Annotated in this window: 56 protein-coding genes, 1 riboswitch and 1 other annotated feature (1 of these 58 only partly in view); of the genes, 14 read left to right on the forward strand and 42 right to left on the reverse strand. The window is 44.3% G+C overall.

The features are described 5' to 3' along the window. The 7 genes from NSS66_RS19490 to NSS66_RS19520 all read right to left on the reverse strand — a co-directional run. On the reverse strand, positions 1-485 hold the 5' portion of the coding sequence (locus tag NSS66_RS19490) for a MetQ/NlpA family ABC transporter substrate-binding protein (RefSeq protein WP_220025986.1). The gene continues 358 nt to the left of window position 1, outside the view; the window shows 485 of its 843 coding nt (coding positions 1-485); its start codon is at positions 483-485; its stop codon lies off the left edge, out of view. Positions 486-559: 74 nt separating this feature from the next. Next, positions 560-1,228 (reverse strand): methionine ABC transporter permease, encoded by a 669-nt coding sequence (locus NSS66_RS19495; protein WP_025723588.1) that lies wholly within the window; start codon positions 1,226-1,228, stop codon positions 560-562. Beyond that, a complete protein-coding gene (locus NSS66_RS19500) occupies positions 1,225-2,247 on the reverse strand; it encodes a methionine ABC transporter ATP-binding protein (RefSeq protein WP_053326058.1) in 1,023 nt (340 codons plus the stop codon). The genes NSS66_RS19495 and NSS66_RS19500 overlap by 4 nt, the downstream gene beginning before the upstream one ends. Positions 2,248-2,383: 136 nt before the next feature. Next, positions 2,384-2,523: riboswitch (SAM riboswitch) on the reverse strand. A gap of 125 nt (positions 2,524-2,648) precedes the next feature. Then, positions 2,649-3,374, reverse strand: coding sequence for a Cthe_2314 family HEPN domain-containing protein (locus tag NSS66_RS19505; protein ID WP_061829845.1), 726 nt, complete (start codon positions 3,372-3,374; stop codon positions 2,649-2,651). 51 nt (positions 3,375-3,425) lie between these two features. Continuing rightward, positions 3,426-5,192, reverse strand: a complete 1,767-nt coding sequence (locus tag NSS66_RS19510) for a UbiD family decarboxylase (protein ID WP_025723591.1) — start codon at positions 5,190-5,192, stop codon at positions 3,426-3,428. A 129-nt stretch (positions 5,193-5,321) separates the two neighbouring features. Next, a complete protein-coding gene (locus NSS66_RS19515) occupies positions 5,322-6,254 on the reverse strand; it encodes a COX15/CtaA family protein (RefSeq protein ID WP_023990186.1) in 933 nt (310 codons plus the stop codon). A 173-nt stretch (positions 6,255-6,427) separates the two neighbouring features. Then, positions 6,428-6,772, reverse strand: coding sequence for a thioredoxin family protein (locus tag NSS66_RS19520; protein WP_028541427.1), 345 nt, complete (start codon positions 6,770-6,772; stop codon positions 6,428-6,430). 237 nt (positions 6,773-7,009) lie between these two features. On the opposite strand from NSS66_RS19520, the gene NSS66_RS19525 reads away from it, so the two are divergent. After that, positions 7,010-8,299, forward strand: coding sequence for a DUF2515 family protein (locus NSS66_RS19525; RefSeq protein ID WP_209940381.1), 1,290 nt, complete (start codon positions 7,010-7,012; stop codon positions 8,297-8,299). Between the two features lie 17 nt (positions 8,300-8,316). Here the strand turns inward: NSS66_RS19525 and NSS66_RS19530 are convergent, their stop codons facing one another. The 5 genes from NSS66_RS19530 to NSS66_RS19550 all read right to left on the reverse strand — a co-directional run bounded on the left by NSS66_RS19530 (position 8,317) and on the right by NSS66_RS19550 (position 16,028). Continuing rightward, positions 8,317-9,951 carry a putative polysaccharide biosynthesis protein gene (locus NSS66_RS19530; RefSeq protein WP_023990189.1) on the reverse strand — a complete coding sequence of 545 codons (1,635 nt, stop codon included), beginning with the start codon at positions 9,949-9,951 and terminating at the stop codon, positions 8,317-8,319. Between the two features lie 138 nt (positions 9,952-10,089). After that, positions 10,090-10,569 (reverse strand): DUF456 domain-containing protein, encoded by a 480-nt coding sequence (locus NSS66_RS19535; protein WP_023990190.1) that lies wholly within the window; start codon positions 10,567-10,569, stop codon positions 10,090-10,092. Between the two features lie 51 nt (positions 10,570-10,620). Beyond that, positions 10,621-11,370 (reverse strand): Cof-type HAD-IIB family hydrolase, encoded by a 750-nt coding sequence (locus NSS66_RS19540; protein WP_279834551.1) that lies wholly within the window; start codon positions 11,368-11,370, stop codon positions 10,621-10,623. Positions 11,371-11,452: 82 nt separating this feature from the next. Beyond that, positions 11,453-13,531: a peptidoglycan D,D-transpeptidase FtsI family protein gene (locus NSS66_RS19545; protein ID WP_279834553.1), complete on the reverse strand. Its 2,079-nt coding sequence runs from the start codon at positions 13,529-13,531 to the stop codon at positions 11,453-11,455. Between the two features lie 202 nt (positions 13,532-13,733). Continuing rightward, positions 13,734-16,028, reverse strand: coding sequence for a glycoside hydrolase domain-containing protein (locus tag NSS66_RS19550; RefSeq protein WP_340959592.1), 2,295 nt, complete (start codon positions 16,026-16,028; stop codon positions 13,734-13,736). A gap of 844 nt (positions 16,029-16,872) precedes the next feature. Here NSS66_RS19550 and NSS66_RS19555 point away from each other — a divergent pair. Beyond that, positions 16,873-17,184 (forward strand): hypothetical protein, encoded by a 312-nt coding sequence (locus tag NSS66_RS19555; RefSeq protein ID WP_340959594.1) that lies wholly within the window; start codon positions 16,873-16,875, stop codon positions 17,182-17,184. An 11-nt stretch (positions 17,185-17,195) separates the two neighbouring features. Here the strand turns inward: NSS66_RS19555 and NSS66_RS19560 are convergent, their stop codons facing one another. The 7 genes from NSS66_RS19560 to NSS66_RS19590 all read right to left on the reverse strand — a co-directional run bounded on the left by NSS66_RS19560 (position 17,196) and on the right by NSS66_RS19590 (position 23,950). Then, on the reverse strand, positions 17,196-17,363 hold the full coding sequence (locus tag NSS66_RS19560) for a hypothetical protein (protein WP_322156976.1): 168 nt from the start codon (positions 17,361-17,363) through the stop codon (positions 17,196-17,198). A 22-nt stretch (positions 17,364-17,385) separates the two neighbouring features. Further along, the gene (locus NSS66_RS19565) at positions 17,386-17,760 is read right to left on the reverse strand and encodes a hypothetical protein (RefSeq protein ID WP_322156977.1); all 375 of its coding nucleotides are present in this window, start codon (positions 17,758-17,760) and stop codon (positions 17,386-17,388) included. Positions 17,761-18,247: 487 nt separating this feature from the next. Continuing rightward, positions 18,248-18,796 carry a hypothetical protein gene (locus NSS66_RS19570; RefSeq protein ID WP_340959595.1) on the reverse strand — a complete coding sequence of 183 codons (549 nt, stop codon included), beginning with the start codon at positions 18,794-18,796 and terminating at the stop codon, positions 18,248-18,250. A 451-nt stretch (positions 18,797-19,247) separates the two neighbouring features. Continuing rightward, positions 19,248-19,697, reverse strand: a complete 450-nt coding sequence (locus NSS66_RS19575; protein WP_340959596.1) for a hypothetical protein — start codon at positions 19,695-19,697, stop codon at positions 19,248-19,250. Positions 19,698-20,206: 509 nt separating this feature from the next. Further along, on the reverse strand, positions 20,207-22,279 hold the full coding sequence (locus tag NSS66_RS19580; RefSeq protein WP_340959597.1) for a peptidoglycan D,D-transpeptidase FtsI family protein: 2,073 nt from the start codon (positions 22,277-22,279) through the stop codon (positions 20,207-20,209). A 20-nt stretch (positions 22,280-22,299) separates the two neighbouring features. Beyond that, on the reverse strand, positions 22,300-23,451 hold the full coding sequence (locus NSS66_RS19585; protein ID WP_071558289.1) for a transglutaminase domain-containing protein: 1,152 nt from the start codon (positions 23,449-23,451) through the stop codon (positions 22,300-22,302). Between the two features lie 16 nt (positions 23,452-23,467). After that, positions 23,468-23,950, reverse strand: a complete 483-nt coding sequence (locus NSS66_RS19590; protein ID WP_071558288.1) for a hypothetical protein — start codon at positions 23,948-23,950, stop codon at positions 23,468-23,470. A gap of 223 nt (positions 23,951-24,173) precedes the next feature. Here NSS66_RS19590 and NSS66_RS19595 point away from each other — a divergent pair, with 223 nt between their 5' ends. Then, positions 24,174-25,346 (forward strand): MFS transporter, encoded by a 1,173-nt coding sequence (locus NSS66_RS19595; RefSeq protein ID WP_071558287.1) that lies wholly within the window; start codon positions 24,174-24,176, stop codon positions 25,344-25,346. Positions 25,347-25,751: 405 nt separating this feature from the next. Further along, on the forward strand, positions 25,752-26,096 hold the full coding sequence (locus tag NSS66_RS19600) for a toprim domain-containing protein (RefSeq protein WP_029518206.1): 345 nt from the start codon (positions 25,752-25,754) through the stop codon (positions 26,094-26,096). Between the two features lie 89 nt (positions 26,097-26,185). Here the strand turns inward: NSS66_RS19600 and cyoE are convergent, their stop codons facing one another. Continuing rightward, positions 26,186-27,130 (reverse strand): heme o synthase, encoded by a 945-nt coding sequence (cyoE, locus tag NSS66_RS19605; protein ID WP_023990199.1) that lies wholly within the window; start codon positions 27,128-27,130, stop codon positions 26,186-26,188. A 203-nt stretch (positions 27,131-27,333) separates the two neighbouring features. Here cyoE and NSS66_RS19610 point away from each other — a divergent pair, with 203 nt between their 5' ends. Further along, positions 27,334-28,317, forward strand: a complete 984-nt coding sequence (locus NSS66_RS19610; protein WP_023990200.1) for a metal-dependent hydrolase — start codon at positions 27,334-27,336, stop codon at positions 28,315-28,317. A 253-nt stretch (positions 28,318-28,570) separates the two neighbouring features. On the opposite strand, the gene NSS66_RS19615 is transcribed toward NSS66_RS19610, so the two are convergent. Further along, complete coding sequence (locus NSS66_RS19615; RefSeq protein ID WP_013311857.1) at positions 28,571-28,792, reverse strand: alpha/beta-type small acid-soluble spore protein; 222 nt, start codon at positions 28,790-28,792, stop codon at positions 28,571-28,573. Between the two features lie 121 nt (positions 28,793-28,913). On the opposite strand from NSS66_RS19615, the gene NSS66_RS19620 reads away from it, so the two are divergent. Next, a complete protein-coding gene (locus NSS66_RS19620) occupies positions 28,914-29,081 on the forward strand; it encodes a hypothetical protein (protein WP_007431986.1) in 168 nt (55 codons plus the stop codon). A gap of 42 nt (positions 29,082-29,123) precedes the next feature. Here NSS66_RS19620 and trpS read toward each other — a convergent pair whose 3' ends face one another. Next, entirely contained in the window at positions 29,124-30,113 is a 990-nt protein-coding gene (gene trpS, locus NSS66_RS19625; RefSeq protein ID WP_023990202.1) for a tryptophan--tRNA ligase, read from the reverse strand. 53 nt (positions 30,114-30,166) lie between these two features. Then, positions 30,167-30,425: a binding site (T-box leader), on the reverse strand. A 141-nt stretch (positions 30,426-30,566) separates the two neighbouring features. On the opposite strand from trpS, the gene NSS66_RS19630 reads away from it, so the two are divergent. Then, on the forward strand, positions 30,567-31,532 hold the full coding sequence (locus NSS66_RS19630; protein WP_279834562.1) for an aldose 1-epimerase: 966 nt from the start codon (positions 30,567-30,569) through the stop codon (positions 31,530-31,532). A gap of 90 nt (positions 31,533-31,622) precedes the next feature. Further along, positions 31,623-31,859: an alpha/beta-type small acid-soluble spore protein gene (locus NSS66_RS19635; protein ID WP_013311861.1), complete on the forward strand. Its 237-nt coding sequence runs from the start codon at positions 31,623-31,625 to the stop codon at positions 31,857-31,859. A 244-nt stretch (positions 31,860-32,103) separates the two neighbouring features. Here NSS66_RS19635 and NSS66_RS19640 read toward each other — a convergent pair whose 3' ends face one another. Both NSS66_RS19640 and NSS66_RS19645 read right to left on the reverse strand, forming a co-directional pair. Beyond that, positions 32,104-32,505: a hypothetical protein gene (locus tag NSS66_RS19640; protein WP_023990204.1), complete on the reverse strand. Its 402-nt coding sequence runs from the start codon at positions 32,503-32,505 to the stop codon at positions 32,104-32,106. Positions 32,506-32,764: 259 nt separating this feature from the next. Next, positions 32,765-34,552 carry a M3 family oligoendopeptidase gene (locus NSS66_RS19645; RefSeq protein WP_279834566.1) on the reverse strand — a complete coding sequence of 596 codons (1,788 nt, stop codon included), beginning with the start codon at positions 34,550-34,552 and terminating at the stop codon, positions 32,765-32,767. 97 nt (positions 34,553-34,649) lie between these two features. Here NSS66_RS19645 and NSS66_RS19650 point away from each other — a divergent pair, with 97 nt between their 5' ends. Beyond that, positions 34,650-34,820 carry a YycC family protein gene (locus NSS66_RS19650; RefSeq protein WP_014277894.1) on the forward strand — a complete coding sequence of 57 codons (171 nt, stop codon included), beginning with the start codon at positions 34,650-34,652 and terminating at the stop codon, positions 34,818-34,820. Further along, positions 34,817-35,053 carry a hypothetical protein gene (locus tag NSS66_RS19655; protein WP_023990206.1) on the forward strand — a complete coding sequence of 79 codons (237 nt, stop codon included), beginning with the start codon at positions 34,817-34,819 and terminating at the stop codon, positions 35,051-35,053. The genes NSS66_RS19650 and NSS66_RS19655 overlap by 4 nt, the downstream gene beginning before the upstream one ends. A gap of 92 nt (positions 35,054-35,145) precedes the next feature. Here NSS66_RS19655 and NSS66_RS19660 read toward each other — a convergent pair whose 3' ends face one another. Together NSS66_RS19660 and NSS66_RS19665 are read right to left on the reverse strand one after the other, a co-directional pair. Further along, positions 35,146-35,856, reverse strand: coding sequence for a DUF2225 domain-containing protein (locus tag NSS66_RS19660; RefSeq protein ID WP_023990207.1), 711 nt, complete (start codon positions 35,854-35,856; stop codon positions 35,146-35,148). A 42-nt stretch (positions 35,857-35,898) separates the two neighbouring features. Then, positions 35,899-36,276: a globin domain-containing protein gene (locus NSS66_RS19665; RefSeq protein ID WP_023990208.1), complete on the reverse strand. Its 378-nt coding sequence runs from the start codon at positions 36,274-36,276 to the stop codon at positions 35,899-35,901. Between the two features lie 412 nt (positions 36,277-36,688). Between NSS66_RS19665 and ylbJ the strand changes: the two genes are divergently transcribed. Together ylbJ and NSS66_RS19675 are read left to right on the forward strand one after the other, a co-directional pair. Next, positions 36,689-37,984: a sporulation integral membrane protein YlbJ gene (ylbJ, locus tag NSS66_RS19670; RefSeq protein ID WP_023990209.1), complete on the forward strand. Its 1,296-nt coding sequence runs from the start codon at positions 36,689-36,691 to the stop codon at positions 37,982-37,984. Between the two features lie 66 nt (positions 37,985-38,050). Then, positions 38,051-38,854: an NAD kinase gene (locus NSS66_RS19675; RefSeq protein ID WP_013372943.1), complete on the forward strand. Its 804-nt coding sequence runs from the start codon at positions 38,051-38,053 to the stop codon at positions 38,852-38,854. Positions 38,855-38,965: 111 nt separating this feature from the next. On the opposite strand, the gene NSS66_RS19680 is transcribed toward NSS66_RS19675, so the two are convergent. After that, positions 38,966-39,541, reverse strand: a complete 576-nt coding sequence (locus tag NSS66_RS19680; protein WP_340959599.1) for a LysE family transporter — start codon at positions 39,539-39,541, stop codon at positions 38,966-38,968. A gap of 161 nt (positions 39,542-39,702) precedes the next feature. On the opposite strand from NSS66_RS19680, the gene NSS66_RS19685 reads away from it, so the two are divergent. Next, positions 39,703-40,581, forward strand: coding sequence for a LysR family transcriptional regulator (locus NSS66_RS19685; protein WP_340959601.1), 879 nt, complete (start codon positions 39,703-39,705; stop codon positions 40,579-40,581). Positions 40,582-40,631: 50 nt separating this feature from the next. Here the strand turns inward: NSS66_RS19685 and NSS66_RS19690 are convergent, their stop codons facing one another. Together NSS66_RS19690 and lipA are read right to left on the reverse strand one after the other, a co-directional pair. Beyond that, positions 40,632-41,546 carry a YutD family protein gene (locus NSS66_RS19690; RefSeq protein WP_028541418.1) on the reverse strand — a complete coding sequence of 305 codons (915 nt, stop codon included), beginning with the start codon at positions 41,544-41,546 and terminating at the stop codon, positions 40,632-40,634. 24 nt (positions 41,547-41,570) lie between these two features. Next, positions 41,571-42,473, reverse strand: coding sequence for a lipoyl synthase (gene lipA, locus NSS66_RS19695; RefSeq protein ID WP_340959602.1), 903 nt, complete (start codon positions 42,471-42,473; stop codon positions 41,571-41,573). A gap of 248 nt (positions 42,474-42,721) precedes the next feature. Between lipA and NSS66_RS19700 the strand changes: the two genes are divergently transcribed. Then, on the forward strand, positions 42,722-43,828 hold the full coding sequence (locus NSS66_RS19700; protein WP_023990212.1) for a M23 family metallopeptidase: 1,107 nt from the start codon (positions 42,722-42,724) through the stop codon (positions 43,826-43,828). 46 nt (positions 43,829-43,874) lie between these two features. On the opposite strand, the gene yunB is transcribed toward NSS66_RS19700, so the two are convergent. The 13 genes from yunB to NSS66_RS19765 form a co-directional block, all read right to left on the reverse strand. Further along, a complete protein-coding gene (gene yunB, locus NSS66_RS19705; RefSeq protein ID WP_023990213.1) occupies positions 43,875-44,684 on the reverse strand; it encodes a sporulation protein YunB in 810 nt (269 codons plus the stop codon). A gap of 126 nt (positions 44,685-44,810) precedes the next feature. Continuing rightward, entirely contained in the window at positions 44,811-45,743 is a 933-nt protein-coding gene (locus NSS66_RS19710; RefSeq protein ID WP_071558281.1) for an aldo/keto reductase, read from the reverse strand. An 83-nt stretch (positions 45,744-45,826) separates the two neighbouring features. After that, on the reverse strand, positions 45,827-46,663 hold the full coding sequence (locus NSS66_RS19715) for a carbohydrate ABC transporter permease (RefSeq protein WP_025723614.1): 837 nt from the start codon (positions 46,661-46,663) through the stop codon (positions 45,827-45,829). 2 nt (positions 46,664-46,665) lie between these two features. Beyond that, on the reverse strand, positions 46,666-47,568 hold the full coding sequence (locus tag NSS66_RS19720) for a carbohydrate ABC transporter permease (RefSeq protein WP_254348704.1): 903 nt from the start codon (positions 47,566-47,568) through the stop codon (positions 46,666-46,668). Between the two features lie 32 nt (positions 47,569-47,600). Next, positions 47,601-48,965 carry an ABC transporter substrate-binding protein gene (locus NSS66_RS19725; RefSeq protein WP_254348705.1) on the reverse strand — a complete coding sequence of 455 codons (1,365 nt, stop codon included), beginning with the start codon at positions 48,963-48,965 and terminating at the stop codon, positions 47,601-47,603. A gap of 99 nt (positions 48,966-49,064) precedes the next feature. After that, the gene (locus tag NSS66_RS19730) at positions 49,065-50,921 is read right to left on the reverse strand and encodes a histidine kinase (protein WP_340959603.1); all 1,857 of its coding nucleotides are present in this window, start codon (positions 50,919-50,921) and stop codon (positions 49,065-49,067) included. Between the two features lie 23 nt (positions 50,922-50,944). Next, the gene (locus NSS66_RS19735) at positions 50,945-52,540 is read right to left on the reverse strand and encodes a response regulator transcription factor (protein ID WP_340959604.1); all 1,596 of its coding nucleotides are present in this window, start codon (positions 52,538-52,540) and stop codon (positions 50,945-50,947) included. A gap of 70 nt (positions 52,541-52,610) precedes the next feature. Beyond that, the gene (locus NSS66_RS19740; RefSeq protein WP_023990220.1) at positions 52,611-53,300 is read right to left on the reverse strand and encodes a DNA alkylation repair protein; all 690 of its coding nucleotides are present in this window, start codon (positions 53,298-53,300) and stop codon (positions 52,611-52,613) included. Positions 53,301-53,319: 19 nt separating this feature from the next. After that, positions 53,320-53,937 (reverse strand): DNA-3-methyladenine glycosylase family protein, encoded by a 618-nt coding sequence (locus NSS66_RS19745; protein WP_279834575.1) that lies wholly within the window; start codon positions 53,935-53,937, stop codon positions 53,320-53,322. A gap of 62 nt (positions 53,938-53,999) precedes the next feature. Beyond that, on the reverse strand, positions 54,000-54,815 hold the full coding sequence (locus tag NSS66_RS19750) for an SPL family radical SAM protein (RefSeq protein WP_071558276.1): 816 nt from the start codon (positions 54,813-54,815) through the stop codon (positions 54,000-54,002). Next, a complete protein-coding gene (locus NSS66_RS19755; RefSeq protein ID WP_028541407.1) occupies positions 54,805-55,347 on the reverse strand; it encodes a methylated-DNA--[protein]-cysteine S-methyltransferase in 543 nt (180 codons plus the stop codon). Before NSS66_RS19755 ends, NSS66_RS19750 begins: the two co-directional genes overlap by 11 nt. Further along, positions 55,328-55,933, reverse strand: coding sequence for a bifunctional transcriptional activator/DNA repair enzyme AdaA (locus tag NSS66_RS19760; protein WP_028541406.1), 606 nt, complete (start codon positions 55,931-55,933; stop codon positions 55,328-55,330). Before NSS66_RS19760 ends, NSS66_RS19755 begins: the two co-directional genes overlap by 20 nt. Positions 55,934-56,118: 185 nt before the next feature. Continuing rightward, complete coding sequence (locus NSS66_RS19765) at positions 56,119-57,609, reverse strand: alanine/glycine:cation symporter family protein (RefSeq protein WP_071558274.1); 1,491 nt, start codon at positions 57,607-57,609, stop codon at positions 56,119-56,121. Positions 57,610-57,671: the final 62 nt, after the last annotated feature.

Consider the following 57,671-nt stretch of genomic DNA (forward strand, 5'->3'; position numbering starts at 1 on the left):
TTCTCCAACAAGAGCAATGCGCGGCCTCCGTTTGTCGCATCGTTCGGAATGGCTACAGTTGCGCCATCAGGGATTTCATCAAGCTTTTTATATTTTTGGGAGTAGATACCGAATGGCTCCAAATGAACTGCGCCCACAGAAACCAGATCCATTTTGCGCTCTTTGTTCATCACATCCAAGTAAGGTACATGTTGAAAGAAGTTAGCATCCAGTTGCTTGTCAAACAATTGTACGTTCGGCTGTACATAGTCGTTAAACTGAACGACTTGGAGACGAATTCCTTCTTTTTCCAATTGAGGTTTGATCGCTTCCAAAATTTCCGCATGCGGCACAGGAGAAGCTCCAACTTTCAGCTCCACTTCACGTGGTGATCCGCCTGTATTTTGGTTCGCATTGTTTGTATCCGATGTTGTGCTCTTTGTACCGCAAGCCGCCAGCACCGCAATTAATGTCAAGCTTAATACAGCCAATACCCATTTCTTCATGTTATTACCCCTCCAATAATTTGTAATATTCAGGAGCAGACGTCCTGATCAATAAGGATATCTATATGTTTTCCCTATTTTCGAGTATAATGCCGCACGAGGCGATCTCCCGCCATTTGCAGCAATTGTACCAATACGACCATCAGCACGACCGCAACGATCATGACAGCCGTTTCATAACGATAATAGCCGTAGTTGATAGCCAGTGTACCTAGTCCACCGCCCCCGATCATCCCGGACATTGCCGTGTAGGATACGAGTGTAACGACGGTAATGGTTAATGCAGCGAGCAGACCCGGAAGTGCCTCACGTAACAGCACACGCCGGATAATTTGTCCTGTCGAGGCACCCATCGCTTGTGCGGCTTCAATGACACCCTTGTCCACTTCACGCAGAGACGTTTCGACAAGACGTGCGAAGAATGGGGCAGCCCCGATAACCAATGGTGGAATGGTTCCCAACACCCCGGTCGAGGTACCTACCAGCGATCGTGTAAAAGGAATAAGTGCAACGATCAAAATGATAAATGGTACGGAACGTAAAATGTTAACGATGAATGATAATACAATGTATATCACCTTCATCAGAGTTAACGAGGAGCGACTCGCCAGAAACAATAATATGCCGAGCGGCAAACCAATAATGAGGGTGAACAATGCGGATGCCCCGAGCATCTGAAGGGTTTCCAGCGTAGAATTCCCTAGCTCTTCCCAACTCACTTGTGAAAAATCAAGTTCGCTCATTGTCCGATCACCTCCACATCAAGTCCTTGCCCAGACACTTCGCGCAACGTATGCTCTATATCTTCATGGTTTCCTTCAAAACGAACGATCAGCTGTCCATAGGGTACATTTTTAATCGTAGATATGGTTCCCTGCAAGATCGCAAAATCAACACCAGTGCTTCGAGCCGTACGCGACAGAATCGCATCATATGTTTTACTGCCCAAGAAGGAGATACGTACTACCTGCGCCGACTCGCCGCCACCTGCTGCCGCAATCGCTGCTTGCAACTCTTCGGGATGTTCTGACTCCCGTTGGATAAAGTCCTTGGTTACCTGGTGCTGTGGCTTCAAAAATACTTCCGCCACTGGGCCTTGCTCCACGATGTCGCCCTGATGAATGACGCCAACTCGATCACAAATGCTTTGAATGACATGCATTTCATGTGTAATCAGCACGATGGTTAAATTAAAGCGCTGATTAATATCCAACAGCAATTTCAGGATAGACCCCGTCGTCTGCGGATCAAGCGCTGAAGTCGCTTCGTCACACAGCAATACATGAGGATCACTAGCCAGCGCCCGTGCAATTCCTACCCGCTGTTTCTGTCCACCTGAGAGCTGTGACGGATACTTTCCACTGTGTTCTTCCAGACCTACCAGTTCCAGCAGCTCACGAACTTTCATGTCCAGCTTTTCCCTGGGAGTGTTAACCAACCGCAAAGGAAATGCAATATTGTCATACACCGTTGCCGAAGATAACAAATTAAAATGCTGAAAAATCATTCCGATTTTTCGACGTTGCTTCTGTAACTGGGATTGACTCACAGTAGCGAGGTTTACCCCGTCTACCCATACTTCGCCTGAAGTAGGGCGTTCCAATAAATTAATACAGCGGATCAATGTACTTTTCCCCGCCCCGGAGTGACCAATCACTCCGAATATTTCTCCACGCTTTATAGAAAGATTCAACCCAGATAGCGCATTAACGCGTCGGTTGCCTTTGCCATAATGCTTGGTTAACTGCTTAAGCTCTATCAACGTGCTGCGACCCCCTTCACTTCTTCCTTACCCTTTTAACCAGTTGTCATCTCTCAGGATTGTATAAAATCGCTATTTATTTATACAAAAAAGAGCCCCTTTCACAGAATGAAAAGGGCCCCACCTTGCGAACCTTTTCTCATCTGCCAAAATCGCTATAACTCTAGCGGTTTTGTAGGAATTAGCACCATCATGTTCCCTCCCAGTGTATTACACCGGGAAAGAACGGGTTGCCGGGCTTCATCGGGCCAGTCCCTCCACCTCTCTGGATAAGAAAAATATGTTAAACTCCAGCTTTAGCTGTCCGTTAAGTTTATATAAAAAAACATAATTCAAGCATTTTTCTGAAACTAGGTTTCAGTATAGATAGTTTACATTGCTTTGTCAAAGGATATTTTCTATCATATTTTTGGGCGTACTGCCCGGTTCTCCCATTGTTTCGCAGTATAAGTAAAGGCGTTTGACAGCGACCGACACACCATTTCCAAGCCCTGCTGCAAATCTTCTAAATGGTGATCGAGGTCCTCCAGTTGGATTTTTCCATACAAAGCTCGGTGTCGTTGCCAGAGATCATCCTGCATTTCCGTATTCATATAGTGTATCTCCGTATTCCGACGCTTACGCAGCCGATTGATGGCATCGTTGTATGTGTCCTTGATATCAATTAAATTATCGGTCAATACAGGATGCATTTTGAGATACTTGAGCTGCCGCAACACGGTAAAATACGAATAGTGAGCCTTATACTGCCCTGTTTTTAAATCACACAGATCATTTAGCCAGTTGCCCAGCTTATCTAAAATGGAGAATACCCTCACAAACCCATCTTTATAAAAGAAAACATATAATGCATAGTCGGATTTTTCATCCTCGCTCATATCTTCAGCATATCCAGCTTTCACTTTCATACGGAAAAAGGCGGCAGCATGATGGCTCTGCTCCAGTTCATCCAGAGATGACATTAGACCGCGTGTCAAAATATCCGCCTTCCGAAAATCGTGGGTCGGATCTCCACCAGCCTGAATTTGCCGCTCCAGCAGGTTCAACATATCTGACATGCTATTCATGGCATCTAGCAGGATGCCTTTGTTCACACGTGGTGGCTCACCCAGTAGCTTGCGTATCATGCTTACGCCTCCTTATAAATGTAGAATCCGGCTGTAGGTTTAATTAGGGCGTCAAGCGAAATAACTCGTCCATCGTTGATCTACAAGCTTAACAATATCCTCACGCGGTAACACCTCATCCGGATACCCTGGCTTCATACGCGCATCCACTACAATCGGCAGCTTATAGTTCAGATGATGCAAACGCACTTCGCTGTCCGCGTACATATCCGTAGCCGGGTTAAAGCGTGTGAATACCGTCCACAGGAACGAGGCTTGAGAGCGAACGACTTCTTTGGCATCGTCCACAATGAAGACGAGCGGCCACTCTTGCTCACCCGCTGCTAATCGCTCCAAAACACGTGCCGCCAGCTCAGGCTCCTGCTCAAAGGACGCACCCGATACGACGAGGCAACCTCCGCAATAGGGCTCAATTTCACGAATTCCCGGCAGATCGCCTCCCTCATAAGCACGAGGCAATTCACGTACAGGCTCACCTATCCCCATCAGAATCGCCTTACTACCATGATTCAGCTTGCGGCCTGTGTAATCGAGTGTATCGTGTGACGTGTGATTGAAAATAAATAAATCCCTTGCTGGATTAAATCGCTCCAGAATGGTTTCCAGCAGCAGGTTAAAGTCAGATAAATCAATTACTCGATCCGTCAGCATCAGGAACTTGGTCAACGACAATTGACCTTGACCCAAAATAGTAAAACCGGATACAAGCGCTTCACGGGAGTAGCTTTCACGTACCACTGCCGCTGCTAGCGCATGTACACCCGTTTCCGCATACGCCCACAGGGACTTGACGGAAGGCATCACAAGCGGATATGCAGGCGACAGCAGACGTTGCAAAAACTCACCGAGATAGTAGTCTTCTTGCCGAGGCTTACCTACAATGGTTGCCGGATAAATGGCATCCTTGCGGTGATGCATATGTTTGACATGAAATACAGGGAAATCATGCTGTAATGAGTAATAGCCAAAATGATCACCAAACGGGCCTTCCGGACGGCGTTCATGAGGCGGTACATAACCGCTGATTGCAAATTCTGCTTCTGCTGGAATCCGGTGGCCCCCAAGCGGGTCTTCTGTCATGGGCAGCTTGCCTCCCATAATAAGCGAAGCCAGCAACAGCTCAGGCAAGTTTTCCGGTGCTGGCGCAATGGCAGACGCAATCAGGGCAGGCGGGCCACCGATGATAATCGTCGTAGGCAATGGCTCATTACGCAGTTCCGCTTCATGATAATGAAAACCGCCGCCTTTATGAATTTGCCAGTGAATGCCCGTCGTCTGATCATCATAAATCTGAATGCGGTACATCCCCAAATTATGATCCTTGGGCTGACCTGGCTTCTCAGTATACACGAGTGGAAGCGTAATAAACGGCCCTCCATCCTCATGCCAACTGGTCACTTTAGGCAGTGGTGCCAGCGGAGCCTCTGTACGGCGAACTCCCAATACAGGGGCCTCGCTATGAGATACTGTTTTTAGCCCTACTTTTAGCATGTCCTTAATCAGGCCACGTTCATTCCACAATGCTTTGGGTGTAGGTGGAAACAATGTTTTGGTCGCTCCTACAATCGCATCCATCAGTTGCTCTGGGCGCGGACCAAAAGCCATGTCCACACGGCGATTTGTACCAAACAGATTACTGGCTACAGGAAACGGGGTTCCTTTTACATTCGTGAACAGAAGTGCCGGCCCTTCTTCCTCAATGACTCTTCGATGAATCTCAGCCAGCTCCAGGTAAGGATCGACAGGTGCCTCTATAATTTTAAGATGATTTTCTTTACGCAGCGCTTCAATAAATTGGCGCAAATTCTGGTAGATCAACTGGACGACTCCTCCTAAGCAAATCAAGCCCTCGAGAAACTCGCGGGCCTGGTTTGTTTCTTATATGCTATTATACGTGTTTAAACGCCTCTTGGGCAAAAATCCGCTTGACTATGATCTATGAAACGCTTAGGTACGTTGTGCTTGGGTCGGAACAAGCTTGCGGTCCGGTGACAATTGCCATACACGATAGCTCAGATAAGCCAAGATGGAGAACAACGATGCAATCACCAGCATATGTCCCAGCACGATAAACATGTAGATTTCAGGTTTGTTGACGTACAACAAGATAATTCCAATCACCACTTGAAGCAAGATTAACAAGACCGATACGACACCCAATATACGGATATCCCGGTGGTTCGGGTGATAACGGTATGAGTAGTGACCCACAGCCAAGATAATGACGAACAGCAGACCAGCTGAAATCTGATGAAGCAGCAGTGGAGATATGAAGCCCCCAATATTTACAACCTTCTGGATGACCGAGTGACTAAGCAACGCCCCTGAATAGACAGCAATATAGGTATAGATCGTCGATAACCATATAAAGTTACGAAAGCCCCGACTGACAGGCCCAGGAATCAGACGCGGGGTGTGGCGTGAATCTGCATGCTCCTGCCAGGCCCCCAACGTCATCATAGTCGCACTGGCAAAGGCGATAAGCGCAAAGCCAAAATGCAGTCCCATGACTGCAGCCGATTGGGAGAAGACGACAGCCAACGCCCCCATTGCACCTTGTATGATGACAAACATGAGCGTGAGCAGCGAGAATAGCTGCAAATCCTTCCGATGCTTCATAAACAGCAAAAAGCCAACAAATGAGGCGATAGAAAGAATCCCGGCCATGGCACTGACGGAGCGATGAGAGAACTCAATAAGGGATGCGATCGTATGTGCCGGAACCAGCTTACCATTGCACAGCGGGAATTCCCGGCCACAGCCGAGACCAGAATCCGTTCGCGTCACGACACCTCCACCGAAGGTAGCCAAAAACATGACAATACATGTTACGAGTGCCAGCCATTTTAATATTCTGATTTTGTTATTCAAAGAATTCACCCGTATCCTTCCAAATATAATATTTATTCACTTTATATGTTGTGAAATGATCACTTAAAGTAATTATAACTGATATATCGTTCCTTGACATACGAGCTTTGTTGACAAAATGTGAACGTGTCCGTGAGAAAGCCGCCCCCTGAGAAGGAAGCGGCTTTCTGAATGTCTTGATGTTATTTTGCTAAGCTCGCGTGGACTTCAACAGCCCGATCCAAAAATTGCTCAATCTCTTCGCGGGATTTGCGCAGTCTGTTCACCAGACGTACCAGTTCTCGCCCTTCACTGTAAGCGATAAAGCTAGGAATCCCCAATACATTTTGCTCTTGACTGACGCTTTCGGCCTGTTCTACATCAATCTCAATTAATGTAAGCTTATCTGCATATTGTTGTTCCACATCAGGCATGAACGGATCGATGAAATGACAATCCTTACACCAGTCCGCCTTAAACACAGCCACCGTAACGCCCGGAGTGGATATTGCCTTATTAAAGTCTTCATGAGAGACGATTTTTTGCATGGATGATTCCTCCTTAAATTCTTTTTGTGCTGAAAAGATTGCACTTTCTATTGTAACGCCAAGTGAAGCTTTTGCACACTCCCCCATTCTACTCACATGCCGATTGGAAGCCCTCTCATTGAGGCATACTAAAGATATACTTAAGAATCCACATAAGCGTCGACATCCTAACAGCATACCCAACATACTTGGCAGGATACGGGGATGCTTGCAGTTGGAAAGGAGGTTAATTTAGTCATGTCTCTTACCGAATGGCTCCATACAGCATCTCGACAGCTTCAAGGAGGGCTAAAGTTACTGGGTTCCGTTCCCCGTGTTGCAGAGGAAGCTTGGGAGGGCAAACGGGCGGCTTGGACCGAATCCCGCAAATTACGCTCCCCCTTGCGTGAACTAGCGTGGGATTATCATACGGCACAGGCCGCTATGAATGAAGCTGAAGCGATAATGTTGGTGAACGGACCCGCTACGCGTCCCTCTTCTCTGAATATGCCCTTATGCGAAACAGACTGTGAGCTACTGGAGAGGATCAAGAACGATACAGCACAGGAGAATCGCAGCAACGTTACCCGCACTGCCGCTTACCTTGAATGCTATCGTGGCTACCCGGAGTTACACTGGGCATTACTGGCCCACCTGGTTTCTCGTAATGGCGGCTATAATATGACCGATCTGAAAGGGGGACTGATTGGCAACCTGTTCGGCGAACAGGAAAAGGAATGGCTGTATCGGCTACTGGAGCGCTGTAACGCCCTTATTTTTCAAGACGCTTATCCGCAGTTGCAACTTTACATGCACAGCCGTCATTTGGGTCGGAGTTGCTTTCACTTGTTGCCTTATTTTCACGTTTCGCCATTCATGAAGCCCTTTTGGGAACGTTTCTGGGCTTGGCGGGATAGCTCTCTGTTGACTGTGGCGCTCATCATTAATGAACAAAACTATATTGAAGGACGTGTGGTAAAAGATCCGTATTTCCAAAAATTTGTAACACACAAGCCGGGCTTTTATTTGCATGACTGGCTCCAGCTAAATCAGGTTATATTTCCACTTGGACTAAACGGTGGACTTGCTGGACTAGTAATGGAGCGTTTCGGCCATTTGGACGAGCGGATCGGCTTTGGCAAAAGTCTCTATGCTATGCTCTTCGGCCATCAGCAGGTGCTGGACCAGGTATCCGCATTCGCTAAAAGTGTGCCGCATACAGGTTCACGCAGCGACTATTGGCCCGGATTGTTCACCCCGAATGAACAAAAAGCGTTGCACTCTCCAGATGAAAGTGCAACGCTTTTAGCACATGAATGGCTACCGCCAGGACAACGTCTGTACAGTCCGGAGCTGAACGCCGTCTGGTCCGATACAGCTTATGATCCAATCCCCCGGTATGACTGGTTTCAGGACGGCTCCACACTTGGACATCTCAGCGAACCAAGGCGACCGCTGTTATTTGCCATGCGCCATGAGCATCGTCATGGCATCCAAAAAACAGCAATGGCCCACGTTGCCCATAACAGCTTGCAACCTTTCCACTGAAAGACTGGGGGACTCTTTTAGCCTCGTTGTCCTGTGGACTCACGCTGTAGACGCATTAACGGACGCAGTACCTTTTGCAACATACGCGGATAGTTGCCAAGCTCGTCCCTGCGCAATACGCGCAGTACAACCAGCAACAACAAGTAGCATACCAGTACAGCTGCCCCGGCAATGCAGCACGCGATCAAGAAGGCCACACGCGCAGGCATCAGATGCACCAGCAGAATACAGGCTTCATTTACACCGTATCCGATAGCTCCCGAGACGACGACTGCGGTTAAGAACCCTGCCCAGCGACGACCCATGATGGAAAAGGAGACAATCCCTTTAAGCACACGCAAATTTAGCAATGTGATCACGAGGAAACATAATCCGGTTGCAGCAATGATCCCATAAATTCCAAGCCAACCAGCCAGCAGCCAGCTCGCTGCAAACTTGACGACGATACCGACCATGACATTAACCATTGAAATACGCGGCTTGCCCATACCGATCAGTATCGAATTAGAAGTCATCATCGTAATCTGGAATATCGTTCCGAGTGTCAGAACAGCAATGATACCACTGCCTCCAAGCGAGCTAAACAGTAAACCATTAATAGAATAGGCGGTTACACATAAAGCCAGCACAATCGGCATTCCAGTCAAAATAGAGATACGCAAAGCCAACGTCATCTGATTTTGTAAATGCTGCTCATCCTTACGGGCAAATGCCGCTGAAATGATCGGAATGAGCGATTGGCTGAGCGCAATGGCCAAAATCGGCGGAATTCCCGCCACACTCTGTGCCCGAGAGCCTAGATAACCCAACTGAGTAGTCGCCTGATCCAATCCCACTTGACCAGACAGCAGTCTCACCACAATCGACGTATCAATAAAGTTGACCGCCGGAACCGTCAGAGACGACAATACAATGGGAATAGAAAGCTTGAAAATATCTTTGTAAATGCGCATCATCGGTAGCGCGGAGCTTTCCTCTTGGAATTGATCTTGACGATCCTGTCGATCCTGGCGACGCAATTTCACCGTGTAGTACAACATGACCGCTAGAGCGCCAAGACTTCCCATGACACCTCCAAAGGAGGCCCCAGCCGCAACCTCGCGATCTCCATAACCTAGCTTCAAAATAATAAAAGCGAGTACAATAGCGGTCGCTACCCGTGCAACCTGCTCCACAATTTGTGAAATACCGCCTGCGGTCATATTACCGCGCCCTTGGAAGTATCCACGCATCATGGCAATGGCAGGGAACAGCAGTAATGCTGGTGCCAAAGCCTGAATGGCCAAAGCGGATTGCGGAACCCCTGCTACATGCTCGGCAAAGTAAGGCGCTCCAAAATACAGCAGCGCTGTAATGATAATGCCTGCCGCAGCCGCGAATATCAAAGCCGCACGATACACACGTCGCGCTTCCGAAGGCCGATCCAGTGCATAACGTTCTGAAACCATTTTGCTCAACGTGCTTGGAATGCCGGCCGTAGCGACCGTGAGCAGCATCAAATAAGCGTTGTTCGCAATGGTAAACGAGGCGTTCCCGACGGAACCGAGCAGATGCTCCAATGGAACACGCTGTACCAGACCAAGTACTCTGGCTACCAAGGCGGCAGCGGCTAAAATAAGCGTACCTTTAAGGAATGTTTCTTTATTGGACAAAATGCGTTCCCTTCTTTCTTGCTGTTCACACGCATGCAAAAGCCCCGCACAAACTGTCATGGCCTGAGCCATCACCGGTGCGGAGCCGCATGTCGATTCTGTCTCTGCAAATCATAATAAACCAAAACGAATCTCGGGTCATAACACCCAAATTAAGAATACAATAATCATGGCAAGCTGCAAAATCACTTTCATCACGGTGCTGGTAAAAAGGCCTAATACAGAGCCAAAGCCCACTTTAATAGCTCGGTCCAGTGGGGCTTTGCTTATCAGCTCTCCTAGCACAGCGCCAATAAATGGTCCCAAAATCAGGCCAAATGCCGGAATAACGAAGGGACCGATAATAATCCCGATGGTACTCAGTATCGCCGACAGACGCGAGCCGCCAAACCGCTTGACTCCCCACGCATTCACAGCATAATCCGCAACAAAAAGGGCAACGACGATTAGTGTTTGTATAATCCAAAACAATGCATTGTATGGAGCAAACGAGAAAAACCAGCCGTATACAAAAAATGCAAAATAGATGGCGAGCGCCCCCGGCAATACGGGATATACCGCCCCGGCCATGCCCACAATGAACAGCACAATAACAACAATCCAGCCTACAACGTCCATGGGCCTCCTCCTTCTCGTCCATTCATCCTGCCTGCTGCATTATTCATTTTATTACACAAGCACATAATCACGAATCACTTCTACAATGCCGTCGTCATTGTTCGAAGCCACGACCAAATCAGCGGCCTCTTTAACCGTATCCTGAGCATTCCCCATTGCCACGCCCAGTCCAACCGCTTGAATCACAGCCAGGTCATTCAGACTGTCGCCAACGGCAACCACCTGCTCCAGAGTAATGCCAAGCAGATCGCACACTTCAGCGATTCCACTGGCTTTGGATATACCAGCTGGGTTAATTTCCAGATTTGTCATTGAAGAATTGGAAATTTCAAGTCCACCCATGTCCTGAAGCTTAAGCAAAATTTGGTGGCGAATTTCGTCATTTTCCGTATTATAACCGAATTTGAGCCATTCCTGTGTGTCCAATGTATCCGGCCAACGATCCCTATTATATAATTCCTCCGTTGAGTAAGCCCAGAACCAGGAGCCTGTGTCTATAGCAATCTGGTGCATCTTACGAACGAGCTCCTTATCAAGTAAATAACGGCGCCACAACTCGTGGGGTGATTTCCACACCTCACTACCGTTTACAGTTACCATTGGCGTCTCCAGGCCGAGTTGCTGACCGTAGGGAAGAGCATGCATCGCTGCACGTCCGGTGGACAAGCATACATGAATCCCTTCCTGAATCGCCTTGTTAATCCAGTTAATCGTTTCCAGGGAAATTTCATGATTATCATTCAGTAAAGTTCCATCCATGTCGAGCGCAAGCAGTTTGTATTTATATTGGTTTTCTCCCATAGTCTCTCTTCCTCCTGTATGTCCCTTATGTCCAACGACATTTTACCATGAAAAAGAGAAGCCCACAAAAGTATTCAAGTTCTCACTTTGCTGCCAGAGGCTTTTTAGGAGTACCATCTAGCCCATATACTTCGTCATACGCATCAAATATTTTACGCGCAACCGGTCCTGCGCTCGTCGCACCAAAGCCCCCTTCAGGAATAATGACCGCTACTGCCAGCTTTGGATTTTGACGCGGAGCAAAAGCGATGAACACCCCGTTATCTTTAACCGTACGTCCCACTACCTGCTGGGAAGTCCCCGTTTTGCGGGCATAATCATAAGGAAACCCATTAAAGGCTTTAACATCCGTAGCCATACCTCGAATTACTGTATTCCAGTACGTATCTGAAAAAGCGACCTCATTCAGCACCTTCGGCTTAAATTCACGTACAAGATTCCCCTGATCATCTACAATTTTGCTAACCAAATGAGGCTGCATACGCTTGCCCTTTGTTGCCAGCACAGTCGTATACTGAGCTAGCTGCATGGCTGTATACTTTCCCTGCTGACCAAAGGATGCCTGTACCAAACGTGTCAGCGCACTTTCATGCTTGCTCGTATACTCAAGTCTGCCTGCCCACTCGCCCGGCAGATCTACTTCTGTCGGAACGCCTAATCCAAATTCCTTCATATACTTGTCCCATACGTCAATTCCCTGATGCACCCCTGCATTACTTCCGTATTTGGCATACAGCGGCTTGCCGATCATATCCACCATAAACGTATTCGACGAGACCTCAATTGCCCTGCTAGGTGTCAAAGAACCATACACATGTCCGCTAGAATTCCCAACCCGGCTGGAGCGATTTTTGCCGTAGTACGCACTTCCCGTATCCAGATAAGTTTGTCCGGGAGAAAACAGGTTTTCCTTCAACCCGATCAGCACGGATAGCGGTTTAATGGTTGAACCCAGAAGCACCGAGGATTCTGGATGTGGACCCGCTTTTCCGCTAGGCACGGATTTAATGGTTCCATTTCCCATTTTATGCTGAATTTCGTCATATACCGAAGGCGAGGTACTTCCACTTTTCCATACATTAGAGTCATAATCCGGCATACTGGCCATTGCCACGATATTTCCGGTCTCTACCTCCATCGCTACAGCGAAGCCAGTGGTAGCGTCTTGATGAAGCTTCCCCGATACGGCATGAGTATGAAGCCAGCGAAGCTGATCCATAATGGCCTGTTCGGTTTTCTGCTGAATTTCCTTGTTAATGGTGGAATATAAATGATGTCCTTTTTCAGGAGGAGTAATGGATTCAATGCCCTCCGGCATGCTGCGCGGATTGACTTCTACCGTTTTATATCCGTTTTTTCCTCTCAGCTCATCCTGGTACTGAAGCTCCAAGCCATCATATCCGACCGTTTCACTTTCCGAATACACCTGTGTCGGTCTTAGAACCTCCGAATTAGCTTCATAGAGCTCTTTATATTTGGGCCGGTTCGTTCGAGCTCCTTTGAACTTGTACATATATCCAATCGTTTGTACCGCCACCCGATCCGGGTCATAATGGCGTATACTTTCTTCTACAACCTCTACACCAGGGAACTCTGTCCGATGTTCCAGAAAATAAGCGATTTCCTCCCGACTCAGGTCGGATTTGACCAAACGTGGGGTAAATCCCCTATATTGATTATAGTCCGGGTCCAGTCGCTTTTTTATTTCCTCTGCATTAAGCTGCTCTCCTTCGTTACGACCCAGTTCGTTTAATTTGGCAGCAAGCTTGGCAGCAAAAGCATTGAGCTCAGGGAGCAGCTTTTCCCCCGGCTTGCGATCTTTCTCCGTACGTTTGCTATAATCCTTAGATAAAGTTACATACAAGGACTGTACTGGAGTCGAATACGCCAGCTTAACCGTACCTGTGGAGTCATAAATCGTGCCGCGACTCGGGGCTAACGGGACATTTTTCGTATTTACGGATTGCTGCTGGCCCTTCAGCTCCTCCGATTGTACAAACTGCAATACAGCTAGTCTGGTAATGATCAGGGCAAACAGCACAAAAGCACTAAAAAACAGTAGGTTGGTTCGTAAAACCGTCCGTTTTTTTCGTAACTCTTCATTCTCTTCAACATTTTTCTTTTTAAATGAAAACTTTTTATCCAAACTTCCTCTGTCCATATTAGCTGGTCATTACTCCTTCCAAGTTAGGGTTTCACATTCCTGATCCTACCATATCCAAGGCAATAAACGATGAATTCTAAGATGACAATTTTGTAAGAAAACGTAGAAAAAGTATTAAAAAAGCTTCCCTCAGCCCAAAGGCTAAGGAAAGCTTTCATGAAATTATACGTATTACAATATTATGGTTGAATAAAGATAGTTAAGCATTCATCATAGATGCTAGAGCATCCTTAAATCCACGTGCAATTTCTTTACCTTCTTCATCAGTATAACTAATTGGTTCCTTGTATATATTCATAAACTTAATTTTAAATAACTTTCTAGTTGCACTAAAAGTCAAAGGGAACTCACTAATTAGAATGTTCTCTGCTTGGGTCTGAGCATTTTCTAATGTCCCGAATTTACTTTTTACAAAGAAAGAGATTTTATCTTTTAATTGTACTGCTGTTGAGTATCGATTACGCATCTCTTCATTTAATTTAGAGTAGGAGGAACCCTTAATTAATTTTGAAACGAGATAAACTGCATCTACATCAGCAACTAAATCCATTAGGTCAAACGTTGACTTGTTTTTCGCAGTACCTATAATTTCAAGAGAAGCAGAATAGGCAGTAGGGTACACATTCCGTTTTACTGAGCCACTCACGTCACCAGCTGCAGTAAGAAGATCCCCAGCCCATCCTCCTAACTCTGCGATAACCGAATTATCTGCTAAAGTAGTATATGAGTTAACTGTAGCAAGCATATGGGGAACATCCATCATATTCTCTGTTCCAAGATCGTAAAGTACTTCCATTCTAAAATCAGGTATTTTCTCATTTATAAGTTTCACAAATTTTTCATCAACTGGATTTGCAGTTATATCCCAGAGAATGCCATCGTATATACGGCTTCTATAGTACTCAAGAACTCTTTGGTTAGCTTGATAGATATCATTTGAAGTATATTCAAGAGCATATTTATAAATCTCATCCATCTGTTTAAAAAACAAATTATTTTGAGTTACTAACGTATTATTAATCCCGGTATTAATGGAACTAACACCTTGATCTCTTCCCGAAGCAATATTATTATCTATCTCAATTCTATTTTCTGATTCATTTCCAACATAAACAGTAGAAATTTGGTCAAAGGCCCAGTCTTTCGGCAGAGGATAACCTAAATTACCACTAAAACCTGTGGACATATCACATATAAAACTACTTACTGAATATCCAGCTGCAGCAACACGACTACAAACATTACGCGGCCCATAAATCCCTACTTTATATTTAGAGCCAAGTGAAGTTAATTTGTCATGTATGGCTTTAAAATGTGGTAGAATATTGCTCGTTACTTGATAGTCAACTGCATCAAAGTCCACAGAAAAATAAATTATAGTATCGTCTTTAAATCCAAATTTATTAGCAGCATGATGTGCCTCAATGGCATCCTTCATGCCCTGCCCTGGTTTGAAGTAGTCTACCCCGTTACCTGATGTTTGATAAATTGGGAATACCCTCAACCCAGAAGATAAAATAACATTAAGCTCCTCCTGCTTAAGCCTCTTCCAATCTCCCCCAACAATGTATCTGCCAACAGTCGTATACCCATTAGTTTTGAGCGCCTTCGCCCTTGCAGGTGTAATCTCAGTTACACAGTCACACGCTGTTCCTTTTCTATTCCGGTCACCTGTACTAACAAGGAGAGAGGCCCAAGTTTGTTTGCCTGCAATACCGTCAGATGATAACGCACAGAAGCGTTGGAACTCAGCAACAACACTTTTCGTTTGAGTATCATATACACCATTCAGAGCTATACTTTTAAAATCATTCACATACAGTGCATATTTCAAAAGAGAGATGAAATTCGATTTGGTATTCCCTACATTAAGCGTGGGGCAAAGAGACAATGTTGTGGTCCCAAATACACCGTCTGGATTGGTGTTCCCCTGTTCTACTTGCAGTCCATAAATTAAAGCGCGATTAGTTTTACTTGAATACAAACCATCACAAGGAATCAATCCAAGCTTTGGAGTTATATATTTATAGTATTTACTATTTAGAACTTGCTGCATTGCGCGAATATTGGAATCCCCTACATTTACGAATGCATCCATATTTAATAAGGCTTTCATGATTATAGGTGTAGCAATGCCATCTGGATTCGGTAGCCCTGCATCAGCCTGAAGCCTGGAGACTGCCAAGCGAGTACCATTACCGTATTGCCCGTCCATACCATTTGTACTGTATCCTTTGCAATATAATGCTCCTTGAAGAATAAGTACTAAATTGCCAACTGGAGAACTAGAAGATAGAGTTGGGCAAGCAGCCAATGTCGCAGGACCAAAATCACCATCTGCAGGGGATACTCCAAGTTCAAATTGTAAACCTTGAATGAGAGCCTTAATAGTCCCCCATCCTGTGTTTCCGTCCGCAGTAACCATTTTGTATCCTGGCTTTGTAGAGTATGTTACATTAACAAAATTTTGAACTTTCCTCACCATTTCATCCATGTATAAAAACCTCCCATTTATTTTACTAATGTAAACACAGCAATTCATCTTCTAATAGACTGTCTATAAATAGGATTTAATCTTAATGACTACCTCCTGCTTCTAGTAGGTTATAATAACCTGTCTATCGAAACTAAAGATCATAGGAATTTACCCTAACACAACGACTTACATTCTAAATTTTAAGGTTGGCATAATTTTTGTATAACAGTCATAGTCGAAAATAAAAGTTGATTCGCAGCTAATATCTAAAAGAAATATCCATCAGAATAATTTCTTGTTAACCTCCTTTTAGATACTTTCATTTTAGTTATAGATTATTCGCTCAGATATCCTATAACTAGATGTATCTGGCATCTAATTATTGAAAACAAATAATCTATTCATCAATATTATATTATATAGCGTATCGTTACGCAATATAATATATTCCACTTTACAAATTATTTTTTTATACATTACGGAAACACAACAACATAAGATAAAGCTAGTTACTTAGCCTTCAATAATATTACTCAAGAATATAGCTTAGGAAGGCACAAGTGCACCAACATGATTTTAGAAGCCCTACAAAATTGCTATTATTACACTTTCCCAGAAAACAGAGAAAATAATTAAGAGATAATACTAAATTCATTCACTTACTATTGATTGAATTGACCCATATATCCCTTTACATGCAGCTACTGTAATAAAACTTGCTAAAAAATTACACACCACTTTTCTTGATGTCAAACACATGTTCGTATATAATTAAATAAATAGGATTTTTTAGCATGTTGTATAAATCTATGCAATGGAATACATCAAATAAAAGGTAATGATTGGGGGTTTGAAATTAGAAATGGAATATATTACGCTCAAAGAAAGCTTTCTTATACTTCAAAATTTGATGGCTACTCCACTTTTGGCACATGTCCGTGAAATTATTAGTACTGAGCAATCAGATTCCAAAATTGTATTAGAAATTTTAGATGAGCCGGAGCTTTTCAGCTTACTTCTAATAATATCTAATGCAAAAGAAGATTATTGGGATATGCACCTTTTTTATATGGACCAAGTCGAGAGAAATAACGACCAATATCGCTATCATTCTTTTTCTATCACCGAGAGCCTTCACCTACATAACTGTTTTACTAGACTATTTAAAGCATAGAGAAGCAGGACTCATTTAGAGTCCTGCCCTGTCCCTTTCACTCTTTGATATTCCTCTTCTATAATTCTAATAAGCAACTCGGTAGCGGTAAGCCCCAGCTTTTTTGCCGCCTCCGCTAACTCCTTCTTAATATAAGCAGGTACATCATAATGGAATTTCACTTTATTCCCATAAGCCATGTTACTTTTCTCCTTATTTCCCTTAGTTGTTATTCATCACTTCATGATACTTCTGGTCAATTAAGCGAATTAACAACTGGGTCGCTGAAGTTTCCTGTATATTCGCACATTCAATAAGTTTTTCTTTCGTTTCGGGTGCAAATTCATATGGCAATTTAAGCTTTGGCTCGGACATTCGACTACCTATATTTTTTTCAACTTGGATAGCTTTAGTGACCATTAATTCTAATGAATTTTTCTCTGATATATTGACTTCCGTGTATTTCTGAAGCACCCTGGATAAATACGATTTGATTGCCTTTTGATTGTCCTCATCCAATGTAATGGACAAGTCATTATCTTGTACATGCAGTTCGCAATCAAAGTTATTTCCAAATAGATTAATATTATATTTCACAATTACACTCCTTTTTCTAAAGATTAGAGTTTTGTTCTTATACTATAATTTGTTTCGTTAGGTTACGCAATATTTTATATAATTTATTAACACACTTCTTGATTAAGTAAAAAGAAGTAAGGGTTTAAGAAGAAGACGATAAAAGTCCGAAAGAGTTACCCGTATTCTGTATTTTCGGTTGTACCAAACAGCGTTGGAATAATCAAATATTGCTTAATCCAACGAAAGAAGACGTCAGTCTGCCACTGATCTTTATATCTTTCACATTCTATGATTCTAAATTTTTTTTATATCCCTCACGGTTAACGGGGAGAAAAATTTTGAACGTTTCTGACTGGAGAGGTTATTTTTAATGTTGAGTGACTTCCCTTCTCTTGGATTCTACACTACTTATGTTAAACTCCTTTACCCTAATTTTTTTACAATATTTTTCTCGATTCTCCATCCAACTTTCTTAGTTTTAGCATCACGTAACTACTTTCTCCGACTAATCCATGATAAATCTTCTTGGCCCCTCTATTGTATGGAATATTACTGTATTTTCTCCCCTCCATTCTGGTGCTCCGTAATCAAATACTTCTTTTTGAGAAGGATCAAGGGTATATGGATAATCAATAACTATCTCTTTTTTAGTAAGTTGTTTTGTAAATACAACAAATTTTACTTGATAGATCCTGTAAAACGAAACCTTTCCATCAAGAAGGGATTTTCGATATTCAGTAAGAATAACCTTGTTATTTATAGGGGATGTTACTTGTTCATAGCTGTAAGGATGAAATAATTGGGTAAATATAGACTTAAGTAGTAACAACAAAAGTAATCCTATTATTATTACTAAAGTTACCAGGGATTTTCCGCTACTTATAGTAGAAAGTAAAATTAAAGCAATGATATTAATGAAGATAGGTATTAGATAACTACCTTTTTTGAAAAGTAACACATCATAATTAATGGAATACAGAAATAATAAGAACAAGTTCACAAATAACACGATAAAAACCAGATAGTATATTATCTTTTTATACTTGGCAGTCATAAAGTCAGCTCCATCACTTATAGCTAAATTTAATTTTTATGTAGAGATAATAATATTTAAATTGTTACAACAAACTTTTGTTTTATTAAGATTGAAGACTATATTTCGTTTTACAGAGAGTTTTCACAACAAACTCGGCGACCTCTCCCCAATTGAATTCCGGGAAAAGATCGCCGCTTAATTAATTTTTTTATTTTTAATATCCACCTTACTCTTCTTTTGGCAGAAAGGCGACAATGAGAATTCAAATGATCCCTTACGCAATTTTACCTAATGGTAAGGGGGGTGCCAAAATCAAAAGTGGAATTAGGAACTTCTGATCAAAACCATCCACGAAATTGTTTAGTAATGAAAAACGGCTCATAAATCATCTACAGAAGCTCTCTTGCACTTAACTTGATAATCTGCAAAAAAGTGTCACCATCTTCTAATTCCAATATTTCAAAACTTGTTAGTATTCAACATAGAAGGTTCCTTTTGCAGAATCATCATTCGGGACAACTCTTACATAAAAATATCCATAAAGCCCTTTAAAAGAAACATTATTATTGTATTTACCACCGTCTTGTAAGGTATAACTATCCCAGGACCTAGGATCTCCTGGTTGGTAAAGTGCTACAGTAAGTACATCAGAATAATGTCCACTTGGAAAAGTATGCACAGTTATTCTACCATTACAATAAATTGCAGCACTACTGTCTCCCCAATTATATGATTTTGAAGTTCCCGATGTACTGATTAAACTATTTTCATGGGCAAAGGCATCCCCATAAGTTGAAGATGTTACAGAAGCATCCGCATGAGCTGAAGATGTTGCGGAAACATCGGCATAAGCTGAAGATGTTATTGTTAAAAATAAGAGACACGACACTCCTGAGACTTTCATTTTTTTATTTAGCATATAAAAACCTCCTTGTTTATTAACTACAACCTGATTTTATAACTCAATGCCACAAAAAGGATTTATGTATATATATCATTTTCTGTTAATATTATCATTTCAATATTTTTCCCCATTAATCACTAAATATAAATTTTCCTTCCAGATCAGAAGTAACGAATCTTAAGATTCGACTTAAAAATTTCAAGAAAATATTACTATATATATTTTCAGCTCTATAAGTCTACTTGTCAGGAATAGCACATGTGATATAGTATATAGCTTTCTTTAAAATATCCAGGGGCCCATCATTTTGAAACAAATGATGGGCCGCCATTAATGAAAGAACTAAGCTATCTGCTTTATTGATCAAATCTCACGCTTATTGTTTTTCTCCAGATTTTCCTTCCACTTTTCATCAGACAAACCCTAACGACTGTTGAACTAATGCTCATTGGGATACTTAGATACGATGACTTTCATTCAATCTATACGCACAGCCACGAATTACTTAATTCACTTCTACAGTATTACTTTCCATCATTATCGGTTGAATCTATTTTTTTCTTTGGAACACCGTCCAGACCGTACACTTCATCGTAAGCATCAAAGATTTTACGCGCCACAGGCCCGGCACTCCAGGCCCCGAAGCCCCCTTCAGGAATAACAACCGCTACTGCAAGTTTGGGATTCTGACGTGGTGCAAAGGCTATAAATACTCCATTATCTTTCAATTCTCTGCCTACACTTTGCTGCGATGTCCCCGTTTTGCGAGCAAAGTCGTAAGGGAAACCTTTAAATGCGCTAACATCTGTTGCCATCCCGCGTATAACTTCATTCCAGTAAGCATCCGGGAATTTCACTTCATTCAACACCTTCGGCTTGATCGTTTGTACTATATTGCCGTTAGTGTCTTTAATTTGACTGACCAAATGCGGCTCCATCCGTTTCCCCTTGCTAGCCAATACTGCTGTATATTGTGCAAGCTGAAGCGTTGTATATTTACCCTGCTGACCAAAAGAAGCATATGCAAGTTTAGATAATGAGGACTCTTTCGAATTATGAGCATACTCTCTGCGTCCAGACCATTCACTTGGTAAATCTACACCCGTAGAAACACCTAGTCCAAATTCCTTCATGTAGCGGTCCCATACATTCACACCTTGATCTTCCTTGGCATTATTAATGTATTTGTTGTACAATCTTTTGCCCACCATATCGACCATAAATGCATTGGAGGAATGCCGAATGGCAGAAGCTGGGTCCAACCCGCCGTACACATGACCCGAGGAATTCCGAACTCGTGACGAATTATTACGCCCAAAGTAAGCCGCTCCTGTATCCTGGTAATACGATGAGGTACTGAATAGATTTTCCTCCAGTCCTATTAACACAGAAAGCGGCTTAATGGTGGAGCCAAGTAGGACAACCGACTCTGGATGTTGACCTGATTGGCCCGATCCAAAGGAGCGAATAGTACCATTCAAGTATACATTTTGTATTTTCTTATAATTATCGCTAGATATATTTCCGGTCTGCCAGTAATTAGCATCATAATCCGGCATACTAGCCATCGCCACCACATTTCCTGTATCCACTTCCATAGCCACAGCAAAGCCTGTTTTAGCATAAGGATGGGTCTTGCCAGATACAGCGTGTGAATGGAGCCATCTCAATTGATCCATAATAGCATCTTCAGTCTTAACCTGAATTTCTTTGTTAATCGTAGAATAGACATTATTTCCTTTTTGCGGAGGAGTAACAGAATCTACACCTTCCGGCATATTGCGTGGATCAATCGGAACCGTTTTATAGCCATTTTTCCCTCGTAACTGTTCCTGATATTGAAATTCAAGTCCATCAAAGCCTACCGACTCGTTATCCATATAGATGAGACCCGGATCATTTTCAGCTGACATGGATTTTTGAATATTTTTATATTTATCCAACGTTTCACGCGCACTTTTGTAGCTTTTAATGTAGCCAACCGCTTGAACTGCTACCGTATCAGGATCGTAATGACGTACCGTTTCCTCTACGACATCTAACCCGGGGAACTCACTCTTATGCTGCATAAAATAGGCGACTTCATCTTTATTAAGATTGGTTTTAATCAGACGCGGCGTAAAACCGCTAAACCGTTGATAGTTCCGGTCCATAGCGTCCATAATTTGCTCTGCCGTCATTTTCGGCTCATCTTTACTACCATATTGAGCAAACCGATTTGCCAGCTTCTGTGTCATGTTTTCCAGCTCAGGCAACAGTTTTTTATCAGGATTACGCAAATTTTCCATGCTGTCACTATAGTTCTTGGAGAGCGTGATATACAGCGATTGTACAGGTGTAGAGTACGCCAGTCTGTTTTGCCCGGTGGAATCATAAATTGTTCCGCGAATCGGCGTAAGCGGTACATTTTTAGTAACATTACTGGCCTCCTGCTGCTTAAGCTGAGGTCCATCTACAAATTGAAGTATCGCCAGTCTTACAATAATGACCGTAAATATAATGAACGAGCTGAAAAAGAACAGATTGATCCGAAAGCTGAATCTTTTTCGATCAGACGTCCCATTGTCTGTTCCCTGCTCGTTGTCTATCTTTCTCATGTGCCCTTTTCCACTCCTTATTAAATCACTTTATCCTTGATATGTGTTTGGGCAAAACCAGGCGGATTAAACCAGTCCCCACTTTGCGCCCAGGTCGGGTCTAACGGCACCCACTGATCCTGCACGCTCAAATACACTTCATTCCATGCATGGGAACCGTATCCTCCCTGTCCGTTATAACCAAGCCCTGTCACCACCTTGACCTGTAGTCCCTGCGACCGAGCCATCATCGCATACAGGCGGGCATAATCAATGCAGACTCCTTTACGTGTATCAAACGTATCTCTGGGGGTCTGTTCATGCCAGTCACCACGCTGCTCATAGGCTTCTACCTTACCGAAATCATAGCTAATACGGGTACCTACCCATTCATACAACGCTCTGGCCTTTTGCTCATCACCGCTCATCCCCTGTGTAATCTTGGCCGCAGCCTGACTGATATCGTTCGGAATTTCCCGGTCAATCATTTCGTATTTTCGCTGCAGGATACCATTTAATTCCTTGGTAACGGCCTGCGTAAATACGGGCAATTTATCCTTAATCAGTGTACCGGATAACGGCTCAATGACCGATTGCGCTCCCTGCTTATAAATCGGTGAAGCTTGGACGTAGCTGCTAAACCCGCTGTCTGGATACAGACTTACGCCGATGAATAGCAGGGCTATAACCATGATAGCGCGTGCTCCACCAATAAGAGTACCTATTCCAGCCCCTGCCACCCTGCTGAAAAAGCCTGATTTTTTTTCATGTTCACGGAGATGAGAATCTGACTTGCCACCTACCATCAACACATAAATTACACGTAGTACAAATTGGGCGATCGCATAACTGAGCATAAACAATACGGCGAACCGCAGCAGCGGAAAACCTTCTAACCCCGCCACCAACGTATAATAAAATTGTTCAATCCCGCTTAGTTCTCGCTGAGGCAAATGTTCCATATAAGCCGCCAACCACTGTTGTACTTTTGGTGAAAGCCACATGGCTAACCCGAGCGAGCACAAAATACCCGCCACAGTCAGTATGCCATCCACAATGAGACTGAACAGCGCCCCTACAGATCTCGAAGCTCCTCGTCTCCAGCCCTGAATCAACGACAGCAGTACAATGACAATCAAAAACACCGTCACGCCATTCCAATGAAGAATAGGCTCCAGCCAGGATGGTTTCATTGTGTTCCTCCTGTCTCTACGGCGACTGTGGCGACTGTGTTACAGCCGAGCCTTTCGCACCTTCGATATATTTCTTGACGGTATCGCCCATACTCCACTCGCCCAGCGACATCCCCTGAAACCATACCTTGACCTTGTCACCATCAAATGGACCTTTCACTTCCAGGTTGGAGCTGGTTACCGAAAACGTACCATCCGCGTTGGATGTGTATTGGGCATCCCGTCCCTCCTTGATCATCATGTTCAAAGCCTCGCTCTGAACCTTGTTGATCGCATCATCCTTTGCCTGAGTAACGACCTTGCCGACCTGTTCAAAGGAAATGCCACTGTAGATAAGCAAGCCTGCAATTACGACAATGACAATCAGCCATTTTACGAGAGTTCTTACAATCTTCAATATGACTAATAGTAGGACAAGCCCAATTAATATATACATCCAGTTATCCTGAACGATCTGCCAATTATGTTCCAAAAACTCTGTCCAGACGCCCTTATCCATTTCGCTACACTCCCGTTTTCAACTACATCATTCAAATCACAAAATTGTCTCTGTAATTATACATGATTACGTGATGCCCTGTCAGCTTAGCTCTTTTACACACCTTGTTATTCAATTCTTGTCCATACAAAGTGGTCTATGTTCGTCCCCTCCAGCGTACAACTTAGGAAGGGCCGATACGTGGTGCAACATGAAAGTTTACATTAGGGAAGGGGGTCATCCCATGAAAACAGCCCTCTGGCTGTATCTCTTTTTATTCATTGCTTTTTTCGATCTGCATGCACAATATCCTATTTTGACACCATTCGCTATCTCCCTGGGTGCAGCACCTACTTTTATTGGCTGGATGATGGGGATTTACTCTCTAACTCACCTGCCTGGTAATTTGATGGCCGGCCCCAAGGTCGACAAACACGGCAGCCGCCGATATATTATGTTCAGCCTAACAGCCGCAGGCATCATTCTTATCATTCAATCGTACATCCACACACCGTGGGAATTACTTTTTCTTCGGGCGATTAGCGGTTTTGTGTTGGCCTTTTTATCTCCAGCCTGTCTGGCCATGTTGGCACAGCTATCCGATCATCCAGTTACGCAGGGCAAATATATGTCGGGACATGGTGTCGTTCACACATTGGCCTCTGTCCTGTCTCCAGCTGCCGGCGCATTTATCGTAGCCAGTTTCGGCTTTAGTGAGACGTTTAGTTCCCTTGGCATCATTCTCGTAGTCACGGGACTCATGGCTTATTTCACCTTGCCCAAAACAGCACCCGCTCCACAGGCCCAATTATCAGATGGTCATGCGACACCTGCTCCACTATCCGGGGTACAGAAGACGCGTTTACCATTCAATTGGCGCTACCTGCTCCTTCCTTTTGTTTTGGCGTGTGCACAAGGCATTTTATTTTACGAAATCCCATTACGAAATAACGGTTCTGCGTCCATGATGTCCACCGGATTGCTCTTTTCCATCATCAGTTTGGGAGCACTTTGTACGCTCAGCCTGCTGTTTCTGAACAAATATTCACCCATGGCGCGGCTACTTTGTGGCATTATTTTGATGTCTCTAAGTTTCTACGCACTCGCCACCACGCCCGAAGCGGCGATTGGCATCATACTTTTTATTTTGGGAACAGCCAAAGGTATCATTTTTCCAGCGCTGGCCTCTCTTTTCATACGAATTGGAGGTGCGCGACTGGGTAAAACCTTTGCACTACAGTCTATTGCAACATCTATCGGCTCCTTTGCCGGACCTGTACTGGCAGGTCAGCTACCCGATCACATTTCTCCTTTTTTTATCGCATTTCTGATTCTGATGGCTGGCCTGCTATTCATTCCCGTTAAGCGCTTATCTCCGACACCGCCACTGTCTGCCTCAGGACCTTATCATTCCTAGCTAGTCTGAGACAGCGGTTGCTATTGTCCTACCTATAAAGCCCAAAATACCGTTCCAGAGGGCAAATGCACAGTACACTATACCCCTATCCACATAGACTATTTTGACTGAACATTCACTAACAAAGGGAGGTGCAGCCTGTGAGCCACTGTCATCCTTGCCCTATTGGAACTTCAACTGGCACCATTCTTGTTCTTTATATTCTGCTCGTCATCATTCTCCGTACTTGCTGGATTTAATGTCTGAATCGCCCTAACATGTTGCCCCTTGTGCCCATGCCTGCCACTTCTGGCAGGCTGTTTTGTTATTTTTTGCATGAGAACCCTATTTGGAGCTACACTATACACATATTCTTCATTTCCCGGGGAATTTCGAGCATATGTATCAGACAAGGGGTGAGCTTACATGGCGATAACCGTGATCGTCGAAGGGAAAAATGACCGCAGCAAACTTCGCCGATTACTTGACCCGGAGGTCCACATTTTATGCACCTTCGGCACACTAAACTCTATAAAACTGGAATCCCTCCACAAGCGGGCCAAACACGACGAAATATATTTATTTATGGACAATGACAGCTCAGGGAAAAAAATAAGGGGTGTGCTTGCTGACTCTTTTCCGGATGCCTACCATATGTATACCCGCAAAGGATACGCTGGCGTAGAAGGCACTCCAGACGAATATGTGATCGCTCAATTGGAAAAAGCAGGATTGGAAGAATACATTATATACCCTCCACCTGTTCTTTAGTCTTTAAAATAACAAAAAGCTGTCCTCAGGCCGCTTTCATGCCTGTTGGACAGCTATATGATGCACTATAAAATGCCTCTAAAATGACATTAGAACTTATGAACCGTATCGACGATCATCAGCAAGAAGCTGAGTGTCAGATGGTTAATGGAAAAGAAAAATACTTTTTTTGCCCAGGAATCCGTTTCTTCTTCCTTAATCGTAAAACCTTTAAAGGCATAGAATGCCCACAGCACGGACAGTAACACGGACACGATCATAAAAATCATACCGGCATATCCATAAGCATACATAAGGATGGGTACCGGAATCAGCAATACAATATAAGGAATCATCTGAATTTTGGTCCGATGGATACCTTTTACGACTGGCAACAACGGAAATCCTGCTGCGCGATATTCCTCGACTCTGCGAATAGCAAGTGCCCAAAAGTGAGGAGGCTGCCATAAGAATAGGAGAGCAAATAAGAGCCAAGCGCCCATATCAATACGCCCCGAAGCGGCCACATAACCAATCACCGGAGGCATTGCACCAGAAATACCGCCGATGGATGTACTCCATGTAGATGAACGTTTTAACCAAAGTGTATAAATACCGACGTAGACGAACATACCAAGTAATCCCAGTAATCCTGCCGTTACACCAGAGAAGGAGAATAGAACAGCTAACCCAACAACGCCCAAAATAATAGCGTATGACAACACCGTTGTAGGGGTCAGACGCCCTGTTGGCAGTGAGCGATTACGTGTACGCTCCATTTTCAAATCCAGCTCACGGTCAAAATAGTTGTTAAAAACACAAGAAGACGCCATAACCAGCATTGTACCTAATAGTGTAAGAATTAGCTTTATATAATCAACGTCCCATTGCGATGCTAACCAAAAACCACCAAAGGCTGCAACCAGATTGGTACGAAGGATGCCTGGCTTGGTAACTGTAATAAAATCTTTCCAAGTGCCCGCTTTGCCGGGTGGTTTAGATTTTACAGAATAGGTAGCCGCATCCGAAGAAGTCTTATAACTTATATTATCCATTGTGAGTAACTCCCCCTTAGAGATGTATGAATTCGGGAGTAAGTTGAACTCCGATATAAATTTTATCATATACCTACCCCAAAAAGTTTGACAGAAAACGCACAAAACGTTCACAATTCCGATGGCAAATCGCCCCTGCTGATCGTTTACAGTAAATTTGGGTAGTAATAAGTACAGGAAACAATACAAAAGGAGCGACAGATATGGATACAGCCACACACTTTGTCATGGGAATCGGATTGGCCGGGCTGGCCTACACTGATCCTGTCGTCGCCGGAGATCCAAAGTTGGCCGCAGTCATACTGCTCGCTACAGTCGTAGGGTCACAAGCTCCGGATTTTGACACTTTGCTTCGGTTGAAAAACAATGCAGCCTACATTCGCAATCACCGTGGACTGTCGCATTCAATTCCCTTCTGGTTGATATGGATCTTGTCCATAACAGGACTGATTTGCCTGATCTTCAGAGATGTGCCCCCAGGTCATGTAGCATTATGGGTAACGATTGCCGTCTGCCTGCATGTATTCACAGATTTATTTAATACGTACGGAACACAGGCATTCCGGCCATTTACAAACAAGTGGATATCTTGGAATATCATCCATATTTTCGATCCCTTTATTTTTGGCACCCATGTTGCTGCGATTATGCTGTGGATCACCGGATTGACTCCACCCGCTCCCTTATTTATTACGCTGTACGTTATTATTGGCCTATATTACATTTGGCGAACCTGGAGTCATTTTATAACCAGAAAAGCGGTACGTAATATGGACAATGAGCGTCAGGAGGGCGACATCTATTATATCATTCCCACCGTATCATGGAATCGGTGGCATGTGGTAAAAGCTCATCAGAATGGAAGTTATGACATTGGCGGATTAAATGGCAAACACTTATTTTGGACGAAACATGCAATTCCATCCACACATCCTGCCGTAGAAGCCTCCAAATCCTATCGCGATGTGCAGGCATTTCGCTATTTTTCCTCCTTTGCCGTTGCCGAGGTGGAGGAACTGGAATGGGGCTACATTGTGCGATGGGGAGACGTAAGGTATCGACACCGGAGACAATATCCATTTGTGGCTGTGGTCGCGATGGATAAGCAGTTCGGACTGATCAACAGCTATATTGGATGGCTCAGTGACGAAAAGATGCAAAAACGCCTTTCCCTGCATACGAATTAAAACCTGCTTACAAGCTAACAACAAGCCGTATGAACAACAGACAGCAAGTTCCCCTTAATCTGGGAGCTTGCTGTTTTTTTGGTCACTCCCGCAAAAAATCAGATCTCATGAAAGCGCCCTCTTGACGAAGCGGACTTGCGTGATTCACAATGGTCATAGGCCATGCGTAAAAAAATCCGGAGCATGATCGCTCCGGATTTTCTTCATCACAGTTGCTCATAATACAGCTTCCAAGATGGAGTGTTTATGTGTATTACTGCAAACGGCTGCTGCCCGACAAGGATTGTTCTGCTTGTTGGACCAGCTTTTTCGTGATATATCCCCCAAGCGAACCTGTTTCGCGGGAAACAACATTACCGAAGTAACCGTCCTGAGGGATGGTGATGCCAAGTTCTTGAGCTGCCTCATATTTTAATTGTTGTAAAGCGGCGTTGGCCTGCGGTACTTGCAGGTTGTTTGAACGACGTCTGCTCATATTTGAATCTCCTTTCAGTTCTTTGTGAGTGAGGTTCATTGCAAGCTTGCAAGATTATTATGGCTCGCTTACAACTACTTATTCCTGAAATTCAACATTTGAACACTGGAGGTTTTTACCAATGAGCAAAGGTTTATCCCTATGGTTCGCCGTTTCATCCATTGTCCTGCTGACCGCAGCCGCTATATCCATCAGTTATTCCGCATGGCTTGCCATTCTACTGGGGCTATTATCTGTCGGCAATATCGGCTGGGGTTTCGTGGTCAAAGCCCGACAACGCCGCTCCTAAGCCAATCCTATAGGGCCTAATCTATTTTGCCAGCAATATGCTTTAGCGTAGACGTGGCAGAAAGCCCATGCGCTCTTTGACCGCAGACAACGTGACTTCAGCCGCTTCTTGTGCGCGCTCTGCGGATTGGGCCAAAATACGTCCAATCTCACCGGATTCCCGGATGTCGCGATAGCGCTGCTGAATCGGTTCAAGCATAGCTACAACGGTCTCTGCCAGTTCTTTTTTAAATGTTCCGTACATTTGACCTTCATAGCGATCCTGCACTTCTTGGAGCGACAAACCGGAACACTGGCTGTAGATGCCCATCAGATTACTAATTTCTGGTTTATTGGCCGGATCATATCTAACCTCACTACCAGAATCGGTCGTAGCGCGGCTAATTTTCTTGCGTATGACTTTCGGTTCGTCCAGCAGGGCAATAAAGCTGCCTGCATTCGGATTGCTCTTACTCATTTTTTTAGATACATCATCCAGGGACATAATTCTCGCCCCTACTTCAGGGATATACGGTTCGGGAACAGTAAAATAATCTCCGTAACGGTGATTAAAGCGACCCGCCAAATCGCGTGTCAGCTCCAGATGCTGTTTCTGATCGTCGCCTACCGGAACGAGATCCGCGTTGTAGAGCAAAATGTCAGCTGCCATCAACGATGGATATACGAACAGCCCTGCTCCTACGGAGTCCTTGCCTGCCGCTTTGTCCTTAAACTGAGTCATACGTTCCAGCTCGCCCATATTCGTCAGTGTTGTCATCAACCATCCCAGCTCAGCGTGCTGAGGAACATGGGATTGTAAAAAGACATTGGATTTCTCCGGGTTAATACCTGCTGCGATAAATAATGCCGCTACCGCCTCCGACTGCTCACGTAATTGGGCCGGTTCCTGCGGTACGGTAATTGCATGAAGGTCTACGACCATAAAGTAACATTGATGATCCTCTTGCAATTTGACAAAGTTTTTCATTGCACCAATGTAATTGCCCAAAGTAAGTTGTCCACTAGGCTGAATACCTGAAAGTACAGTTTTCATATTCTTCCTCCTCCGTTTATTTCAAAATTAGAACGCAAAAAGGCCCCGCATCCTCAAGGGACGCGAGACCGTGGTACCACCCTTATTCATTGCCGTCAGCCTATTACTTGTCGGAGCTACGCTCCGTGGCTGCCTGCAATCTTAAAGCTCCGTTAACGGGGAGTAATCGGCCGTCATACTGAGGACAGTAGAATCCTGTTCTGTGCGGCACTCCAAGGTCCATTCAGCAGTGCAGGCTCACCGGTTCCCATCCACCACCGGCTTTCTGAAGAGCTTATGCGAAAGCTTACTTGTCCTCATCATCGTGTTATCCATGTCATTACTTTCTAAACTACATTAATGATAATTCCGCATAATGTTATTGTCAAATGACGATTGTGCCCTACGATCAAAAATCTGTTATCATAATGACACGAAGCTTCAACCGATTATAGTGGACAAAGGAGCATGGATATGAAACAAGTGACCAAAGAACACTGGAACGGTTACGACACGTATGTTTTACATAGTGGTGAACTGGAAGTTACGATGATCCCTCGCCTCGGGAATAATATTATCTCAGTGCGTGATCTGAAGCTCGACCGGGATATCGTACGTCGGCCTGGTGAGGAAGAATTGGCTTTCTATTTACAAAAGCCTTATCATTTTGGCTTGCCCATTTTGATTCCTCCAGGCCGAATTCGCAAGGGACAATTTGAGTTTGACGGTGTTCCTTATCAGTTCGACCGAAATACAGCCAATGACAATCATATACACGGTCTGCATCGTAATCAGTCCTGGCGCTGCAGTGATATTGAAGAGGATGAAGAAGGTTGCAGTGTTACTACTGAGCTTTTGACAGAAAGTGATCCGCACTGGATGGAACAATTCCCCATTCCTTTACGTTTGGAGATGACGTATCGCTTGCAGGGTGCTGTATTAAGTCAAACTCTGCGCGTAACGAATTTAGGTGAAAAAGCAGCCCCATTTGGCTTGGGATATCACACTTGGTTTATGGTGGACGGAGAACCTGAGCGCTGGCGCCTAAAGCTGCCTGTGAACGGCGTATATGAGCAGGATGCTGAACAGCTACCTACAGGTATCATTACTTCGTTAGATGACTTGGAGCAGCTCTCTTCGGGTCTTTCTTTGAAAGGAACAAATCTAGATACTTTGCTGCGGGCAACGGAAGGCCCTGCTGAAGCTCTTTTGACCCGTGACGACGGTTATCAAATCCGCTACACAGCAGATGAGCAATACTATAAGTATTGGGTTTTATATACCAAAGGTGAATGCGACCAGTATCTTTGCATTGAGCCTTATACATGGCTGCCTGATGCGCCCAATTCACCTGATCCTGTCAGGGAAGCCGGGCTGATCCGTCTGGAGCCTCAGCAATCCATCGACCTCAAAACTCAGATTCATATCATATATCCGTAATTTTCCTCTAGTCACTTTTCTTCCTTCGGCGCATATTTTCATAACTCTGTCGCATACTAACCTCATCACAGCCGAAGGAGGTGACTACACATGAATGAAGCTAATCAAGGCAGAAGCCGTCGCAGTAACAACCTAGTTGTTCCTCAAGCCAACAACGCATTGCAACAATTGAAATATGAAGCTGCACAAGAGCTGGGCATCACCATTCCGGCAGATGGTTACTACGGTGACATGCCATCCCGTGAAGCTGGTTCTCTGGGAGGCTATATCACTAAACGCTTGGTACAGCTGGCCGAACAGCAATTATCAGGTCGTTCAGGTCAATAAGCGTCATTATTCCGCGTGAGCATTCCGTTCATCGTAATTTACCAAAATGCGTTATAACGGGCATATAACAAAGGCGGTCTTCCCTAGGAAGGCCGCCTTTTCTTTACTCTTTTTTATCAGGATTTTGCAAAATTCGATTCCAGTCGCTCCGAAGTGCAAGATATAGACGAACTAACCATTTCGATCTATATCTTGTTCATTGGAAGTCGCTTATGGGATTTTTGCAAAATTCTCATATAAATGTTTATTCCGAATTAGCCGCTCGGTATGTAGGCTTGTTGTAGCGGATCATGAGATTCGCCATGTTGTAGTTGGACTCCAGTGTTGCATCTACCAAAATCGTTCCTTGTCTGATTGCAAAATCGAAAGCAATCTCACCATGAGTCCAGCTACGCTTATGATTTAGCGTTTCTAGGGCCATACGCCGAAAATCCTCCCGATGCTTTACTGATAACCCCGGTTCTACTGCTGCAAATGTGCCACCTTTACCTGCAAGCGGATTATGACGAATCCCAAATTTCCCAACTACATTGTTACGTATTTGTACAAATACGATACCTGACGACAAACCCGCCAGTTCATTATCCAGTTCTTTTAAAACGATATCCATCTGCCTTGCCAACGACAATTGACCTACTTCATCCATTACAAAAACCCTCCTATATACCTTATCCAAAAATATTTAATAGGTCTTACGGCTCAATTATATGCGAAGATTTTTAACCTTACAATCAAAACCAACATAATTGGGTATTTATAACTATTTTCTAAGTATATCCATCATTTTAAATTTCGCCAACAGGTAATGTTAATTACACTTCGACATTTTGCGACTTTATTCATCATCTTCTGCAAAAATTACAAAAAAGGCCTCCCTCGTGGGAGACCTCTAAAGTGTAAATCCGTTATTTTGTCATTTGTAAAAATTGCTCAATATCCTGAACAGTAACTTGCGCAGCATTACGCCAGAAGTCAGCCTGTGTTAAATCGGTACCTAAGTGCTTGGAAGCCAATTCTTCGACTGTCATGCGACCTGTATCAAGCAGCAAGGCATCATATTGGTCGGCGAAGCCGTCAGGATTTTCCTTCGCAAAAGCGTAAATTCCTGCACTGAACATATACCCGAATGTGTACGGGAAGTTGTAGAATGGAGTATTCGTAATATAGAAATGCAGCTTGGATGCCCAAAAATGAGGATGAGCCTCATCCAGGACACCACTAAACGCTTCACGCTGCGCTTGTTCCATCAACTCGCTTAATTGTTGTGCTCCTACGACTCCTTTTTTCCGCAGCTCGTAAAAACGGGTTTCAAACAGGAAACGGGCATGAATGTTCATAAAGAAGGCTACACCACGCTGAATTTTATCCTCCAGCAAAGCCACCTTCTCCTGACCCTCGGCAGCTTCCAGCAACGCATCTGATACAATTAGTTCTGCCAGCGTCGATGCCGTCTCAGCTACGTTCATGGCATAATTTTGATTCAATGGGTGCAATTCATTCATCACATGCTGATGATAACCGTGTCCGAGCTCATGGGCCAGTGTCGAAACATTGGATGGTGATCCGGCATAGGTCATAAAAATACGGGTCTCTTTGCTCAGACGCAGAGATGTACAGAAACCACCCGGACGTTTGCCTGGACGATCTTCTGCTTCGATCCAGCTTTTCTCAAAAGCCATTTGGGCAAAGTCAGCCATTCTCGAGCTAAATTTACCAAATTGCTCAACAATCGTTACAGCAGCATCGTCGTAAGGGATTTTAGTGGTTGACGTCCCCAGCGGAGCTTCAACGTCATGCCAGGACAGCTTCTCTAAGCCCAGCAGTTTTGCTTTCCGCTCCAAGTATTTGACTACAATAGGCTTTGTTTCATTAATAACCTGCCACATCGTATCCAGCGTTTGTGCAGACATACGGCTGATTTCCAGCGGTTCCTTAAGCACATCTGTCCAGCCTCGTTTTTCATATAGCTTCAGACGGAAGCCTGCCAAATGATTCAATGTATCCGCGCAATAGTCCTCTACCTGAGTCCATGCCTCTTCCCAACGTGCAAACACGTCTTTACGTACGCTGCGATCTGCTTCATCCAGCTTATTAGCTGCCTGACCTACAGACAGGTTTACGATCTCGCCATTTTCTGGCACAGGGATCGTCATATTTTTGACAATGGTATCATAAAAGTCGCCCCAGCCATGGTAGCCATCCACTGCCAGATCCAATGCAAGGCTTTCCAGCTCAGGAGCCATTTTTTCACGTGCTTCGTTCCGATATTCGGTCAGGACAAAAGAAATCGGCTGGATAGCTTCGCGCTCCATCCATTTCTGCCAAATGTCTTCACTGGTTTGTGCCAGCAAGTTCTGGAAAGATACTAAAGCACTTTTTCCTTGGGCATATAGCGTATTGACACGCGCCCCCAGTTGAACAGCCAGCTTGTCGTGCTGGTTTTGAGCAGTTAGACAAGAGACAAAGGAACCCGCCTGCGACGCACCATTAAACAGCTCCTGTATGCTATTCAGTACACTATCCAGACGCTCGGTATCCAATACCGTTTGTGGTACTTTGGCTGCTTTAAGCTGAGCTTGCAGTTGTTGGACCTTGCTTTCCATTTCTTCCAAAAATGCAAGAAATGAGGCAGAGGAAGATCCTCCGCTAAAAATAGATTCCAGATCCCATGTTTGCTTTAACGGTGTTTTCATAATAGTTCCACCTTTCTTTTTTGGCGAATTCTTGTGGTTTCATATACAATAAAGCTACATCGTGATAGTAAATCACTACAATTGGGAGGAAAACAGGATGAGACCCTTACAAATTTCGCCGGAAACGGCTGTGAAATTATCCGAAAAGCTCGGCATTCCGCTGGAACACCTTATGCATACACCCCAGCACATTTTGATGCAAAAGCTAGCCGAACTGGCTAAAGAAGAAACCGCTGACCCGAACGGCGGAGAATCGGACAAATCATGATCCCTTTTCATAAAACCTGGCCTTATGACATCGTCATGGGAGACGTTTATGTACAGTCTTGTCCGTTTTGCGACCATGATAATGTTTTGCTGCCCCTGAAGCCAAAAGAACTTAAGCTCATACACGAAGGTATGAAAAAGCTGCTTGTGTTTCCATGCTGCCATAACAAGGTTACTTTAGTGGATTGTGATGACGATTATTTGCTGTCAGATACCACATTGCGTCATCATTAATTCATGAGGCAGTTGTAAGATAAGATAACCCGTTTTACAAACAAGGTGTGAACCATGAGCCTAAATCGGCCATAGTGCACACCTTTATTTCTTCAGGAGGAGCTTGCGTCTTGCATTTCCTCCGGCAGTTGGTAATTTTTAGCCAGCATTTGTTCTCGCAGTACAGACCACTGTTCACGGGAAGCCCGGATCATGGCTGCATCCATAATCTTTTTGTCATTAATGACACGCGAAAACCAGCGTACCGCTTCGTTAAAGTTGCCTGTACGTCGATGCAATTCACCAATCAGATAAAGCAGTTTGGCATTATTCGCCCCGACACCCTCCAGCTCATAGACCCGAACATAAGAATCCAGGCTAAATTTGAGAAAGCGAAGCTCCTGCTCCTCATTTCCCTGGTATCTGTACATCCAAGCGATATGCTGTAATAGACTAGCTACTACGCGTTCCTTTTCTCCGATGACCTGGGCACATAGTAAACCCAGTTTATACGTTTCTAATGCCTCTTCCCAGCTACGATGCCCGCCATATTCGCGAGACTGCCAGCGATTACCGATTTTATCCTTGAATATCTTGGTTTGCTGTTCGCTTAACTGAACGGTAGAGTGCTCTGTCGAGGTAAATCCACAATGAGGACAGACCCTTACGACATAAAAATCCGGATTTTCATTCTTATAATAAGCACAAAAATCTGAATCTGTACGAATGGCCTTCTTTAGGCTTGGTCTTACACGGGATGTCTGAAATTCTTCTTCGCAATGTGGGCAAATGATTTTGATCTGATATAACGGTTCAAGTTCCAATGTTTTTACAACCCTCTCCAAAATTCGGCAATCCCCGAAAGCTTACGGGGTATTTACAAAATGATGCGCAGGACCAGACAAACGGTTAAGTATGATTGAACGAAGCGGCTCCTCAATGCCCGTATCCGTTAACGCACCTGCCATACAAGACAACCATGCCTCTGCTCGCTCCTCCGTTACGGGAAACTTCATATGTCTGGCACGTAACATCGGATGACCATATGCATCAGAAAAAAGGGACGGTCCTCCAAAAAACTGGCTCAGGAACATATACTGCTTTTCCTTAACCGGTTCCATGTCTTTAGGAAACAGGGGACTTAACAACGGATCTTTATAAACTCTCGGGTAGAAGGCCTCAATAATAGCACGAACACCTTCCGCACCCCCAAGGTTGTCATAAATGCTCAGGCTAGGGTTCACTTTTCCTCCAACTTTCTGTGCTATGGTAATAAATATACACCCGTATTATAACAAAAAACAAAAAATGACGCTAAAAATAAGCGTCATTTTATCAATTTAACATATGAAGAGGGTGTGCTTCGTTGCACACAGCTTCGTCATTCTATAAATACCACTAATAACTCCGCCAATCCTCTTCACCGGGATGGACGAGAGAGGCACGAATAACATACACAAAAGCACATACGAACAGACCGGCAACGATACTCATCCTGATCACTCCATCCTTAAGGTTATGGATCGTTGTTTTCCTATTTTAACATACTATTTACAAAAATACAGCAATAAATGTAACCGTTTTCTTTGATTTTTTTGTACTCTTTGTCCATCCCCGACATAGGTATATTAGTACAACACCAAAGGAGGGGCCTCTATGTCGCTATACCGTCGTTACTCGCTTCCTCTGCTCATCCTTACACTGCTATTCCTGTTTATGCTTATGGCTGTATACCCGCAATCTTCTCTGAATGCCGGGCTTCGGGGGCTTGCCATCTGGTGGGACGTGCTGTTTCCGTCTTTATTCCCGTTTTTCGTTATTTCCGAGCTTCTCCTCGGTTTCGGAATTGTTCATTTCATAGGTGCGCTGTTGGATCCGCTGATGCAGCCTCTATTCCGTGTACCTGGCTGTGGGGGTTTTGTCGCTGCGGTCAGCTGTGCATCCGGTTACCCGATTGGAGCTAAACTAACAGCCAAGCTGTGGGAGCAAAAATGGATCACACGCATTGAAGGAGAGCGTTTGGTCGCGTTTACTACTTCCTCTGATCCGATATTTTTGATCGGTGCGGTTTCCGTTGGCTTCTTCCATCAACCAGAAATTGCACTCGTACTAGGCGCGGCCCATTATGGTGGCGTGCTCATCATCGGGCTGCTTATGCGCTTCCACGGTTCCCGTTCAGGGGAAACAGGTACTCGCAGCGACCGCCAACCTACTCAAAAAGCCTGGTCGAAGTCCAAGAATACAAAAGCAGCAGATCGCAATAGGCAGCCTGGACCCCTACGCCAAGCATTATATGCCATGCATACAGCTCGTTTGGAAGATGGTCGCCCATTGGGTGAGTTACTTCGTCAGGCGATTACTTCCTCCCTACGCCTTATTATTGTCGTAGGAGGGCTAGTTGTATTCTTCTGCGTCATTTTAGAAGCTTTGACGAACTCCGGTTTAATGAGCGGGCTTCATCTGCTTACAGCAAGCCTATTGACTGCATGTGGTCTTCCTCCTACGTTAACGGAGTCCATTGTGGGTGGTATTTTCGAAGTCACTTTAGGAGCGCAAGCCGCAGGTAAAGCCACGGCAGCGGCGTTACCATTCAAGGTAGCCGCAGCCGCTTTTGTTCTCTCCTGGGGCGGGCTGTCGGTTCATGCGCAGGTTGCAAGTATTTTAAATATGACGGATCTTCGTTATTTGCCATTTTTGTTGGCCCGGGCTGCGCACGGCATCATCTCAGCACTGCTAGCTCTCGTGTTATGGCGGCCTCTTATGGGACAGGGAAGCTCTCCAGTCTTTTCTCCGATATACGACATCGCGTGGTCTCCTGGCTTCTCGTCCGTCATGTTGTTGCAAAGTCTGCTGTTTCTTGCCTTTATACTGGCTGGAATGCTTAGTCTCTCATGGTTGAGTGTGGGTACAAGTCGCTTATATGTACGTTTGAGAAGAACACACAGGCAATGAACGATTGTGTTCTTGCTCATAATTGATTATGATCGATATATACCCATGACAAAGGAGCTTTTCATCTTGAGATATTATGTTCTGGATCGCGGGGATCAGCACTCCATGGACTTGAGTCAGCAATTTCACCGTCTTGCCCAAGAAAAGAATTTCAAGCTGGATGCCGAATCGCCGGAAATCGTCGTGTCTATTGGAGGCGATGGTACGATGCTTCATGCGTTTCATACCTTCATCGACCGCATTCCGGATATTGCCTTTGTTGGTGTACATACCGGTCATCTAGGCTTTTACGCTGATTGGCGTGCGGACGAGCTGGAGGAGCTAATCCACCTGATGAGCCAAAGCGGATCTGAAGGACCGCTTAACCCGAGAATCGTTAAGTATCCACTGATTGAGTTGGAAATTCACAAGAAGTCAGGCAATGCTTCTTTTATTGCCTTGAATGAATTTACATTAAAAGGGGTGGATGGCACTGTCGTTGCCCAAGTAGATATTAACGATATCACCTTTGAAATGTTTCGCGGTGATGGTATATGTGTTTCTACCCCCTCAGGAACGACCGCCTATAATAAAGCACTTGGCGGAGCTATGGTTCATCCCACCATTGAAGCATTGCAATTGACTGAGATCGCTTCCATTAATAACCGTGTGTATCGGACACTGGGATCGCCATTGCTACTGCCCAAACACCATCATTGTGATATTTTTTCACGGAAAGATCAGCGTCTCTTATTGACAGTAGATCACCTCAACTTTCCTGTGGATGACTTAATCTCTGTTCGATGTCAGGTCGCAAGTCAGAAGATCAGCTTCGCTCGTTACCGTCCTTTCCCATTTTGGGATCGAGTACGCAACGCTTTTCTCAATTAGAACCTATAAAAGAGCCGAATCTGGCTCTTTTTTTAATTGAGTAAGTGATGCTAACCCCAATGAGTTTTTGTAGATTTGCTACCGTTATACCGTCCACACTGGTCATACCCCTTAGAAAAGAGTAACGGCAGAATAGATAAGTAACAGACACATGATTGTATTAATGATTTTATCGTATTTTGTAAATATCTTTTTAAAAGCTGAACCAAATATCGCCCACAGTAATAATGCCGCGCAACCTATGAGGATGGTTAAACATATTAAAAAGAGCATAGATCCTTTTGAATTCTGATATGGAAGTATGAAGCTGGACGTCGCTGTTAAAAAATATAAGATACTTTTTATATTGATAATTTGAAAAAACAAACCTGAAGAAAAGGAAAACTGGCTATACATATCCTGATCATTACTTTTCTTAGGCAAAGCAATTTTCCATGCCAGATACAATAAATATGCCGCACCAACAACTTTAAAGTAAGGTTCTACTATAGGTAACCACTCATATAGTCGTGCAGTTAACAAGGATTTCACGACACCAAGAATAATAAATCCGGAAATAATTCCAATGAAGAAATGGATCGATCCTTTGAATCCAAATCTTCTTGCTTCATTCATCACCAACATATTACTGGGTCCCGGAGTAAAAGATGTAATAATGACATAGGAAAGGAATGCTGCAAAAATCATTTAGTTAATCTCTCCTCAGAATAAAAGATAGTTGAATAAGTTCCGTTATTTATTGTAATATAGGCCTATCTATCGGTAAAATTGAAATACATGAATTAATCCATTGATTTTTATGATGTCAATAGCAATAGGGATAACTATTCGATTAAAGTGGGTGAGTTATGGAAATACGTCATTTTGTCACATTCAAAAAAGTCATTGAATGGGGAAGTTTCACACAGGCAGCAGAATTTTTAGGTTACACTCAATCTACAGTGACTTCTCATATTCAGGCACTAGAAAAACATATTGGTGCCCCCCTGTTTGATCGAATGGGTCGAAAGGTAAAGTTGACGGATGTTGGAAAAAGGTTGCTGGGGTATACAGAAGAAATTTTAAGTACTTATAGCAAGATTGAAAACATTGCAAACGATGAGAAGGCTGTGCGAGGAGAGTTGAAAATAGCGGCTCCTGAGTCTTTAACGATCTATCGCTTAGAACCTATACTAAGTGAATATAGGAAAAAATATCCTCACGTGAGTATTAAACTTAGTAATGCTACCTGTGGAGATAATCAAAAAGCGCTACTAAATGGGAGTGCGGATGTCTCGTTTGTCATGTTGCCGGAATTACGTGATTCTAATTTAACTGTCCATTTATTAAATAAAGAACCTATTGTCGTTGTAGGAAGCCCTGACTCTACGATGAATGTTTTAAATAAAAAGCTTACTGAGGCCTTGATTTCCAATGGGAAAGATTGTATTTACCGTACAATGTTTGAAAAATACTTAGAAGAGCGTGAAATTACTTCTTCTCAAATTATGGAGCTATGGAGTATTGAAGCGATCAAACAATGTGTAATGAGTGGGCTAGGTATTACTTGTTTACCTTTCATGACAGTTATAGAGGAACTTCATCAAGAAAAGTTAAAGATCATTCCCTGTGAGGGTGGCTTTCAAGAAATTTTCTCTCAAGTGGCTTATCACAAAAATAAGTGGATTTCTCCAGCCTTATCGGAATTCATTGCTATTACTTTAAAACATGCAAAAAGTTGGTCATAAGCCCTTGGCGACTTCGGAGGTACTTACAAAACAAAACGGCCCCTGAAAATTCAGGAACCGTTTTGTTGTGGAGCTGTAAATGTTTTATTCTTTTTACTACCCTCAGCTCTTTCGGCTTTAGCAGCTGGCTGGGTCTGACGCTGGCCCTCAGGTTCACGAGAGACACGAACTTGCCGTCCCTCCCGATTTTCCTTTGATTGACGCTCATAGCGTGGTCCACGCGATTCCTTTTTATCGAAACTCCCTTGCTGATTGCGCTGTCTACGTGGTTCCCGGGCTTGCTGCCCTTCACCCGGATTGCGTCCATCCTTTGCTTCACGTGGTTCTCTTGGCTGGCGCGAATCGCGTGCTTCACGTGGCTCACGCTGCCGATTTCCTTCACGTCCTTCTCTGGATGGACGACTTTCGCGAGCTTCACGCGGCTGTCGCTCACGTACTTCCTGGGCATCCTTCGATTCCCGACGTTGCAACTCGCGTGGTTCCCGGGATTCTCGAGGCTGCTCCACTCGCGATTCCTCCGTAGCTGTGGAATCCTGCTGTGATTGCGGCCACTCCTGTTCTCCAGCTGTATGTTGCAATACTTCTTGCTGCTCTTCGGGTTCTAGCGTTCCTGCTTGTTCCCTTTGAGCATCTACCAACTGCTGAATATCTGGAGCAATGATTTCATCATTGACCCCGTTTTTATTAACCACTTCACGACTTTTTTGCAACACAAAATAGGCACAGCCAAAATTGCAGTATTCATTAATGTAATCGTCCAGTATCACTATAGATGTATCCTTATTTGCTTTGGGATGACCGTCTCGATAAAAGCCCTTCAGACGTAGCTGATTGTAACCCCAATCACCAATAATGTAATCATAGCGATCCAGCACTTCACTATACCGATCACGAAACGCTTCGGGATTCCACCCGTTCTTGTGATCCTGCAACAATTCATAGTTTTTACCACCGATTTGAAACAAGCTATTCTGACCGCCTTTCCCGGATCAAGCCTGCGAAAGGGCGCCTTCTTCCTTATGCTGAGCGGCTGACTTCACCTGCTCATGCGCTTGGTAGGAGCTGCGGACCAACGGTCCGGATTCGACGTGGCTGAATCCCCGCTGTAATCCCTCTTCCTTTAACTTCGCAAAATCTTCCGGTGGATAATATTTTTGCACATATAAATGTTTCTCGGACGGCTGCAAATATTGACCAATTGTCATAATGTCACAATCGACTTTGCGCAGATCATCCATGGTTTGTAAGATCTCGTCCCACTCTTCCCCGACACCTAGCATGATGCTTGATTTCGTTGGAATAGCCGGATTTAATTGCTTCGCACGTTGAAGCAGCTCCAGAGAGCGACGGTATTTCGCTTTAGCCCGAACTTTGTCGGACATTCGCTCCACCGTTTCAATATTATGATTCAGAATATCTGGCTTGGCATCCATGACGATTCGTAGCGATTCAATATCGCCCATAAAATCGGGAATCAATACTTCTACACTGCAAAGAGGTAACCGGCGGCGAATCGCACGAACCGTTTCTGCAAATATAGTAGCACCTCCATCTTTCAAATCGTCGCGAGCCACACTGGTTACGACACAGTGCTTCAAATTCATGTTTTCAGCCGCTTCAGCGACGCGTTCAGGCTCCTGCAAGTCCAGTTCCGTAGGCATTCCCGTATTTACTGCGCAAAAACGACACGCACGCGTACAAGTATCACCCAAAATCATAAATGTAGCTGTCCTATTGGCCCAGCATTCATATATATTAGGGCATCGTGCCTCCTCACATACGGTATGTAATGTCTTGGAACGCATCATGCTCTTGATTTCCTGATAGTTATCGCCTGTCGTAAGTTTAATACGAATCCAGTCGGGCTTAGCTTCCTTCACTTTTCTAGACAATGGCATAGACCTTCTTTCTGATAAGCTTAAGCTGTCATTGCCATACATTATAACATGAAAGCCATGGAAAAACCTCCATTCATTGTTCCCTTTTTGATATGACATTGATGCCGGAAAAAGTAAACTCTTTACATGGATAAAAGCGGCGGATATGGCTCAATCTAAACAAAAGCACCCTATTCACGCTATTGAATACGGGGCCTAGAATTTACCGGGCGATTAAGCCCTTCTATAGGAGGTCGGTTCACGTGCCTTACCCTACGCGGACAGCCCGAGCTGTTCGTTTGTTATCGCTGCTGTTATGCGCTACTACACTGACAACGGCCTGTCCGCTTCCTGCCCATGCCTTTGCCAATCACTTACAGTCCTCGTCCGCCAGAAGCAGCCTGACCGCAAATGTAGATGCTTCACATGCTCAGTCTTCGTCGTATACGTCCAGGCTGGCTCTATATCATTCCATCGAAGCCCTGACTGGAGTTCCTTGGTACAGGCTGGCCGCCATCGACCAGTATGAACGCACACTTACAGTGGCCCATCCCAGGGATCGCAAGCATGCGGAACGGATCATAGGTATTTTCATCACGGGACCAGTCTGGTCCGGCCTGATGAACCCTGATTCGGAGGATCAAAATCCGCGTTCCATTGAACTATTTTCCGGGCTGGGACAAGACGGTTCGGGTGATGGAATCGCTGACCGTAATAATGACAAGGATCTGCTATTCAGCATCGCATCTTATCTCGGAAAGTATGGAAACAACGAGGATGAATTTGGTATTGCCGTTTGGGAATATTACCATAACAGCCGCGCAGTTCAAAGAGTTCAGCAGTTTGCCAAGCTGTATCGGACGTATGGCAAGCTGGATCTGGTCAGTCAAGCCTTCCCTCTTCCTTTAGGCAGCATTTATAGCTACCGCAGCACATGGGGAAGCCGTCGCAGCTGGGGCGGTTACCGTATACATGAAGGAACTGATCTGTTTGCTGGCTATGGAGTTCCAGTTCGCAGTACCTGCTACGGTGTAGTTGAAATGAAGGGCTGGAATCCCTTCGGCGGATGGCGAATCGGAATCCGAGATCTCAACAACCGCTATCACTACTATGCGCATCTTTCCGGCTTTGACAAAACCGTCCACAACGGAGACATCGTTACACCCGGCCAGACGGTTGGCTGGGTCGGAAGCTCGGGCTATGGAAAACCCGGTACCCAAGGCAAGTTTCCACCGCATCTGCACTATGGTATATATCGGGACAATGGCTGGGCAGATTGGTCCTTTGACCCGTATCCGTTATTAAGACAGTGGGAGCAGACCGAACGCAAAGCGCTCAAAACAGGAAAAACAAAAGGGACCTCCTCATAGGGTCCCTTTTGTTTTTCCTGAGCAACTCACGTCACTCCCCTCCGCTCTATGGCGTTGGGGACTGGCTAGAGGTGTTTTGGTCTTCCTGTACCTCTGGAACACTTACTGTGCTGGGATCTACAGCGCCGCTACTCTCTATGGAATGGGGAGGCAACGCCAACTGCGGAGCGGCTGCACCATTTTTACCCACTGGTTTCCCCTGATTGTCATAGTAGTACATCGGAACGTTGCCTACCACTAATAAATAAGAAACCGGAATTTCCGTCTCCACAATCTGAGGTTGCATCTCAAACGGTATAACCACGGACACTTCCGTCGTAATCCGAATGTACACTTCCACCAAGATCATGTTTATGCCCGCATCCTGTTGACGGGTATTTAAATCCACCTTGATTGCTCCATGCGGCTCCACCTTTAGGGGGACCGTTGGTCCATAAGCTGCCAACAGTGGACTGCCCAATGCCTGACCAATCGGAACACTCTCATCAAAATGGCTCATGCTGTCCATCGTTGCCTTGACTGCTTTGAGCGTGTCTGACGTAATTCTCATATGCTCTGCATAATTCAGAACAAAGCCGGAGGTTCTTCCTTGTGCATCCGTTCTCCATTCGATCAAATTATCAGCCGTCTTCCCCTGCTCTACCTGTGCTGTAATTGCTGAATTAATAGCCTCCGTCGCCATTTGTTTGACCCGCACTTTTGCCAGGTGCATCATGGGCGGCTTCAAATGCTGCTCCACATAAGCAGCCACCTGTATGATTCCTACCAGCAGCGCCAGTACCACAATCAAAAATACTCTACGTCTGCCGCGTCTCCTTCTGTTGGGTGCGCTGTGCCATTGCGGTCTTCTCATCATCCGATCCCCCCGCAGCGTTGAACTTACCCTACAAGGATATGCAAGGGAGGGACGAAAAAGAAGCCGCCCGTCCGGCAGCTTCTCTAAATGGAATACATATACAATTGCAAATTTCAGGTGCACTCATTATTTGAAAATGTGGTCAATCTTTTCGATATCAGCCTGACTCAATTGGACATTTAGCGTCTTCAAATTCGCCAGCACCTGCTCCGGCCCCTTCGCCCCTGGAATGAGGGCATCAATCGAATCGCGGGTTAAATACCATGCGAGCACAACATGAGCAACCTCTGCATTCAACGCATTGGCAATCTCCCGTACCTGCTCCACTTTGTCCAAATTACGAGCAAATGCATCTCCCTGAAACAGTGGATTTTTTGCTCTGATGTCCGTGAAGGTCATGTCTTTCGTATACTTACCACCCAGCAATCCTGAGGCTAGCGGAAAATAAGGCACAAACGAAATGCCATTTTCCTTGGTATAAGGCAGCAGATCCTTCTCAGCTTCCCGTTGAAACAAATTATATTGGGATTGGAGCACATCTACATAACCGTCGCTATTCGCATCCTTAAGTTGTTCAATGGAAAAGTTAGATACGCCAATAGCCTTGATTTTGCCTTCGTCCTTAAGCTTCTTCAATTCTCCAACTGCTTCTGCCTTCGGCGTAGCTTCATCGGGGAAATGGATATAAAACAGATCGATATAATCGGTCTGCAATCTTTTCAGACTGGATTCGACGGATTCACGTAAAAAAGCAGGCGAGTTGTCAAAAACAACCTCTCCGTTCACAAATTTGTGTGCCCCCTTGGTCGCAATGACCGCTTCCTCACGTTTGCCCCGCTCCTTCAGCACCTCACCGATCAATCGCTCTGAGTGCTCAGGTCCATAAATAAAAGCCGTATCCAGAAAATTGATGCCGTTGTCCAAAGCTGTGCGAACAACTTCTTTACCCGTTTCATCATTCAAACCGGAAAAGAGATTATGTCCTCCCACCTTATTTGCACCCAAACCGATTGGTTTTACATATAGATCTGTTTTGCCAATACGCACTTGCTCTGCCAATTCACGTCATCTCCTTTTCGAAAGTTACTTCCATTTTATTATTAGACTCCAAAAAAAGCAAAGTGCGTACCTGGCAGTTGTCCTCATCCTTTAATCCCCGTCAAGGCAATCCCTTCCATAAAATACTTCTGTCCTATGGCAAAAAGAATAATAGCAGGCAAGACTACAATTAAAGATGCGGCCATCAAAACGCCCCATTGAGCCGAATATATTCCCTGAAATTGCTGCAGCCCAATCGCCAACGTAAATTTGCTCTCATCATTAAGGTAAACCAGCGGCCCCATAAAATCATTCCATGTATTCAAAAACGTAAACAATCCAATGACCAAAATCGCTGACCTCGACAAAGGCAAAATAATACGGGTGAAAATCGTAAAATGATTGCCTCCATCCACAAATACAGCTTCATCCAGTTCTCGCGGTAGAGTCATGTAGAATTGTCTTAGCAAAAAAATATTAAAAACGCCTCCACCAAAAAAAGAAGGTAATACCAATGGAACATACGAATTAACCATGCCTAATGCCTGCCAACCAATAAATGATGGAATCAGCGTGACTGCAAACGGCAGCATCATGCTGCTTAATAACAAGGCAAATACCTTATCTCTTCCCTTCCATCTCATTCGCGCAAAGCTGTAGGCAGAAATGGTACTCGACAGAAGTACACCCGCCAAAGTACCCGCTACGACGATAAATGTATTCACAAAATAGCGCCCAAAGGATAACTCTTCAAACGGCTGTAAAAAATTCTCGAATACAAAAGGCTCTGGAATCCATTTCGGCGGGATCAAAAAAATCTGACTTAAATCCATCATGGAGCTTCGCACCAGCCAGTAAAAAGGAAACATACAAAACAGTGAGCCTACTATGAGAATTGTGTAGAGCAAAACCCTGCTCCAACTCCAACCGCGTTTTTTCATGTTCATGCCCTCCCGCCTTCGTAATACACCCATTTTCGGGCCGTCTTGAACAGAAAGGCAGTGAATACCAAAACGACAATAAAGAGCACCCAAGCAATAGCACAGGCATAACCCATATTCGAAAAAGTAAATGCCTCGCGGAACAAATAAAAGGTATAAAACAAGCTGGAGTTATTGGGTCCACCCTGAGTCATGACGTAAGGTTGAACAAACACTTGAAACCCACCGATGAAGCCCATAATCGTATTAAAAAAAATAGTGGGCGATGTCAATGGAATTGTAATATACATAAGCTTATGAAGAGCGTTTCCACCGTCAATTTCAATGGCTTCATAATAATGTCTAGGTATATCTTGCAAGCCTGCCAGAAAAATAATCATGGTTCCTCCAACGGTCCACAAACTCATTAAAACCAGAGTAGGAACTACCGACCCTTCGCTATAGATCCACTGACTTTCAGGCAAATGCAGCGCACGCAGCACCACATTTAGCAAGCCAAGATCCGGATCAAACAGCCACATCCAGATCATAGACGATGCTATGAGTGGCACAATGGTAGGGAGATAGAAAACAGTCCTGAAAAAAGCCAGACCTTTTACCTTTTGATTAAGTAATATCGCCAAAAAGAAAGCTACAATAATTTGCAGGGGCACACTCAGGAACACATAATAAAACGTAACCCCGAGTGATTTATAAAAAAATTGATCCGTACCGTCAAATAAGTGGACGTAATTATCCAGACCGATAAAATGGGCCTGTGAAGCCACCTTGTAATCGGTAAGACTGAACCAGAGACTAGCGATCATCGGTCCCAGAACAAAAATGACAAAGCCGAGAATAGCAGGGGCGGCAAAAAGCCACCCCAACCAATTTTCCTTCTTACGAATAGAAGATAATGATTGCATTCTATCCCTCTCTTTCTGTCAAAACACTCACCCTATTCTTTTGGATACGTCCCCTTAAATTCCGCGTTGGCCTTTGCGGAAACCTCCCTAAATGCTTGCTCCACCGTTTTCTTGCCCAGCCATACCTGATCCAGCGCCGGGTTAATGATAGCATTGATTTTTTCCGAGTTTTTCAGATAATAGTCGTAAGAATTGACACCGTTATGCAGCGTTTGGTTCATGACAGCATCACGGTAACCATCGGCATGACCTGGTTTGACATCGGCCCATTTGCTAATCAAGTCTGGTTCGGTGTACCACTTTTTCATGACAGGCATCCACAATCCGCTGGAATGCATGTCAAGTCCGCTTTCAGCATCCAGCAAGAATTTATAAAACATCCATGCTTCTTTAGGATGTTTGGTTTTGGCAGAAATCACTTCCGGTTCGCCAAACAGGATCGTTTTGCTGCTCTTCAGCTTGGGTAACACGCCTACACCAAAATTCACCTTCGATTCTCCAAGATCCAATTGAACCCACTGTCCATCCAAATCCATCGCTACACGCTTACTTTGTAGTGCTACGGCCGGGGAAGGTATATTTTTGGACTGCGTTGGCGACGGTGCCACATGATAAACGTTGATCAGATCAGCCATTTTCTGAACAGCTTCAATCACATCAGGGCTCTCAAGATTAAGCGAGTCCCCTTTGTCTGAAATGACACTTGCGTTATTGGAAGGCACAAGCAAATGCCACATCCATGTATCAAACCGAACTCCATACTGTTTAATGTTACTTGCATCGAAATTGGGACTGAGCGCATTATTTCCCGCTTTATCAATGGTCAGCTTTTGTGCTGTCTCTAAAAACTGCTCCCATGTCCAAGCCTCCTCAGCCTTTACTGGCGGCAAAGCAACACCAGCCTCATCAAACAAATCTTTATTGTAATAAAGCGCGAAAGCTTCCTCAGTTACCTTGATCCCAGCCACTTTGTCCTTATCCCAATAGATGACTGAATTAGGAATAAGACTTTCCTTCGTTAGCTCCTTATCCTCCTTCAAAAATTCATTTAAATTATATAGTTTGCCTTGTTCAGCCCATTGCAGAGCCTGTGCTTTATAAATGGGAAATACATCGGGTGCCTGATTGGCGGCAAACATCGTCGTTAATTTGGTTACGTAATCCCCGGGGATATGCATATAGTTAATTTTGATCCACGGATATTTCTCTGTAAATTTTTTAGCGATTTCCTGCTGAACCTTCTTTTCATTGGTGCTACCCCAACTAGCATAGGTCAGTGTCACTTGCTCGTGACCCTGCAAATCAACTGGTTTGCTGCTGCTCTCATTTGAACTACAGGCTGACATAAGCCCAACGATCAAGCACATGCAGACAATCCATAATTTTCGTTTTAACATGAGTAACGCCCCCAAACCGTTTATTTTTTTATCTTTTCGTTTGTTGCTTCGTCACTAAACTCATTTTAGCAAACGCTTACATCTTTAAAAGTCGTACTCTCATTGGATTGGTGTCATTTGATTAGATCTATGAATTTCTCCGATGCGAATCAGGACGAATGTCCCTTTACCTGCTGGCGAGTGGAGCGTAACGCCATAATCCATTCCATATAATAGCCGTACTCTTCTGTCTACATTTTTAATGCCCGTTGATCTGATTTCTCCAGCTTGAATTCGGCGTATATGATCTTCTTGAATTCCTAATCCATTATCCTCCACTTTAAAACACACCAATTGCTTCTCGATCCAGGCTGTGATCCTAATCAGACCCCCTGATTCCATTTCGGCGAAGCCGTGAATAATTGAATTCTCTACAAAAGGCTGCAAGAAAAGTTTGGGAACTTCCATCTGAAGCAAAATGGGATCAATATCATATTCCACCGTGAACTTGTCCTCAAAGCGATTCTGCATAATATAAATGTATTTTTCCAGCCAATTCAGATCGGTTTCCAAACTCCATGTATCGTTTTTATTTCGAGTAGTAATTTGCAGCATTTCCGCCAGACTAATGATCAATTGGCCCAGCTCGTGCTGTTTATGTTCTAACGCGATCCAATACATGGTCGTTAAGGTGTTATACAAAAAATGGGGATTCAGCTGTAAATTAAGTGCCATTAACTCCGACTCTTTGGCTCGTAGACGTGACTTGTAATTTTCCTCGATTAAATCTTTAATTTTTTCATTCATTTGATTAAACCGAATCACCAGGTCTCCCAATTCATCATAGCCACGCACAGGAATTCGAATATCAAAATGCCCTTTCTCCATTACTTTCATCGCCTGTTTCATATCTGTGATGGGCTTACTGATGTAAACAGACAGTAAATAAGCAAGAATAACAGCGACGAGCATCATAAAGCCTAAAAAAAACACCGTGTAGGTGCGAATCGTTGATAGATGTCCCAATACATCTTCCATGGGAATGGCTATATAAGATACCCAGCCCGTCGTCTTCATCGCTTCGTAAACCAGTAATATGCTTTGACCTTTAACGTTTACCATTTTCATCCCTTGTTCCGAAGTAATGGCATCCTTAAGCCAATCCGCCACGGGCTCCCCCACTTGTTGCTGTCTATCCGAACTCATGACCATCCCGTTTTTATCATGAATCATGCCATAGGATAGATGTGCAAATCCGCTGCGGGCTGCATAATCTTCAAAGCCCCCTTTTAACAAGTCAGGACGAAAATTCAATATAAGTATAGGTTTTTCCTTTCCCTCCGGAAGCGTATGAAAGGTTCCTGCATCATCTAATGCAGTCAAATGGAGCTGCTTTACCACAGCAAATAAAGAACTAAACTCATAGGAGCCTCGTTTTAAATCCTGCTGATGGAATGTATCGGCATACGAATAAGCGGGAATCCATTGGGTAGCCCCTTCTGCTTCCACCGCCGTTGTTGCCAACGTAGAAGAATAGAACGGCTTAACGGGAATATACATCCGATCAGTGCTTCCATATGCATAATTTTGAGTCATAATTTGGGAAGCATACACTTCCTCCATATTGCCAAAGTATCTGTACAAAATTTTTGTAATGCTGCGATCAGCTCGTAACAGCGATGAAGAATCCGTAGTATCCACGTTCATAATGGTCTGAAGAAGATCATGGTCGATCGGAATCATATCTACGGTTTTTTGAATAGCTGTCAGCTTGTTATCCAGCAGCTGGTTATTACTACGCAGAACGCTTGTAACGCTATCTGTTACATTTGTAGTAATATTCCGTGCGCTCGTTTCAAAGTAAACGAAACCTAGGATCAAAACGATAAAACCAGACAACAAAAAATAGGACAGCATCAATTTCGTACGAAAGCTACTGTCCAAAAATTTTTGATACATATATTTAACTTGGCGCATCGTATCTTCCTTTCACCTAACAATCAGTTGAATTTCCTACGAAATTCTTCCGGCGTGTGCATTACGTTTTTTTTGAACACTTTAAAAAAGTATTTGATATCTTTATAACCAACCTGTCTACTAATTTCTGCGACCTTGGCGTCTGTATGCAGCAGTAAGTGCTGAGCCTTTTGCATTCTGAGCTTCACCATATATTCCGTGAACGAGAGCCCAAAATAATTTTTGAACAGAATGCTAAAATAGGACGCATTATAGTGGAAGCGCCGGGCCACGATCTCCAGACTTAGGTCTTCATGTAGATGTGCATCTAGAAATTCCTTGCACTTGTTCATAATGGGTTCGCCTTTGGAGCCGCTATGAAGCTCAAGAATCAGCTCTTTTAACCATGTTGCAACACGATCCTCAAGATTCCGAAGACAGGTGGCCCCTTCGACAGCTTTGTTCAAACGTTCCGAGAAACGTGAGTAGACTTCCTCACTCCACCCTATATTTAACCGTTGTAAACTAACCAACAGAAGGTGTACCAATTTAGCTTTAAGCGCTTCAGGTGCAGGATACCCTTGTGTCATTTGTCCAATGAAATTTTTCACCTGACCCAATAGCTGATCGGGCTCTCCATTAGAGATAGCGCTTTCAATAAATTTAAAAAAGGCCCTTTGTTCGTGTGCGCTCATTTCCTGTACTGGCCGCTCATCATCTGAAACGACAAGGTTCAAATATCTGATGTGAGGTGTATAAAAACGCATGGAGATCAGGCCAACGGCCTTTTCGTGAGATTGGCTTATTTGCATTTCATCAAAATTAAAAGGGTGACCCCAAGCAAACCAGATTGAAATCGCTTGCTGTTGCTCCAACTTTTTCAGCCCAGCTTGAAGGGCGCTTTTGGCCTCCTTGCTTTCAGCCCTATCCTTCCAATTCACTACTGCAACCACATGGTCTTTACGGGATTCGAGTGGAAACACGACAGAAGACGCCCAAGGTCGCAATATTTCAACAACCGTATTACGGAGCTGAGAATCCCACATATGTATATCCTCCGGGTGGGCCGCCGATGCTCCCAACGCGAGAACTTCTCCTACCCCACGCCATCCAAAGTGACTCTTTAATAGGATTTTCTCATTAGGCTGTAATTTGTCTGTCACGCATTTGCTAAACAAATGCTCCACAAATGCAGGCATACTCTGCTCGATCTGATTCAACGCTGTTTGATTCCCAATCAGTGCTTCCTGCTCCTCTACAATGATCTTCTCCATATGTTGAATCACTTCAATGAGCTGCTGCGATTGCACCGGTTTCACCAAATAATCATTCGCCCCGTACCTCACCGCCTGCTGTGCATAGCTAAATTCCTGGTAGACTGTCACTAAAATAACTTTGGTCTCATGCTGACCAGATGTTCTCAATTGTTGAAGATATTCAAGTCCATTCATGATCGGCATTTGAATATCTGTAAAAACGATTTGGATCGGTTTGGATAACGAAATGGTCAGAGCATCTTTCCCGTTCTTGGCTTCCCATACCTCGTATTCGGGACGTAGATCCCTGACCATGGCAGCCAAACCTCGACGCTGTCTAGTTTCATCATCCACAACAAGTACTCCCAGCGGGATCGAATTCACTGACTCCCCTCCTGTTCGTTTTCATACACGCATTTTTTTTCAGTATAACACTTACAGGTGGGAGCCGATCCTATTTTCTTTTTCGCTTCATACCGCGGATAGTCGTTTTCGTTGCCTGATCCACCCGATATGATTCCGTGATTTTTTGCAGTGCTTTGTTGAAGGTAAAATCATCCAATGTATTATGACTTAAATACGCCATTGTTACCTCGGGCAGCTTGATATAACAGATCGATATCGCCCATGCTACTGCCATTTGTACATAATAATCCTCACGATGGGTCTGATCCAGTAAAGTAAATACCCGGTTCATATACTGTTCCTCAATATAAAAATTTAGAAGCATAACCACACCAAACCGAATTTCATATTCTTTCTTGGAGAATAGATAGGGCTGAATAAACTCCCATACCCGTTCTTTATGATGTTTCGTGATTTTCAATCCGGCACAGAAGCTATCACATACGGACCAATTATCAATTTTAGGAACAAACTTGGCGGTATAACTCAAAACTTCCTCTATATCTGTTTTTACAGAACCAATCACCATACCTTGCAGCATTACTTCTTCGAAGTGTTCACTTTCAGCGGTCTCCAGGTAGAGACGCCAATCTCCTTTGGCAATATTTTGAGCTAGCTTACGCAGCACTGGCAGACGTACACCCAGCACATTATTAATCGTCGGAAGCAATGCAGCCGTAAATTTCTGAAAATCCGCATCCACGTATGACAGTATCTGTTCTCTGATTGTTTTCTCCATCGTTTCCACTCCCTGATTCTTAACGAAATGAAATACTCCACAAATAAATAGAGGCCACCGAACCATAAGGCGAATAAACTCGGCGGTACTCCTCAAATTGCTGCTTGGTCAATGTATCTAGATGGTACAACTTCATCATTCCCCGTCGAATAGCCATATCGCCCCAACTGACGACATCTGGACGCTCCATACAATTAATCAGCATCATTTCAGCCGTCCAAGGTCCTATCCCTTGCAGCGAGGACAATTTCTGGATCACCTGTGCATCGGAAAGCTCATATAATTCCTGTAAATCCAACAGGCCCTGCTCGATCGTTTGGGCTATATTTAGGATACATGTGGCCTTTTTCATGGTGATGCCACAGCTTTGAATATCTAAAGCCGTCTGAACGGCTATATTTTGTGGAATGATCACGCCTAACTTCTCCTGCATCCTTGCCCATATGGTTTGAACCGCCTTGGCCGATATAAGCTGTCCCACAATCGCATGAACGAGCGCCGCAAACAGGTCGGGAATGATGATCCGTTCTACCTTGCCCATTTGCGTCATCGCTGCACCAAGTACGGTGTCTACGTTTTTTAGATAACTGATTTCCTTTTCTCCATAATCAAAGTTTTTGGTCATTACGGTTTGCATTCGTTCTCCCGCTGCCCCCTTATATGTTCACTCATGATTCAATGGCATGGACTGCTTTTACATCAAGGTTCGAATCCTTCTTTGCTCACATAGAGCTGCTCTTTCGGGAAAACATGGAGAAAACGTTCATAAACCGCCTTATAGGCAGCAGGATGATACCATTCTTCCAGCCCCAATGACTCGTACAACGCACCAATTTTTAAGCTACGCGTTCGTCTTCCCCCACTGCCGTCTCCCATAAAATAATCATCAATACAGACACGGTTGACCAGAGGCAACAGCTTATCTGCAAAATGTTCACTGCTTGGAAGCATCGGAGCAATCGTAGCTTGCGTCGGTACACCTGCCTCCCTTAAAAGATGCAGCGTTTGGAGACGAGCCTGGATGGGAGGAGCCTCCGGGGTAAAATGTTTGCGTATATCTTCTCGATCTGTTTCTACAGTCATACTCACACGAACACGATCCCCCAATCGGAGCAGTAAATCGGTATCCCGCCGTACCAGTGGACTGCGCGTCTGTAAAAAGAGAAAATCCGGTGTATCCTCCACCATCACCTCCAGCAGAGACCGGGTCACCTCTTCCTTGTACTCGGCAGGCTGATAAGGATCTGTGCTTGATGACATAAAAATCGTGACTTTACCTTTCGATTTGGCTCTGCGAAGCTCCTTGCGAAGAATATCTGCCGCCTGTTTTTTAATATCAACCCATGTCCCCCAAGCTTCCTTCCGAAATGTGGAGACTGGCAATTGGCGTACATAGCAATACGAGCAACCAAAGGTACAACCTGTAAACGGGTTCAACGAATGTGTATACCCTGACAAGAAGCCAGTCCCTTTATTCAGAAGAGTCTTGGGGGATTTGTAATACTCATTTTTCATACTGAACCGATGCCACACTTTCCTTTTCGAGCTGCAAAAGCTTCACCTTCATGTCCAACCCACCCCGATATCCGGTCATAGCTCCATTTTTACCAATGACCCGATGACAAGGGACGGTGACCAAAATCGGATTAGCACCGATGGCAGCCCCCACCGCACGAACAGAGGCTGGCTTTTGAATAGCGTTGGCAATGTCTGAATAGGATACTGTTTCCCCATACGGAATATCACACAACGCATTCCAAACCGCCATCTGGAACGCAGTCCCATGAAAGTCAAAGGGCAATGTAAATTGGGTCCGCTCCCCTTGGAGATATTCAATCAGCTCCTTGGCATAGGGCTGTAAAGCAGCATCCTCTTCAACTAAAGGACTGCCGGGAAATCGCCTTCCCGCCCATGAAAACAATTCCTCTACAGGTTGATTGGGCGAACCTACATAACATAGTCCTTCCGATGTAGCTGCAATATATAAATTCCAATCCTCATGTGTCAACAATGACCAATAGATCGTTTTATTTATTTGCTGTGCCATGCTGTGTACCTCCATTTTGTGTTGCATTCAATTTGAGTTGGCGATATTGCAATGGGGTGTAGCCTGTATTCTTTTTAAATAACGTAATAAAGTAAGGTGCATTGCACAGACCTACGTTCTCCCCCACTTCCGCAACAGATATATCTGAGCAAATGAGTAGCTTCTTCGCTTGTTCCAACCTGGTCTGCTGTATATATTCCATTGGCGTTAGATGCATGATCCGCTTGAAGGTACGATGTAAATGATACGGACTTCCATGACTTATCTCAGCCAGGATGTGCAATGTTAAGTCCTTCATATAGTTAGAATTCACGTATTCTGTAACCAGTGCGATCCATTCATGATCAGGCAATCGTTGTCCTGTCGGTTTACATCTTTTGCATGGACGAAAATGCTGGGCCAATGCCTGCTCTGCTGTTTTAAAAATACGGATGTTCTCTCTTTTGGGAGGTCTGGATTTGCAGGAGGGGCGACAAAATATTCCCGTTGTCTTCACAGCGTACAAAAATACCCCATCATATGACTTGTCGTTTTCTACAATAGCTCTCCACTTGTCGTCAGTTATGGATAAATCGGATGTGCTCATTCAAATCACCTCTCTTGTGCAATGTGGCCTCCCCACATATCTATGGCAGAATTTTTCTAAATCCGTCTGTCTAAATTATAGACTAAATAGTGAACATATGTACCCCTCTTGGAATGTAAAGGCAAGATAACGAAAAAAAGATGACTCCCCGCGGAGCCACCTTTGATCTTACTTATCTATCTTATTTAGGCTTGCAGCTTGCTCGGTTTGGCGGTAATCGTCAACTCATCTGAAGGAGGCTGATATTCCTTTGACCAATACTCGGCATTTGAAATACCTGCCTTCTCCGGGTCAAACACCGGGTCCAGCCCTTGCCTCCGCTGCTGTTCGTAATCCTTAAGCACAAGAAGAGCAGGCTTGGCTAACAGAATCATAGCAATCAGATTCACCCAGAGCATAATACCGACCCCCATATCCCCCAGTGTCCACGCCAACGCCGATTCCTTGACGACCGTTCCATAGAACGTCGAACCCAGGATAACCAGCTTTAGAACGAACATGGGCCATTTGGCTTTACGGTCGGCAACCAGGTAGGCCATATTCGTTTCTGCGATGTAATAATAGGCGATAATGGTCGTAAATGCGAAAAAGAACAAGGTAATGGACAGCAGACTCGATCCAAAACCGGGAAATACTGATTCAATAGCAGCCTGTGTATATTGGGTTCCCTCTTCAACACCCGGGAGATGCTGTACAATAAAATCGCCACCAGGTCCCTTCACGTTGTACATACCTGTGAATAAGACCATAAAAGCCGTAGACGTACAGACTAAAAAGGTATCCACATACACGGAAAATGCCTGAACTAGCCCCTGTTTTGCGGGATGAGACACTTCCGCGGCTGCTGCCGGATGCGCACCTGAGCCTTGCCCGGCTTCGTTGGAGTAAATGCCCCGTTTTACGCCCCAGGCAATCGCCGTCCCTGCCATACCGCCGAACACAGAATCCACGCCAAAAGCACTGCGAAAAATCAGCGAAAATACATCGGGAAGCGCAGTAATATTCGTCATCATAATATAAAAAGAGACAAGGATGTAGCCAAGTGCCATAAACGGAATGACAACCTGAGCCACATTGGCAATCCTTTTTACACCTCCAAAAATGATAAGCGCCAGCAACACGACTACTACTATCCCAGAAACCTTCATATCCATGCCAAACGAGCTATGAAAAGCTACGGCAATAGAGTTCGATTGAGTTCCCGGCATCAGTAAACACATCGCGACCAACGCAGCAACCGCAAAAATGACGGCAAACCATTTAAAGCCTGTCCCTTTTTCAATATAAAAGGCCGGGCCGCCTCGGTACTGTCCATCGCGCTTTACCTTATATACCTGAGCCAGTGTGGATTCAACAAACGCAGTAGCCGATCCGATAAAAGCCATGACCCACATCCAAAATATCGCCCCGGGTCCACCCATACCGACTGCCAATGCAATCCCAGCAATATTTCCCGTCCCAACACGCCCCGATAGCGCCATCGTAAAGGCCTGAAAAGAGGATACACCTGCCTCTGAACTTTTCCCTTTAAATACTAGACGGATCATCTCTTTGAAATGCCTGATTTGTAGGAATCGAGTCATGATCGAAAATAATAGTCCCACACCCAAACAGACATATACCACAGGATTGCTCCAAATGACGCCGTTTACTGCCTCTGCCCACTGCTCTAACATTCCTTGTATTTCCCCCTGATCAATCAATTGATTTTCTAGTCTATGTTTTCAGAAAATTTGCA

Source organism: Paenibacillus sp. FSL R10-2748, from assembly GCF_038005565.1.
In the GTDB taxonomy this organism is placed as follows: Bacteria; Bacillota; Bacilli; order Paenibacillales; family Paenibacillaceae; genus Paenibacillus; species Paenibacillus polymyxa_B.

What these genes read in the sequence shown, in the direction of transcription:
- NSS66_RS19495 (WP_025723588.1), bottom strand. Translation starts at nt 1,228, where the DNA reads ATGAGCGAACTTGATTTTTCACAAGTGAGTTGGGAAGAGCTAGGGAAT.
- NSS66_RS19505 (WP_061829845.1), bottom strand. Translation starts at nt 3,374, where the DNA reads ATGATACGCAAGCTACTGGGTGAGCCACCACGTGTGAACAAAGGCATC.
- NSS66_RS19520 (WP_028541427.1), bottom strand. Translation starts at nt 6,772, where the DNA reads ATGCAAAAAATCGTCTCTCATGAAGACTTTAATAAGGCAATATCCACT.
- NSS66_RS19525 (WP_209940381.1), top strand. Translation starts at nt 7,010, where the DNA reads ATGTCTCTTACCGAATGGCTCCATACAGCATCTCGACAGCTTCAAGGA.
- NSS66_RS19535 (WP_023990190.1), bottom strand. Translation starts at nt 10,569, where the DNA reads ATGGACGTTGTAGGCTGGATTGTTGTTATTGTGCTGTTCATTGTGGGC.
- NSS66_RS19540 (WP_279834551.1), bottom strand. Translation starts at nt 11,370, where the DNA reads ATGGGAGAAAACCAATATAAATACAAACTGCTTGCGCTCGACATGGAT.
- NSS66_RS19545 (WP_279834553.1), bottom strand. Translation starts at nt 13,531, where the DNA reads ATGGACAGAGGAAGTTTGGATAAAAAGTTTTCATTTAAAAAGAAAAAT.
- NSS66_RS19550 (WP_340959592.1), bottom strand. Translation starts at nt 16,028, where the DNA reads ATGGATGAAATGGTGAGGAAAGTTCAAAATTTTGTTAATGTAACATAC.
- NSS66_RS19555 (WP_340959594.1), top strand. Translation starts at nt 16,873, where the DNA reads ATGGAATATATTACGCTCAAAGAAAGCTTTCTTATACTTCAAAATTTG.
- NSS66_RS19560 (WP_322156976.1), bottom strand. Translation starts at nt 17,363, where the DNA reads ATGGCTTATGGGAATAAAGTGAAATTCCATTATGATGTACCTGCTTAT.
- NSS66_RS19570 (WP_340959595.1), bottom strand. Translation starts at nt 18,796, where the DNA reads ATGACTGCCAAGTATAAAAAGATAATATACTATCTGGTTTTTATCGTG.
- NSS66_RS19575 (WP_340959596.1), bottom strand. Translation starts at nt 19,697, where the DNA reads ATGCTAAATAAAAAAATGAAAGTCTCAGGAGTGTCGTGTCTCTTATTT.
- NSS66_RS19580 (WP_340959597.1), bottom strand. Translation starts at nt 22,279, where the DNA reads ATGAGAAAGATAGACAACGAGCAGGGAACAGACAATGGGACGTCTGAT.
- NSS66_RS19585 (WP_071558289.1), bottom strand. Translation starts at nt 23,451, where the DNA reads ATGAAACCATCCTGGCTGGAGCCTATTCTTCATTGGAATGGCGTGACG.
- NSS66_RS19590 (WP_071558288.1), bottom strand. Translation starts at nt 23,950, where the DNA reads ATGGATAAGGGCGTCTGGACAGAGTTTTTGGAACATAATTGGCAGATC.
- NSS66_RS19595 (WP_071558287.1), top strand. Translation starts at nt 24,174, where the DNA reads ATGAAAACAGCCCTCTGGCTGTATCTCTTTTTATTCATTGCTTTTTTC.
- NSS66_RS19600 (WP_029518206.1), top strand. Translation starts at nt 25,752, where the DNA reads ATGGCGATAACCGTGATCGTCGAAGGGAAAAATGACCGCAGCAAACTT.
- cyoE (WP_023990199.1), bottom strand. Translation starts at nt 27,130, where the DNA reads ATGGATAATATAAGTTATAAGACTTCTTCGGATGCGGCTACCTATTCT.
- NSS66_RS19610 (WP_023990200.1), top strand. Translation starts at nt 27,334, where the DNA reads ATGGATACAGCCACACACTTTGTCATGGGAATCGGATTGGCCGGGCTG.
- NSS66_RS19615 (WP_013311857.1), bottom strand. Translation starts at nt 28,792, where the DNA reads ATGAGCAGACGTCGTTCAAACAACCTGCAAGTACCGCAGGCCAACGCC.
- NSS66_RS19620 (WP_007431986.1), top strand. Translation starts at nt 28,914, where the DNA reads ATGAGCAAAGGTTTATCCCTATGGTTCGCCGTTTCATCCATTGTCCTG.
- trpS (WP_023990202.1), bottom strand. Translation starts at nt 30,113, where the DNA reads ATGAAAACTGTACTTTCAGGTATTCAGCCTAGTGGACAACTTACTTTG.
- NSS66_RS19630 (WP_279834562.1), top strand. Translation starts at nt 30,567, where the DNA reads ATGAAACAAGTGACCAAAGAACACTGGAACGGTTACGACACGTATGTT.
- NSS66_RS19635 (WP_013311861.1), top strand. Translation starts at nt 31,623, where the DNA reads ATGAATGAAGCTAATCAAGGCAGAAGCCGTCGCAGTAACAACCTAGTT.
- NSS66_RS19640 (WP_023990204.1), bottom strand. Translation starts at nt 32,505, where the DNA reads ATGGATGAAGTAGGTCAATTGTCGTTGGCAAGGCAGATGGATATCGTT.
- NSS66_RS19645 (WP_279834566.1), bottom strand. Translation starts at nt 34,552, where the DNA reads ATGAAAACACCGTTAAAGCAAACATGGGATCTGGAATCTATTTTTAGC.
- NSS66_RS19650 (WP_014277894.1), top strand. Translation starts at nt 34,650, where the DNA reads ATGAGACCCTTACAAATTTCGCCGGAAACGGCTGTGAAATTATCCGAA.
- NSS66_RS19655 (WP_023990206.1), top strand. Translation starts at nt 34,817, where the DNA reads ATGATCCCTTTTCATAAAACCTGGCCTTATGACATCGTCATGGGAGAC.
- ylbJ (WP_023990209.1), top strand. Translation starts at nt 36,689, where the DNA reads ATGTCGCTATACCGTCGTTACTCGCTTCCTCTGCTCATCCTTACACTG.
- NSS66_RS19680 (WP_340959599.1), bottom strand. Translation starts at nt 39,541, where the DNA reads ATGATTTTTGCAGCATTCCTTTCCTATGTCATTATTACATCTTTTACT.
- NSS66_RS19685 (WP_340959601.1), top strand. Translation starts at nt 39,703, where the DNA reads ATGGAAATACGTCATTTTGTCACATTCAAAAAAGTCATTGAATGGGGA.
- yunB (WP_023990213.1), bottom strand. Translation starts at nt 44,684, where the DNA reads ATGATGAGAAGACCGCAATGGCACAGCGCACCCAACAGAAGGAGACGC.
- NSS66_RS19715 (WP_025723614.1), bottom strand. Translation starts at nt 46,663, where the DNA reads ATGAAAAAACGCGGTTGGAGTTGGAGCAGGGTTTTGCTCTACACAATT.
- NSS66_RS19720 (WP_254348704.1), bottom strand. Translation starts at nt 47,568, where the DNA reads ATGCAATCATTATCTTCTATTCGTAAGAAGGAAAATTGGTTGGGGTGG.
- NSS66_RS19725 (WP_254348705.1), bottom strand. Translation starts at nt 48,965, where the DNA reads ATGTTAAAACGAAAATTATGGATTGTCTGCATGTGCTTGATCGTTGGG.
- NSS66_RS19730 (WP_340959603.1), bottom strand. Translation starts at nt 50,921, where the DNA reads ATGCGCCAAGTTAAATATATGTATCAAAAATTTTTGGACAGTAGCTTT.
- NSS66_RS19740 (WP_023990220.1), bottom strand. Translation starts at nt 53,300, where the DNA reads ATGGAGAAAACAATCAGAGAACAGATACTGTCATACGTGGATGCGGAT.
- NSS66_RS19745 (WP_279834575.1), bottom strand. Translation starts at nt 53,937, where the DNA reads ATGCAAACCGTAATGACCAAAAACTTTGATTATGGAGAAAAGGAAATC.
- NSS66_RS19750 (WP_071558276.1), bottom strand. Translation starts at nt 54,815, where the DNA reads ATGAAAAATGAGTATTACAAATCCCCCAAGACTCTTCTGAATAAAGGG.
- NSS66_RS19755 (WP_028541407.1), bottom strand. Translation starts at nt 55,347, where the DNA reads ATGGCACAGCAAATAAATAAAACGATCTATTGGTCATTGTTGACACAT.
- NSS66_RS19760 (WP_028541406.1), bottom strand. Translation starts at nt 55,933, where the DNA reads ATGAGCACATCCGATTTATCCATAACTGACGACAAGTGGAGAGCTATT.
- NSS66_RS19765 (WP_071558274.1), bottom strand. Translation starts at nt 57,609, where the DNA reads ATGTTAGAGCAGTGGGCAGAGGCAGTAAACGGCGTCATTTGGAGCAAT.